The organism is Salipiger sp. ABF4_146 (assembly GCF_056161345.1).
On record NZ_JBSWYX010000004.1, the window covers coordinates 219,314 to 272,993 of the forward strand.

Below are 53,680 nucleotides of genomic sequence, written 5' to 3' on the forward strand. Positions count from 1 at the left end.
ATCTGGCCGCCGCCGCACCGGCGCCGCTGGAGCTGGAGATGCAGGGCGAGGACGCGGCGGGCTGAGGGCAGGGCCGCTCGGAGCCGTTCGGGATTTCCTCTTGCAAGGGGAGGGGCCGATCCGTCAATCTGCCTCGGGTTTGGCAACGCGCAAGGAGGGGCGATGATCCGCAGCAGCATCAGAGAAGCGGGGCGCCATGCCAGCTGAGGCGGTCCTTGAAATGGAGCCCAAGGTCTCGCGCTGGTTTGTGCTGGACGCGGAGAAGGTGGCGCAGTTCGGTGCGGTCACCGGGGATCTCAAGTTCTTTCACGAAGATGCCGGGGCCTCTGCCAGTTTCCTTTTCGGCGAGCCAGTGGCGCAGGGTTTTCTGACATTGTCCATGCTGTCGGCCATGTGCGCCGACGCGGTGCCGCCGTTTCCGGGCCAGATCGCCAATGTGAATTACGGTTTCGACCGGGTGCGCTTTGTCACGCCGGTGCCGGTGGGGTCGCGCGTGCGCGGTCATTTTACCGTTGGCGGGGTGGAAGAAGAGGAAGAGCGCCTGACCGTGCATTGGGACGTGGAGATCGAGATCGAGGGGCAGGGGCGCGATCAGCCCGCACTGGTGGCGCAATGGGTGACCTTCCTCGAGGTGCGGGACTGACCGCGGCGCGGCGGCAGGGCGCAATCGGGCGCGGCTTGACCCGGCGCCGCGCAGAGCCGACACAGGGGCGCGCAACAGGAGACCCCGCATGACCGAGCCGTTTCTCGAAGCCCCCTCGCCCTATCTGCAGCACCTTGGGGCCGCGCTGACCGACTGGCGGGCGGATTTTGCCCGCTTCGAGCTGGACCTCGCCCCCGAGCACATGAACCGCCATGAGAACCCGCATGGCGGTGTGCATGCCTCGCTGCTGGACACGGCGATGGGCTTTGCGGGTTGTTTCACCGGCGACGAAGACGACAAGCTGATGGCGCTGACGCTGTCGCTTAACGTGCAATACCTGTCGCGTCCCAAGGGCACCCGGCTGATCGCCGAAGGCACCCGCACCGGCGGCGGCAAGAGCACCTTCTTTGCCGAGGCGGTGATCACCGATGAGACCGGCGAGTTGATCGCCAAGGGCAGCGGCGTCTTTCGCTACCGTCGGCGGGGCTGATCCCAGGCGCGACCGGCCCGCACCTCAGGCGAGCGCCTCCAGCGCGTCCACATCGGCGGCTTCGAGTGCGTGGCGCGCGGCGGCGATGCGCTCCGGCGGCCAGTGCCACCATGCAAGGTGCAAAAGCCGCGCGATTTCATCCTCGCCAAAGCGCCTGCGCACCACCTGCGCCGGATTGCCCGTGACAATGGAATAGGGCGGGACCTCGCCGCGCACAACCGCGCCGGCGCCGATGATCGCGCCAGAGCCGATCCTTGCTCCGGCCAGCACCATGGCACCTGTGCCCAGCCAGACGTCATGGCCGACCTCGATGCCACGCGTGTCGGGCTGGCTGGCGTGCATGGCCTCGCGGTCGAACACCATGAAGGGATAGGTGCTGATCCCCCGCGTGTCATGATTGGCCGAGCCGCCGATGAAGCGCACGCCGTGCACGATCTGGCAGAATTTGCCGATCACCAGCCGGTCATTCGAGAACGGGAAGAGATAGGGTGCGAGCCGCTCCGCCCAGCCGTCGGGCGCGGGTGGGTCGAAATCCGAGGCGTAGGTGTGAACGCCGATCTCGATGCAGGGGTGATCGATCACCGCGCGCAAATGCACGGTGCCCGCATGGGGTGTGCCGTCGGGCAGGATGATGGGATGCACGGCATCCGACGGGGGAAGGGCAAAGGGCATGGCAGCCTCCTTTCGAAACGCAGGTGTCAGGGTCTCAAAGGTGCTGGTCCATGGCTCCCTCCATTGCTGGACGGCGTGAGCCTATGGCAAGGCCGCGCCCGGGGAAAGGGGCGCGTTGCCATCAGGCCCAAGGCAGGCCGCATGTGGAAAACGCGCCCTGCCTCGCGCCGGTCAGTCGCCGGTCACTCGCCGGGGCGCTTGAGCGAGAACACCTCGCGGATCACCGCGTAGTCACGATAGCCGAGGCGGGTGAGCGGCTGGTAGGTCGTGACGTCGAACTGCCCGTCCTTCAGGCAATCATCGCGCATGTGCACGCCGGTGACCTCGCCAAAGACCGCGAAATTCGACGCGCCTTCCAGCTTCACGATCTGCGTCACCTTGCATTCGAGCGAGGCCGGAGCGCCTGCGACGCGCGGGCAGTCGATGGTCTCGCACTCGGCCTTCTCGATCCCGGCGAGGGTGAACTCGTCCTCACCCGCAGGCCACGGGCCGGAGCTGCGGTTCATCACGTCGCGCGCCGCGTATTCAACGATATTGACGCAGAACACGCCGCTCTCGCGCAGCTGTGCCACGCTGTCCTTGGTGTCGCCGCGATCCTCTTTGACCGAGGTTGAGGCGAACATCACCTGCGGCGGCACATAGGCCACCGCATTGAAGAAGGAGTAGGGGGCAAGGTTGTCGCCCAGTTCTCCGCGCGTGGAGATCCAGCCAATGGGCCGGGGTGTCACGATGGCGTTGAACGGGTTATGCGGCAGGCCGTGGCCGTCTTCGGGGCGGTAGAACATGCCTGTCCTCTCAGCTGTTTGCGCGGTCTTGGGACCCGTGATAGGGCGAAATCAGCCAAAACGCCACGGGAGAGCACGGCTCTGTACAGTTTGTTTCAGGAACGTCCGGACGATGTCTGGGAGGTCGAGGCGCTCTATGACCTCAGCTTTGCGCCGGGCCGCGAGTTGTTGTCGTCCTACCGGCTGCGCGAGGGTGTGCCGCCCGTGGCCGAACTCTGCCGCGTTGCGAAGGACGAACTGGGCATTATCGGCGGCGCCATCCGCTACTGGCCGGTTCGCGTGGGCGAGGTGCAGGCCTTGCTCTTGGGCCCCGTTGCCGTGCACCCCACGGCACAGGGCGAGGGGCTGGGTGCGGCGCTGATCCGAGACACGCTGGAACGGGCGCGGGCGCTGGAATGGGGGCGGGTGCTGCTCGTCGGCGACGAGCCCTATTACCGCCGTTTCGGGTTCTCCAAGATCGAGGGCGTCGTGATGCCGCCGCCGACCAATCCGGAGCGCGTGCTGGCGGCCGAACTGCGTCCGGGGGCGTGGGCCGGGGTGATGGGCGAGGTCACGCGCAAAGCTTGAAATTCCGGGGCGGGGGCCGATCTTCTATCGAAGACCCAAGGAGGCGCAAGATGACCGCAGCAGTTCCCGGAACCGAGCTTGTTCCCGTCAGCATCGAAGCCGAAATCGCCGCTCTGGCGCGGCGTCATCGCGCTGCGGGTGGCGTGGGGTTGCAAGTGCTCAACCTCATCGGCGGCAAGGCCGAGAACTTGCTGGAACGGCTGCCCGATACGGTGAAGGACCGGCTTGAAGGCAGCACCGCCAAGGCGCTGGAACTGTCTTTGAAAGCTGCCTCGGGATCGCGCCGCGCCGTGCCGGATCAGAAAAGCTGGCTGAACACGGCGCTGGCCACTGCCATGGGCGCTGCCGGTGGGGCGGGTGGTCTGCCGACCGCCATGGCCGAACTGCCGGTGACGGTCACCGTGCTGCTGCGGGCGATTCAGGGCATCGCTGTGGAGTATGGGTTCGACCCGGAGATGCCCGAGATCCGGCGTGAGTGCCTGAGCGTCTTCGCCTCGGCCGGGCCGCTGGCGGCGGATGACGGCGCCGACCTCGGGTTTCTCGCCACGCGGGTCACGCTGACCGGGGCGACGGTGCATGGGCTGATCGGCAAGGTCGCGCCGCGTCTGGCAACCGCCATGGGCCAGAAGCTGGCGGCGCAGACGGTGCCGGTGCTGGGCGCCGCTGCCGGGGCGGCGACGAACTACGCCTATACCAGCTACTACCAAGAGATGGCCCATGTGCAGTTCGGCCTGTTGAAGCTGTCGCAGGACACCGGGCGGCCTCGCGCCGAACTGGTCACGGCGCTGCAAAAGCAGATCGGGCAGGCGCGCTGAGGCCGGATCGCTTAACCGCTTTGCAAGGTTAATGGCCTAGAGACGGAGGTGAGGCGCGGTGAAACCCGCGCCGCAACGCCCGCGCAGAACGTGCGGGTCGTGTCCCGTGTCAGAACGGCCGGCGATGCGCGCGTAGTCTAGATCGCCCGGGGCTCCTTTGCGCCGGGCGAACCGGCCAGTTCTGGGGCGCGGTCTGCGCCAACTGACCTATGCCAACTGATCTGTGCCACCGGACCTGCCCAACGGACCTACGAAGCGCTGTGCGGTCTGCTGGGTGCTCGCAAGCCTGGGGTTTCAGCAGAAGGCGCGCAGGACGTCAGCCCTGCCAGCGCATGTATTCCATCACCGCATCGCGCACCGATTGCTCGCCGCGTTCGCGCGCGTCGCAGATCACATCGTAAAGCGCATCAAGATCGGTGCGCATGATGAGGCTCTTCACCGGTCCGATCGACGCGGGGCGCATCGACAGCCGGTGCAGGCCGATGGCCGCCAGACAGACCGCCTCGATCGGGCGGCCCGCGTCCTCGCCGCAGAAGCTCAGCGGCGTGCCGGTGGCCGAGCAGCGCTGCACGATCTGTTCGAGGAAGGTCAGAAAGCTGACGTTGAGCGTGTCGTAGCGGCGGCGCACGCGCTCGTTCTCGCGGTCGGCGGCGAAGAAGAACTGCTTGAGATCGTTGCCGCCGATAGACAGGAACTCCACGTCTTCGAAGAACTTGTTCGAGGCGTAGGCGAGGCTGGGCGTCTCGAGCATGGTGCCGACCGATATCTTGTCGGGCACCACATGTCCCAGCTTCTTCTCCAGCGCGACGGCCTTGTGCACCTCGGCGCGGGCGGCGCTGAATTCTTCCCATTGTGCGACGAAGGGGAACATCAGCGTCAGCGGACGGCCCTCGGAGGCGCGCAGCAGCGCCTGCAACTGCATCCGCATCACGCCGGGCCGGTCAAGACCGACGCGGATCGCCCGCCAGCCGAGCGCCGGGTTGGGCTCGTCGGTGGGCTTCATGTAGGGGAGCACCTTGTCCGAGCCGATGTCGAGCGTGCGGAAGATGACCGGCTTGTCCCCGGCGGCGTCGGCGGCGTCGAGCACGCGCTTGTAGACCGCCGCCAGTTCGGTGCGGGTGGGCATCTTGTTGCGCACGAGGAACTGTAGCTCGGTGCGGAACAGGCCGACGCCCTCGGCGCCGGAGGTTTCGAGCGAGGGCACATCGGCCAAAAGGCCGGCGTTCATGTAAAGGCTGATGCGCTTGCCGCAGATCGAGATCGCCGGTTTCTGCCGGATCGAGGCATAGCGCTCCTGCGCCTCTGCCTGCATGGCAATCTTGTCACGGAAGGCCGACACCACGGTGTCGTCGGGGCGCAGGTGCACGAGGCCCTGATCGCCGTCGACCATGATGTGATCGCCGTTCAGCGCCTCGGTGGTGATGCGCGGGGCGTTGATCACCAGCGGGATCGCCAGCGCGCGGGCGACCACAGCGGCGTGGCTGCCGACCGAGCCTTCCTCAAGCACGATGCCGCGCAGCTGACGGCCGTATTCCAGCAGTTCGCCGGGGCCGATGTTGCGCGCCACGAGGATCGGATCATGCGGCATCGAGGCGCCGGTGTCGCTGCCCTGTCCGGTGAGGATGCGCAGCAGCCGGTTCGACAGGTCGTCGAGATCGTGCAGCCGCTCGCGCAGGTAGTTGTCCGCCACTTGGCTCATGCGGGCGCGGGCGGCGGATTGCTCTTTCTCCACGGCGGCTTCGGCCGAGAGGCCGCGCTGGATGTCTTCTTCCATGCGGCGGCGCCAGCCCTTGGAGTTGGCGAACATGCGGTAGGCTTCAAGCACTTCAAGCTGCTCGGCATCGGCGCCCGCGCCGGCCAGCATCTCGTCGACACTGACCCGCAGGCGTTCGATTGCCTCGGTCAGCCGCTCGTGCTCGCGCTCGGGGTCGTCGGCGACGAAATTGGTCACCATCACCCGCGGCTCGTGCAGCCAGACATGGCCTTCGGCGGTGCCTTCCTGCCCGGTGCCGCCACGCAGCAGGGTGGGCTGGGTGTGCCGCGCAGACAGCGCCGCGCTGTCGCCGACAAAGGCCCCGAGTTCGGTCATCTCGGCCAGCACCATGGCGACCACTTCCAGCGCGTAGACCTCGTCGGAGGTGAACTCACGTTTTGCCTTGGTCTGCACCACCAGCACGCCCAGCGTTTCGCCGAGGCGCTGGATCGGCACGCCGAGGAAGCTGGAGTAAATCTCTTCGCCGGTCTCGGGCATGTAGCGGAAGCCCTTGGCCGACGGCGCGTCGGCGGTGTTCATCACCTTGCCGTTGCGCGCAACGCGGCCCACCAGACCCTCGCCAATGCGCATGCGGGTCTGGTGCACGGCCTCTTGGTTGAGGCCTTCGGTTGCGCAAAGCTCGAGCGTGTCATCGTCTCGAAACAGGTAGATCGAGCACACTTCGGTGCCCATCGAGTCCGCGGTCAGATGCGTGATCTTGTCGAGGCGCGCCTGCCCGGCGGCATCCTCGGCCATGGTGTCCCGCAGCCGCCCGAGAAGCTTGCGACTTTCGCTTTCCGTGCCATCCGGCATTCGGCCACCCTGTCCCTAACTAATTGGAAGGGAGCCCGCGGTGTCTGTCAGGCTGCCTTCTCGAGTTCGAAGGCATCATGCAGCGCCTGCACCGCAAGTTCCATGTATTTCCGGTCGATTAGAACCGAAATCTTGATCTCTGAGGTTGTAATGACCTTGATGTTGATGCCCTCGTCCGACAGCACCTTGAACATCTTTGCCGCAACGCCCGGCTGGCTGCGCATGCCGATGCCCACCACCGAGATCTTGCACACTTCGGTGTCGGCCTTCAGCTCGGCGTAGTTGATGGTGCCGGCGTCCTTGCAGTCCTGCAGGGCCTTCTCGGCGCGGGCCACCTGATTGGTGGGGCACGAGAAGGTCATGTCGGTGCGGCCTTCGTCCGAGATGTTCTGGACGATCATGTCGACGTTGATGCCCGCCTCGGAGAGCGGCGTGAAGATGGCGGCGGCGATGCCCGGACGGTCGGCGACCGAAACAAGGGTCATCTTGGCTTCGTCGCGCGAATGGGCGACCCCGGAAACGACGTTCAGTTCCATGATTTCCTCCTCGTCGCAGACGAGCGTGCCGGCTTCGTCGGACTGTTCCTCGAAGCTGGAGAGCACCCGCAGCTTCACATTGTAACGCATGGCAAGTTCGACCGACCGGGTCTGCAGCACTTTGGCGCCAAGCGAGGCCAGTTCGAGCATCTCCTCAAAGGCGATGCGGTCGAGCTTGCGGGCCTTCTCGCAGATCCGCGGGTCGGTGGTGTAGACACCGTCGACGTCGGTGTAGATGTCGCAGCGCTCGGCCTCGAAGGCGGCGGCAAAGGCGACGGCGGTGGTGTCCGAGCCGCCCCGGCCCAGCGTTGTGATGCGGCCCTCGGCGCTGATGCCCTGAAAGCCCGCGACCACGGCGACGCGCATGCCCTCGCCGAACTTGCGGTTGATGTTGTCGGTGGGGATGTCGACGATCCGCGCCGAACTGTGCGCCGAGGTGGTCTGCAGCGGCACTTGCCAGCCCTGCCAGCTGCGCGCCGGCACGTCCATTTCCTGCAGGGTCATCGCCATCAGGCCCGCGGTGACATTCTCGCCCGAGGAGACGACGGCGTCATATTCGCGCGCGTCGAACAGCGGCGAGGTCTCTTCGACGTAGCCCACCAGCTTGTTGGTCTCGCCGGACATGGCCGAGACGATGACGATCACGTCGTAGCCCTTGGCCACCTCGACGCCCACGCGTTTCGCGGCCCGGCGGATGCGGTCCAGCGTGGCGACGGAGGTGCCGCCGAATTTCATCACGAGCACGGGCATGGCGTTTTCCCCGGGGTGGCCTTTGAATCAGCGGTCGTTTACGCGCGGGGGGCGGCCTGCGCAAGAGCCTTGCGGCGGCGCCGCGAGCGATCACTGCGCGCAGAGCGGGGTTTTGAGTATTTTCGGAAAGATGAAAGCGCCGCCGTATCCCGCTTCTTTGCCTCAGCGGCTGCGGCGCTCAATGCTTGCGATAGTCGGCGGTCGATAGCCCGCCGTCAGCCACGAAGGTCTCTTGTCCCGGCACCACCTCGGTGTTCTGCGCAGCGACGCCCTGCCAGCCCTCGGGCGTGCGCTGCAGCACGAAAATCAGGATGGTCTGTCGCGGCTCGGCTTCGCGCCCGTCAGGGGTGCGCTGCCCGCTCATGCGGAAGCGGCAGCGCACCACCGCGTGGTCCTCGCCCAATGCCTTGCTCGAAATGCGACCGGGTCTCAGGGTGGTCTCGGCAAAGAAGCTCTTCAGCGCGTAGTCATGCGGGCGGGCGATGGCCTCGCGCCCTTGCCACCAGAGGCCGGTGACGTTGACGAATTCGGCATCCACGGCAAACAGCCCGGCGATCGCCGCGCCGTCGCGTGTGGCCCATGCGGCAGCGAAAGCGGCGGGAAACGCTTCGGGCCGCTGCGGCAGATCAATAGGGGTGGTCGCGGCCATCCCAAGTCTCGAAGCAGCCGGTGTTTTCAAGGCTCAGCGCGTCCAGTCGGTCGGCGAGCCCTTCGGCGGATTGCGCCGGAGTAAGGTCGGCGCTCGCGCCGCCCATATCGGTGCCGACCCAGCCGGGATGGTAGATGCCCACCGCGATGCCCTTCGGCTTCAGCGCCTCGGCGAGGTTGGTGCCAAGGTTCAGGGCCGCCGCTTTGGAGGCGCGGTAGATCAGCGCGTTGCCCTTGGCCAGCGCGTTCGCGCCCATCTGGGAACTGATGATCATGATCTTCGGGGTGGCAGCGCGGTCCAGCAACGGCAGCATCGCCTGCACGGTGAGGAAAACGCCGGTGACGTTGACCGCGAATGTGTCGGCCCACATCTGCGCCGGATAGCCGGTGTCGAGCGGCTCGGGCCTGTCGAGAAACACGCCGGCATTGCAGATCAGCGCGTCAAGCGGCGCGTCGCCCAGTTGCGCGGCAAGCGCCGGCGGTGCCGCGGGATCGGTCACGTCGAGCTTCAGCAGGCCCTCGGCGTTGCGGGCGGTGCCCAGCACCTCGTTGCCGCGGGTGCGCAGCGTGTCGGTCAGCGCGGCGCCGATGCCGCGGTTTGCGCCGGTGATGAGCAGTCGCATGAAAGATCCTAGTTCGATTTCCGGGTCGGCATGAAGGGCAGAGGGGCCACCGGCACACCTTCCTCGATCAGCGCCTTGGCTTCCTCGCCGCGCGTCTCGCCCCAGATCGCGCGCTGAGGGGCATCTCCGCTGTGCATAGCGCGAGCCTCACGCGCAAAGTCGCGACCGACGTAGTCGGAGGTCTTCTCGACATGCTCGCGCAGGGCGCGCAGCGCCTGCTCGGCAGGGTTTGCCGGTTCGGAGAGGCGCGGGGATTCGGGGGCGGGTTTGGGCTGTGCGGCGCCATTGTTCACGCGCGGCGCCATGAGCACCTTTTCGACCTTGGTCGAGCCGCAGGTGGCGCAGGACACCATGCCGGCAGCATGCAACTTGTCAAAGGCGCTGGCCGACTGGAACCAGCTGTCGAAGCGGTGATCTTCCGCGCATTTGAGAGAGTATTGGATCATGCGGTGGTTTCCGAAATGATCCTAGATACCTAATGCTTTTCCGGCCGAGATCAAGCGCGGTTCGCGCTTGCCGCCCGCTGGCTTCAGTCCGCGCAGCAGCTTGGCCAGTTCCGGCTGATCAACCAGTTCGGCGGCGCGTTTGGGGCTGACCCAGCGCTGCTTGCGTTCGCCGCGTTCGGGGAACTTGCGATCGCGCGATGCGACTTCCAGCGGGTAGACCAAAGCAAGGTGAGGGTGCGGAGAGCTGCGTTTGCGGTATGTGTAGCCGCCAAGGCATGTGTCGTGCACCTGTCCGCGAATGCCGGCCTCTTCCCATGCCTCCCGGGCTGCGGCTTTGGCTGGGCTGCAGCCGCGCATCGGCCATCCCTTGGGGAGCGTCCAGCGGCGGCGTCCGCGGCTGGTGATCAGCAGGATCTTGAGCTTGCCGTTGCGCACGCGAAAGCACAGCGCAGCGTATTGCACTTGGGTCTTTCGAGGCAGCCGCCCTTGCCCAATGGGCTGGGCGGTGTGTGCCGACAACGCGTTCATCCTGAAACCCTGCTCGCTTTGTTTTCGAGGATTTTGCGCTTAATTTTCTTCCGCGTCTACATATTGCGTCAGTTTCGATACCAGCTCATGTGCTGATGCTTCGGGTTCGAGCAGGTCGCGCGTCGCCGTTCCGGCAGCATGTTGCGCACTTGGCGTGCGCAATTGATGCAGAGCCGCGGCAAGTCCGGGGGCATCCGCAATCTGCAATGCTGCGCCCGCCGCGTCGAGCGCGGCGAAGGGGGCGCGGAAATTGCGGACGTCGGGGCCATGGATGAGGGCGGCGCCATATGCGGCGGGCTCATATGGCGTGTGGCCGCCCCGGTCGGTGAGCGTGCCGCCGATGAACACCCGTCCCGCGAGCCGGTAGAGCAGCGCCATTTCGCCGAGCGTGTCGGCAAGGTAGACGTCGGCGCCCTTGGGGCTTTCGGCAAGGCTGCGGCGGGCGCAGCTAAGGCCCTGAGCGGCGGCAAGCCGGGCGATTTGTTCGGCGCGACGGGGGTGGCGCGGCGCCAGAATCAGGCGCAGGCCGGGGTCTTTCAAGCGTGCTTCGGCGTGGGCGGCGAGGATGGTTTCGTCTTCGCCTTCATGCGTCGAAGCGGCGAGCCAGCAGCGATCGCGCTGGAATTCAGCTTCGAGGGCGGGGTCGCGCTGCTCTACCGGGGCATAGAGCGCCTTGAGATCCACCACCGGGCCAAGCGCCTCGCGGGGCAGGCCGGCGGCGACGAAGCGATCACGCGAGGCTGTATCCTGCGCCGAGAGGAAGGCGATGCGGCGCAGGACCCGGGCCTGCAACCCTCCGAAGATGCGCCAGCCGCGCGCGGTGCCTTCCGACAGCCGCCCACCCAGCACGACAACCGGGCCAGGGCAGGAGAGCAGACGGTTGGGCCACAGTTCGGATTCCATGGTGATATGCGTGCGCACGTTCCAGCGCCGGTGCATCCGGCGCGAGGCACGGGCGAGGTCGAGCGGCGCCAGTCGCGCCTCCAGCCCCCAGCTTTCCGCGAGGCTGACGCCGGTGGCCGAATTGCAGGTCACCAGAAGTTGCGTGTCGGGGCGCGCCGCGCGCAGAGCCTCGATCACCGGCTTGGCGGAGGCAAGTTCGCCATTGGAGGCCGCGTGCAGCCAGACATGGGCGCCGGGATTGCTCGGCCCGAGTGCCAGCCTCGCGCGCAGCGTGGCGCGGTCGCGCTTGAGCGCGGCGCGGCCAAGAATGCCAGCGGCGAAGAGAGACAGGAGCAGGCGGTACAATAGCATCGGTTTCGGTGCATCCCAGAGGCAGGGGCGGCCACATGGCCGCCGGTGCCGCGTTGTGACCGCTCCTTCTATATAAAAGGGCGGGGGCGGAGGCGACCTCCTATCGCCGATGGCCGGAAGATGCCACGGGCTTCGCGGTTGGATGTCTGCATTGGCAGCCTGTTTCCTGATTCCTCGAGGCACTAGGCGGCGAGTCGGGACAGGGAGGAGGCAGCTTCGCCGCGGCAGGCAAGCAGGGGCCGGTGCTAGGGGGCATACGCGCCGCGTCTCGCCGACAGCATTTAGAGGGGGATATGGCGGAGGGTCAGGCGCTCGGCCAGCGCAAGCCACGGCTGGACTTGCCGCGGAAAGCTGCCACTTTGGTCACTGAAGTTCAGGAGGGAAAGTGGTGGGCGACCTTGGAATCGAACCAAGCGTGCGTCTCCGCGAGGGAGTTACAGTCCCCTGCCACACCTTGCGGCCTGTCGCCCACTTTCCACCATCTGGCGGTGTCCTCCGCCGGCTGCCCGGCGTCGTGGGGCGCTGACTACAATCAGTGAAAACTGCCGTCAACAGGAAAATCTCTTGCAGCGCGTCACAGGGCGATGCACAGACCGAAGCTCAGGAAAAAAGGACGCGTGCCATGGTCAAGAAACCGAAATGGGTGGTCGAGAAGGAACAGGCGAAGAAGGCCAAGGCGGCCGAAACCGTCTGGCTGTTCGGCCTGCACGCGGTGCGCGACGCGCTGATGAATCCCAAGCGCGAGAAATTGCGGCTTATCCTGACGCTGAACGCCAAGGCAAAACTCGAAGGTGCGCTGGAGGCGGGGGGAATCGAGCCCGAGATTCACGATCCGCGCAAATTTGGCGCGCCGCTTGATCCGCAGTCGGTGCACCAAGGCGCCGCGCTGGAAGTAAAGCCACTGGACTGGGGCCGTTTGGACGACGTGGCGCTTGGCGATGGCACGCTGCCGCCGCGGCTGGTGCTGCTTGATCGGGTGACCGATCCGCATAACGTCGGGGCAATCCTGCGCTCGGCGGAGGTGTTCGGCGCGCAGGCGGTGATCGGCACGCTGCATCATTCCGCGCCGGAAACCGGCGCGCTGGCCAAGACCGCCTCGGGCGCGCTCGAACGGCAGCCCTATCTGCGCGAGCGCAACCTCGCGGATACAATCATCGCGCTGCAGGGCATGGGGTATCTGGTGCTGGGGCTCGACGGCGAGGCAGAGACGACCATCGAAGCAGCGCTCGACGGCAAGCGCGACCGCGCCGTGGCGTTGGTGCTGGGCGCCGAGGGGCCGGGGCTGCGGCAGCGCACCAAAGAGACCGTGGATCATTTGGTGAAGATCGACTTCGCCCGTGGTTTCGGCTCGCTCAACGTGTCCAACGCGGCGGCGGTGGCGCTCTACGCGGCCAAGCCCTGAGCGTCTTGCGGGGCGCAGTTCCTGCGCCCATATGCTGCTGATGGCCCAGACGATTGCGACATGTTGTTACTGCGGTGCCCGCGCCGCGCTTGTGCTGGACGGGACGTCTCGTCACGAGCTTAGCTGCGCCTCCTGCGGGGCGCCGCTGCGGCAACTGAAAAACCTCAAGACCCAAGGCGCCCGCGGCGGTGTCATCCCGCACCCCAAGCCGCACCCTGACCGGGAGCGTCTGCGCAAGGCAGAGAAGGCGGCGCGCAAGGCGGCCAAGAAGGCGAAGAAGCGCAAACGCAAGTCGCCGACGCATAAGGCGCTGTCGGGCGTGTTTGATCTGCTCGAAGATATCTTCGATTGATGGCGCTTTGAGCGCATTGCACAGCGCGCAACGCAGCCCCGCACAAAAACCGGCCTAGTCTTTCGCGCCTGCCTGTCTTATTTGGCGAGTGCAGAATTGAGAGGCGACATGGCGGATTACGAAAACCCGGGTCCGGTTGAAGAGAACTGGAAAGACGCAATTTCCTCGGTCGAGGAGATTATCGAGGATGCCCGCAACGGGCGGATGTTCATTCTCGTCGACCACGAGGACCGCGAGAACGAGGGTGACCTCGTGATCCCGGCGCAATGGGCGACCCCTGACGCGATCAACTTCATGGCCACCCATGGCCGGGGTCTGATCTGCCTGTCGATGACCTCCAAACGGATCGACGAGCTGGGCCTGCACCTGATGTCGGTCAACAACTCTTCGCGCCACGAGACGGCTTTCACCATCTCGATCGAAGCGCGCGAGGGGGTGACCACGGGCATCTCTGCTGCAGATCGTGCGAAGACCGTCGCCGTTGCCATCGACGCCTCGAAGGGCGCTGCCGATATCGCCACGCCCGGCCACGTCTTTCCGCTGCGGGCCAAGGATGGCGGCGTGCTGGTGCGCGCTGGTCATACCGAGGCCGCCGTGGACGTCGCCCGTCTCGCGGGGCTCAATTCAGCCGGTGTGATCTGTGAGATCATGAACGAAGACGGCACCATGTCGCGCCTGCCCGAGCTTGTCGCCTTCGCGCAGAAGCACGGGCTGAAGATCGGCACCATCTCTGATCTCATCGCCTACCGCCGGCGCCACGACAACCTCGTGCGCGTGCGCTCCGAAGAGGTGATCCAGTCGGAGTTCGGCGGCGATTGGAACATGCGCATCTACACCGACCAATCCCATGGTGACGAGCACATCGTGCTGACCAAAGGCGATATCTCCGGCGACGAGCCGGTTCTGGTGCGGATGCACGCGCTCGACCCGATGCTCGACATCATCGGCACTGGCCACAACGGCCGGTCGGACGAATTCCGCGATTCGATGAAGGAAGTCGCCGAAGAGGGCCGCGGCGTCGTCGTGCTGCTGCGCGACACCTCGATGAAACTGGAGTTGCATGACGACGTCTCGCCGCGCACCCTGCGGCAATACGGTCTGGGCGCGCAGATCCTGTCGTCGCTCGGCCTGTCGAAGATGGTGCTGCTGACCAACTCGCCCACCCCGCGCGTCGTCGGGCTCGAGGCCTATGGGCTCGAGATCGTCGGCACCCGCAAGATCGGAGAGAATTGATGGCCTCGAGCGAAACCCATTACACCCTGCCGCGCGCCGAGTTCGACAAGCCGGTGAAAATCCTCATCGTCGTCGCGCCCTACTACAAAGAGATCGCCGACGAGCAGATCGCTGGTGCCATCGCCGAGATCGAAGCCGTGGGCGGCTTTCACGAGATCGTCGAAGTGCCGGGCGCGCTGGAAGTGCCCACCGCCATCGGTATCGCCGAGCGCATGTCGAATTTCGACGGCTACGTGGCGCTTGGCTGCGTGATCCGCGGCGAGACCACCCACTACGACACGGTCTGCAACGACAGCTCGCGCGGGCTGACGCTGCTGGGGCTTCAGGGGCTGTGCATCGGCAACGGCATTCTGACGGTCGAGAACTACGAACAGGCGCGCGTGCGCGCCGAGGCGAAAGGTCAGAACAAGGGCGGCGGCGCAGCCGCTGCGGCCTTGCATCTGATCGCGCTCGAACGTAGGTGGGGCGGCGCTCGCAAGGGGGTGGGATTCGTGCCCGCCCAGGACGAATACCAGATCGCGGGCGCTTCCAAAGGAAAGCATAGCGCATGACGACCCCGGTTCCTCCCTCCGGCAATCAGAAACGCCGTATGAAATCCGCATCGCGGCTCTATGCCGTGCAGGCGCTCTACCAGATGGAGCTCTCGGGCACGACGGCCGAGAAGACCATGCAGGAATTCTACGACTACCGCTTCGGGGCGGAGGTCGAGGAGGGCGTGGAACTGGTCGAGGGGGACATCGACCTCTTTGGCAAGCTGGTTGGCGAAGCGGTGAACTGGCAGGCCAAGATCGACCAGATGACCGACCGCGCTCTGGTGGCGAAATGGCCGATCGACCGGATTGATCCGATCCTGCGCGCGCTGTTCCGCGCCGCCGGCGCCGAGATGGTCGCGCTCGACACGCCGCCGAAAGTGGTGATCACCGAGTTCCTCGACGTGGCGCGGGCGTTCTTTCCCGAGGGGCGGGAAGTGCAATTCGTCAACGCCATCCTTGATCACATGGCGCGCGAGGCGAAGCCCGAGGCGTTCTGAACCCGGAGGTGGGTGGGGGCGCTGCCCCCGTCGCGGCTGCGCCGCGCCTCCCCCGGCGTATTTGTCAAAGAGAAGAAGGCCGGGGTCTGGGACTCCGGCCTTTTCTTGTGGCGGGCGTTCTTGTGGCGGGCGGATGGTTCGCGGCGGCGGATCGCAGCCGTCGGGTGCTTTCGTTGCGGCACGATTGCTTGCGTTTCGTGAAGCTATCCCTACATTTGAATGTGACGGGGCGGAATCCTGCAGGGGTCTTGAGCTTTGCGGCGGTTGCGTTACGCTCTGTCAACCTGATGAAGGAGAGAGTCACATGCCGAAACTCGTCCGCCTCTACATCACCCAATGCGCGATCGGCTTCGGCCTGTCGGCGGGCTTTGTGGCGCTGCTGCTGTGGCAGAATGTCGCCAACCTGCAGCATCTGGTCAGCCATTCCGACGTGGGGCTATTGGCGGTATTTCTTCTCTGGCTTTTCAACGGTCTGGTCTTTGCCAGCGTGCAGTTTGCGATGACCGTGATGCGGATGGGCGATGACGTACTTCCGCCGTCCGGTGGCAAGCGTATGGCGCTGGAGCCGATGCCGGTGCGCGTGCCTGTGGACGAACCGCGCAAGCGTCGTCACCTCTGATCGCCCCAGACACATTTGCCGAATCGAAGCGCCTCACTGCGGGGCGCTTTTTTCGTTTTGTGAGGGCGGGAAGGGAAGAGCTTGAGGAGGAACAGCAGATTTCCGCGCTCTGGGCTGGGGCGTGAGCGGAAATCTTGAGGGGGGAAAGTGGCGGGAACCGGTCCTTCCGTGGGGTTATCTCATTCCCGAGGACCTGTATGTACAGGTGGGCGTCAGGTAACCGGACCAGGGCCCGGACAGAGCCAACTCCCTCGGAATTGCTTAAGGCCACCGGAATGCAACCATGCACGCAAAGGTCAGAACCCGCCTGAGCCGCAGATAGTCTCTGTGCGCGCCTGCGGCAAGGGGGGTGATGCAAAAGCTCAGCCGGTCTCTGTCACGAAATTGTAACGCGTCAGTTCCTCGGGCAACAGGATGTAGATCTGGTCGGAGGGCGTTGCCAGCGCCGGGCGCAAGACCATCGGGTCCACCCCCATCTCGTCGAGATATTCCATCACCTCGCCCTGTCCGCGCTGAATCTGCTCGACCGCGACGAAGGCGGGCAGGATGGTGCTTTCGCCGAAGTAGTGCTGATGCACGCCGACCGAGGCGCCCTCGGGGATCGCGCGGGAGATGCCGGAGGCCAGCAGGTAGGGGCAGGCAGAGTAGCAGAACTCGCCGTCGAGCATGCGGGTGCCGAGACCCATCTCGCGGATGTGGCGTCCGATGGCGAGCGCGTCGGGCACCGAGCCGCCGGAGCTTTGCAGGATCACGGTCTCGGGCTGCGCCTCGTCCAGCGCGGCGATCACCCGCTCGGCATCGCCCTCGGCGATCGTGCCCTCAAGGCGCCAGCTCGGGCCTTCGGCTTGGGTGAGGGTGAGCCGCTCGGGCAGGTCGCCGGGATCGCGCAGGGGCGACAGCGGCGGCAGATCGCGGTTCGGCGCGAAGGTGCGGCGCTGGTCGCCGGGTCCCACTGGCTGCGACAGGCGCGGGGCCGAGGGGCCAAGGCGGGGCAGCGAGAAATCCGCGGTTCCCAGATCGCCAAGCACGAGGAAGGCGCCAAGTGCGATTTGCAGCACCAGCGCGCCGGTGAGCGCGCGCGAGACCGTTGGTTTCATGAGCCGCGCCCAGGCAGGCGCGAGACCTCGGGCGGGGTCTCTGGCTGATCCGTTGCGCTGCGCTCTGGCGCTGGCGTCGCGTCGGAAGGCGCAGCGTCAGAGGGGGCTTTTTCTGCGGGTGCCGGCGCGCGGGCCATGGTCGTCTCGACATCGCGCATGGCATGCAGTGCGGCGCGCAGTTCAGCAAGCGTCAGCGTGTCCTCGATCTCGGCCCCCTCGCGGCCATGGCGGATGGCGCCATGGGTCACCGCCAGAATCAGCACCAGCACCGCGGGCAGCAGGTCGATGGCGATCGCCCCGGCCCAAGAGGGGACGAAGTTGCGCGCGTACATGATCACCGCGTCGGCGGCAGACACCGGCGTATAGGTCACCTCTGCGGCGGGCTGCAGCGCCAGAACATTCTGCGCCGCGCGCTCCAGCGTGGTGGCGCGCTGCGCCAGCACGTCGAGAACCGAGGTGATGGTTGCCGCTTGGCTGCCGCGGTCGGCGTCGTTCTGGCCGTCCAGTTCCGGCAGCACCACCGAGGCGGCGAGGTCCTGTGCCGCGCGCTCCACCAGCGGCGCGACCGACAGTTGGCGCAGCTGCGCGATCAGCCCCTGCAGTTCGACCGCCGCCTCGGAAAACTCCACCGAGCGCGGCTCGACGGGGCCGGGCTCGACGGTCAGCGCGCGCATCCGCGACAAGATCGCATTGCCCTGCACAAAGGCGCTGTCGACCAGCGGTGTCTGCTCGGCGATCTGCGTCTCCAGCGCCGAAAGCTCCGCTGCCTTTTGGCGCAGCACCCGGAACACCGCGCCGCGTCCGGCGAGACCCGACAGCGAGCCCTGCGCTTCCTGCTCCGACAGGTCCTCGAAGCTTTGCCGGACGCGCGCCACGTCGCGCTCCAGCGACTGGCCGGTGAGGGCGATCTCATGCGTGCGTTCCAGCGCGCCTTGGTACTCTTGCACTGTGGTGGCGAGATGCTGCTCCACCGCCGCCGAGCCCGCCAGCGCCGCGGCGTTGAGCCAAGACGACATGGCGATGATCGCCAGCGAGCCAAGGCCCATCGCCCCGAGAAGACCCATGCGCGCCCGCGTCGAGCGCATCGCCGGGAAGAGGCGCATCAGGTAGGACCAGAAAACGAAGATGCCGACGGACACCGCAACCGAATAGGCGACGGCGGCGAACACCGTGAAAGCACCGCCTTCTTCGAGCAACGAGGACACGCCGAGATAGGTGTAGATGCCCGAGGCGACCGAGAGCACGCCAAGCGCGGTTCCGGAAAACGTGTCGAGCCAGCCAAGGTGCGATTCCAGCTCGCGCGCGTGGCGCAGGCCACGCGTTTTGGACTGTCCGGAGCGGATATCGCCGGTCTTGTCGGTCTCGTCAGTCGTGGCGGTCATGCGGGTGGCCTCCTGCAACCATTTGACAAGAAATAGGCGCGCGGGCGGCGCAAAAAAGAGTGACCGGCGCTGTGCTTGCTTTTGTTCACGTATTGTTCATATTGGGGCCATGATCCCGCAAGCCGATACCAACCCGCTGATGCCCGGCCAGCTTCTGGCGCGGGGCGTGTGCCGCCACCTCGCCAGCCTCGGCTTTGCCGTGGTCGAAGAGTTCACCCCCGAGCGCGGCAAGCGCGTCGATATCATGGCGCTGGGGCCGAAGGGCGAGATCTGGGTGGTGGAGTGCAAGAGCAGCCGCGCCGATTTCATGTCGGACGGCAAATGGGAAGGGTATCTTGACTGGTGCGACCGCTACTTCTGGGCGGTGGACGAGGCGTTCCCGACCGATCTTCTGCCCGAGGGCACGGGGCTGATCATCGCAGACGCCTATGACGCCGAAGTGCTGCGCATGGCGCCGGAAGAGAAGCTCAGCGGCGCGCGGCGCAATGCGCTCATCCGGCGCTTCGCGCAGCACGCGGCGCGGCGCCTGCAGGCGCTGCGCGACCCCGAGGCGCGGCTGGACGCCTGGGGGTGAGATTTGGCTTAGCGCTTGGCCTTGCGCGCGGTGGCCGCGGCAGCACGCAGCTCTTCGGCGATTTCCTCGGCCTCTTCGGGGTCGAAATCCATCGGGATCTCGAGATCGCCGGCAAAGACGTAAAGGCGCACCATGCCCTGGTCGGTCGGGCCGATCTGCAGGTTGGCCTCGATGTCGCGTTCGCTGTTGATCCCCATGGTCACCCTCATCAGAATTGAATTGCGCGGACTTAGTCCCGCACTGGACATAATGCAAGCGCGGGGGCGGAAGTCCATGGAGCAGGTGAGCGATCAGGTGACGCTGAAACCCTATGAGGGGGCGGATCGGGCGTGGCTGGTGGCCCAGCACGCGGCGCTTTATGCCGAGGCCGAAGGGTTCGACGACAGCTTCGCCCCGCTGGTCGACAGCATCCTGCGCGACTTCGAAGCAGCCCATGACCCGGGCTGCGAGCGGGGGTGGGTCGCGTGGTCGGGCCCGCGCCGCCTTGGCAGTATCTTCTGCGTGCGGGCGGGACCGGAACTGGCCAAGCTGCGGCTGTTTTTGCTGGTGCCGCAGGCGCGCGGGCTGGGTCTGGGGCAGCTTTTGCTCGACACCTGCATGGGATTCGCGCACGATGCTGGGTATCGCCGCATGACGCTGTGGACCCATGAAAGCCACCGGGCGGCTTGCGCGCTTTATGCCAAGAACGGGTTTTCCCTTGTGTCTTCGACACCTGTGACGAGCTTCGGCCAGCCGCTGGTGGAACAGCACTGGGAGCGGCAAATTTAGTGTCGGATTTCTGCTTGCATTCGAAAATGGAGGGCGTTATTCCCCCCGAGCGTGCCGCCTTAGCTCAGTAGGTTAGAGCGCTTGATTGTGGATCAAGAGGTCTCCCGTTCGAACCGGGAAGGCGGTACCATCATCCTCCCTCAGCAATAGACTGTCTTGGCGCCGCGCCAATGCCCTGATGTTGGCGGTTTAGTGCGGTCGTTTCGGGGCGCTGCCCCGTCCGCGCTGGCGCGCGGACTCCCCGGGATATTTTCGTCTAGACGAAGGGTCAGGGGCTGGGGGCGGCGTTGATGGTGATCGTTTGCCGCAATTGGTGATCCTCTCGGTTGAAGATCAGGATCTCATCGTCGGCCGTCACCACCGCATACCAGTCCGAGCCTTGGGTGAAGGCCGTTGCCGTGGCGCCGGAGGGCAGGGTGATCTCGTCGGGCAGCGGCGCGCGGGCGTTCGTGAAGCGGATGACAATCAGCGACAGGATCGCTACAAGCCCTGCGATCATCACCGCCGTCAGCACCGTGACCAGCCGGCGCAGGAAGCGCAGGTTGGCGGGTTCGGGCAAATCCTCAGGATTTTCGGGAGTATTGGACATGGAGCAGCCTCTGCGCATCGTCATCGGGGAAACCCCGCCGCCGCGCCTTGATAAGGCGCTGGCGCGCGATGTGCCAGAGGACGCGGCATTGTCACGCACCCGGCTGGCCCGCCTGATCGCCGAGGGCGCGGTGACCCGCGGCGGTGAGGTGCTGACCGACCCCAAGGCCAAGGTCGCCGAGGGCGACGTGCTGGAGATCGTTGTGCCGCAGGCCGAGGAGAGCCACATCGGCCCCGAGGACATCGCGCTCGACATCGTTTGGGAGGATGCCGATTTGGTGGTGGTCAATAAGCCCGCTGGCATGGTCGTGCATCCTGCGCCCGGCACGCCGTCGGGGACGCTGGTCAACGCGCTGCTGCATCACTTCGGCGACGATCTGTCGGGCGTCGGCGGGATGAAACGGCCGGGCATCGTGCACCGCATCGACAAGGACACCTCGGGCCTGCTGGTGGTGGCGAAATCGGACCGTGCGCATCACGGGCTGGCCGCGCAATTCGAAAAGCACAGCGCCGAGCGTGCTTATCTGGCGGTAGTTCACGGCGTGCCCTCCACTGCCGATCCACGGCTGCGCGGGGTGCGCGGTGTGTCGGTCGAGCCCGGTGAGGTGATCTGCATCCAGTCGGGGCTGGCGCGGCACAAGACCGACCGCCAACGGCAGGCGGTCTATTTCGACGGCCAGGGGCGCCATGCCACCACCCGGGCGCGGGTGCTGGAAAGCTTTGGCACGCCGCCGTCTCTGGCGCTGGTGGAGTGCCGGCTGGAGACCGGGCGCACCCACCAGATCCGCGTGCATATGGCGCATGCCGGGCACGGGCTGATCGGCGATCCGGTCTATGGCGGCAAGCGCAAGCTCTCGCCGAAGGCGCTCTCGCCCGAGGCTTTGGCGGCGACGACCGGCTTTGAGCGCCAAGCGCTGCATGCGGCCCTGCTGGGCTTCGAGCACCCGGTGAGCGGCGAGCATCTGCGCTTTGAGGCTGCGCTGCCCGAGGACATGGCGCATCTTCTGCAGACACTTCGCGGCGAGTGACATAACCTTCCCATCTGCGTGAGACGCGCGAAATACGGATCCGCGCGACGGATGCATGCGTTAGACACGTGAAACCTTCGAAAGGGCGCGAATAGCGCGGTCTTGAAATGATCCGGGGGCCTGCCCATATGGCATGTTAACCCCCATAACATTGGAGGAACGGGCACGTGAGCAACTACGCCAATCTGCCGGCGCCGTCGCCGGAAGCCGGCCTCAGCCGGTACTTGCAGGAAATCCGGAAGTTCCCGCTGCTGGAGCCGGAAGAAGAATACATGCTAGCCAAGCGCTGGGTCGAAGAGCAGGATGCCGAGTCGGCCCACAAGATGGTCACCAGCCACCTGCGACTCGCGGCCAAGATCGCCATGGGCTATCGCGGTTACGGTCTGCCGCAGGCCGAAGTCATCTCGGAAGCCAACGTCGGCCTGATGCAGGCGGTGAAACGCTTCGACCCAGAGAAGGGCTTCCGCCTCGCGACCTACGCCATGTGGTGGATCCGCGCCTCGATCCAGGAATACATCCTGCGCTCTTGGAGCCTTGTGAAGCTGGGCACCACCTCGGCGCAGAAAAAGCTGTTCTTCAACCTGCGCAAGGCCAAGAACCGCATCGGCGCGCTCGAGGACGGTGATCTGCGCCCCGAACATGTGGAGCGCATCGCCACCGACCTCGGTGTGTCCGAGGACGAGGTGATCTCGATGAACCGCCGCCTGTCGGGCAGCGACGCCTCGCTCAACGCCACCGTTGGCGCCGAGGGCGAGGGCACGATGCAATGGCAGGACTGGCTCGAGGACGAAGATGCCGATCAGGCCGCCGATTATGCTGAGCGCGACGAGATGGACGCGCGCCGTGCCATGCTGACGCAGGCGATGGATGTGCTGAATGAGCGCGAGAAGGACATCCTCACCCAGCGCCGCCTCGCCGAGCAGGCGGTGACGCTGGAGGAATTGTCGGGCGTCTACGACGTCAGCCGCGAGCGTATCCGCCAGATCGAGGTGCGTGCGTTCGAAAAACTGCAGAAGCGCATGCGCGAGCTTGCGCAGGATCAGGGGATGATGAGCGACGCCTGACGTCGCCCGCCCGCTACGTGTCCCGAACGCCCGTCGCATCTGCGGCGGGCGTTCTGCTTGCAGACCCCCGCCGCGCCGCTACCATCCGCCACGACCACCGAAAGGAACTGATCATGGCTGATTTTGTCAGATGGGGCATTCTGGGTGCTGCCAATTTCGCAAAAACCCAAATGGGGCCGGCGATCCACGCCGCTCGCGGCGGTGCGCTGACCGCGCTCGCCACCTCGAACTCGGAAAAAGCCGAGCCCTTTGCCGCCTTCGCGCCGGGCCTCAAGCTGCATGACAGCTACGATGCGTTGCTGGCCGATCCCGAGATCGATGCGGTCTACATTCCGCTGCCCAACGCGCTGCACGTAGAGTGGAGCCGCAAGGCCGCCGAGGCGGGCAAACACGTGCTGTGCGAAAAGCCGATCGCCATGCAGGCCAAGGAGATCGACGATCTGGTGGCGCTGCGGCAGAAAACCGGCAAGCTGGTGGCTGAGGCATGGATGGTCGCCCATCACCCGCAATTCGCCAAGGCCCGCGAACTGCTGCAGGCGGGCGAGATCGGGGAACTGGTGCGGGTCGACTCGACCCACAGCTTCTACAACGACGATCTGCAGAACATCCGCAATCAGGCGGATGCGGGCGGCGGCGCGATGCGCGATGTTGGGGTTTATGCCTTCGGATCGATCCGGCTGATCACAGGGCAGGAGCCGGGCGAGATCCACGCAGCGCAGATCGACTGGCAGAACGGCGTGGACGTCTCGGCGCATGTGATGGCCCAGTTCCCCGGCTTTCTTTATACCGGGCGTGTCTCGACGCGGGCCGCGCCTTGGCAGGAAATCGTTCTGCACGGCACCAAGGCCGTGATGCGCCTGCCGGTGCCGTTCAATGTGCAGGTCTTTGGCGAAGCACGGCTTGAACTGCACGGGCCGGGGCTGGAGACGCGCGCATGGCGCTGGCCGGCCGAGAACCATTACGTGCTGCAGGTGGAGGCGTTCAACAGGTCGGTGAAGGGGGAGGCGGACTATCCGCTGCCTCTGGAATTCTGCCGCGGCACGCAGGATTTCATCGACCGTATCTTCGCCGCGGCGCCGCAGGTCTGATGCTGCGCAGCATTTTTCCGGCCGCGGCGCAGCGAGATGTGACGTCGCGGCTGGCAAGTGCCGGTGAAACTGATGCTTTTCTTTTTTTCTGCGCTCGCATAGGCTTTTCCCTAACTCTGCGTGGAGGGAGGGTCCGACGTGGCTGAGAAAGAAAAACCGCTGCTCATCAAGCGCTATGCGAGTCGGCGGCTCTACAATACCGAGACCAGCGACTATGTGACGCTCGAGGATATCTCGGGCTTCATCCGCGATGGCCGTGACGTGCAGATCGTCGATCTGAAATCGGGCGACGACCTGACGCGCCAGTACCTGCTGCAGATCGTTGCCGAACACGAGAGCCGGGGCGAGAGCGTGCTGCCGATCAACGTGCTCACCGACCTCGTGCGGAGCTACACGACTCAGGCGACCTCGGCGGTGCCGCAGTTCCTTGCCGCCAGCTTCGAGATGTTCCGCGACAGCCAGAGCAAATGGGCCGAGGGCATGGCGCAGGTCAATCCGATGATGCCGAAGATCCCCGGCCTCGAAGCGATGCAGGCGCAGCAAGAAGCCTTCCTCAAGGCGATGTCCGGGCAGATGGGCGGCAATTGGTCCGGCCCCTCGAAGGAAGACGAGGGCACGGGCGAAAGCGAAGAAGACCTTGCGGCGATAAAGAAACAACTCGCCGAGCTTCAGCAGAAACTCTCCAAGATGGACAAGTGATCGCGGGCCCCTCGGGGCCCGATCTGCTTTGGGGCGCGATTGCGCAGGATCCGGATTTCACCGGGCGTGGCGATCGGGCAAAGCGGCGGCATGGACCACGCTGCCACGCTTCGTATCGACCGTACCGCCGCCCTGCTGCTGCTCGCCCTCGCAGGCCTCTGGGGCAGCACTTTCCTGTTTGCCGAGATCGCGCTTGAAGCGCTGAGCCCGATGCAGGTGACGCTGCACCGCGTGGCGCTGGCGCTGCCGGCGCTGTGGCTTGTGCTGCGCTGGCAGGGGCTGAGCTTGCCGCGCAGCCTGCGGATATGGGGAGCGTATCTGCTGATGGGCGCGCTGAACAACGCCATTCCCTATACGCTGATCTTCTGGGGGCAGACCCACATCGAAAGCGGCCTCGCTGCCATCCTCAACGCCTCGACCGGGGTGCTGGGCGCGGTTGTGGCTGGGCTGCTGCTGCGCGACGAACGGCTCACCCGGCACAAGCTGGCGGGGGCCGGGCTGGGGCTCTGCGGGGTGGCTGTGGTGATCGGTCCCGAGCGGCTGACGACGCTCGATCCGCGCAATCTCGGGCAGGGGGCGGTGCTGCTGGCGGCGCTAAGCTATTCGCTCGCCAGCGTCTGGGCCAAGCTGCGCCTTGCCGGGCAGCCGCCGCTGGTCAATGCCTTCGGAATGCTGGCGGGGGCGACGGTGCTCTTGCTGCCGCTGGTGCTCTGGCGTGAGGGCGTGCCGAGCCTCGACTACCCGGCGCGGGTCTGGGGCGCGTTGCTGGCCCTGTCGCTGCTGGCCACGGCGCTCGCCTTCATCCTCTATTTCGCCATCCTCGCGCGGGCTGGCGCGGCGAACCTGATGCTGGTCACGCTGCTGATCTCGCCCTTCGCGGTCTGTTTGGGCGCGCTGGTCCTCGGTGAACGCCTGTCACCGGGTGTCTACCTAGGTCTTGGTGTCATCGCGCTGGGGCTTGTGGTGACGGATGGGCGGCTGGCGGCACGGCTGCGCCGCCGGCCCAAGGCCAGCGCTCAGGTGCCGTAGGCGCGCAGCGGGCCCATCACGCTTTCAGCGGCTTCCACCAGAACCTCGGCCACCGCAGAGCACTCGTCCAGCGTCAGCCGGGCAGGCAGGCGGGTGTCGCAGGCACGCTCGAGCATGGCGCGGGTGCGCGGCAACTCGGGAATGTCCTCAAGGAACTGCCAGTTCCAGAACGCACGGGCATTGTCGGTCGACAGGCCAAAAAGCTGCACCTTGACGCCGCCTGCGGCCGCGGCCTCGATAAAGGCGCGCATCTCGCCTGCGTCCATGCCGGTGAGATTGAACTGCAGCGAATCCGGTGCCCGCTCTTCAGGGCCAAGCTTTTCCGGCACCTCGATCCACGGCGAGCGGTCGAGGATGGCCGCCACGTGATCATGGTTGCGCCGACCGTCCTGCACGCGCCGTGCCACATGCGGCAACTGCGGGCGGATCACGGCGGCAGAGAGGTTCGACAGGCGCAGATTGTACAGCGGCAGGCGGTTCTGCCACCGGGCAAAGGCCTCTTCCAGATCCGCCGAATTGTCGCCCGGCGTCATGTGCTTTTTCCAGTTGTGCTCGTAGGCCCCCGACAGGATCACCGCGCGGGCCACCAGATCGGCATCATCGGTGATCAGGATGCCACCCTCGCCGGCGTTGACCAGCTTGTAGCTCTGGAAGCTAAAGCAGCCGACGCGGCCCAGCGTGCCGATGTTGCGCCCGTTCCACGTGGTGCCCAGCGAGTGCGCCGCGTCCTCGACCACCGGCACGCCCCGCGCCCCGCAAAGTGACAGGATCGCGTCCATGTCCGAGGTGTGGCCGCGCATGTGGCTGATGATCACCGCCTGAACGTCGCCGAGCTTGGCCTCGAAATCCTCAAGGTCAATGCGGTAGTTCTCGCCCACCTCGCACAGCACCGGCACGCAGTCGGCGTGGACGATCGACGACGGCACGGCGGCGAAGGTGAAGCCGGGGATCATCACCTTGGCGCCGCGCGGCAGGCCGAGCGCCTTCAGCGATAGAAACAGCGCCGCCGAGCAGCTTGACACCGCCAGCGCGAATTTGCTGCCCAGCATCGCCGCGAACTCGCGCTCCAGCAGGGCTACGGGCGCATCCTCGGGGGCGGTGTAGCGGAAAAGATCGCCCGACTGCAGCAGACGGTCGATCTCGGCGCGCGCCTCGGCGGGGATCGGTTCGGCGTCATGCATGTTGGGGAGGCTGCTCATTTCACAAATCCCGAATTGTCTATTCTGAAAACCTTAAACAATGAGTTTGTGACAGCCAAGTATAAAGCCCCCGCAAAATTGCGGAGGCCTGCTTTAGGTCGGCGGTTTCTCTCTTAAAGTCCCAGCCGGTCGCGCAATGCGTACCAACTCATCGCCAGCACCAGCAGAGGCGAGCGCAGCGCGGTGCCACCGGGGAAGCTTGGCACCGGCAGCGCGGCCATGGCGTCGAAGCCCGCCGATTGTCCGCGCACCGCCTCGGCAAGCAGCCGACCCGCGTGCACGGCGGTGCCGACACCGTGGCCGGAATAGCCCGAGGCCGAGAGCACGTTGGGTGCCAGCCGCGCCAGCAGCGGCAGCCGTTTCATGGTGATGGCCAGCGTGCCGCCCCATGCGTAATCGATCTTCACGTCGCTCAGCTGGGGGAAGATCTCCAGCATCGGCTTGCGCACCAGCGCGGGGATGTCCGACGGGAAGCGATAGCCATAGCTTTCGCCGCCGCCGAACAGCAGTCGGCCGTCGTGGCTGAGCCGGAAGTAATTCACCACAAATTTGCTGTCGGCCACCGCCACGTCGCGCGTCAGCACCTCGCGGGTGCGCTCCCCCAGCGGCTCTGTGGCGACGACGAAATTGTTGATCGGCATGACCTTGGCGGCGACCTTGGGCTGCAGGTCTCCCAGATAGCCGTTGCAGGCATAGATCACGTGATCGGCGCGCAGCGTGCCGTGCTCGGTCTGCACCACCACCTCGCGCCCCTGCTCGACCTTGGTCACATGGCTGGTCTCGTAGATGCGCGCCCCGGCGCCCGCCGCCGCCTTCGCCAGCCCTTGGGCAAAGCGCAGCGGATGCAGATGCGCCGCGCCCATGTCGAGCACGCCGCCGCAATAGTCGGGCGAGGGGCAGAGCGCATGGAAGGCGTCGCGGTCCAGTTGGTCGATCTGATAACCGTAGCGCGTGCTCATGTGCTCGGCGTATTCGTGCAGATGCGCCACGTCGCCTTTGCTCGAGCCGCACCACGCGACGCCGTCGCGCAGATAGCAGTCGATGCCATGCTTGGCGATCAGATCGCGGCACAGGGTCTTAGCCTCTTCGCCAAGGTCCCACAGCACGCGGGCTTCGTCCTCGCCGACCATTTTCTCGAGGGCCAATTGGTCCTGCCGCTGACCTGACCCAAGCTGCCCGCCGTTGCGCCCCGAGGCACCAAAGCCCACGCGATGCGCTTCAAGCAGGGCCACGTCGAGCCCGGCTTCGGCCAGATGCAGCGCCGCCGAAAGCCCGGTGTAGCCGCCGCCGATGATGCACACATCGGCCCGCGCCTCGCCGTCGAGCGCGGGGAAGGGCGCCACAGTGTCCGCGGTGGCCGCGTACCAGCTCTGCGGGTATTCGCCGCGCTGGTCATTGGAAAACAGCAGGTCCACGAAACACCGCCTCCGCTTCGTCTAGATGCAAATATCCCGGGGGTCCGGGGGCAGCGCCCCCGATCTGCTCATCCCCCCAGCACTCTCTGGCTTGTCGTCATCAGCCCGCGCCGGTCAGACGTTGAGCAGCAGGTGCTCGCGCTCCCATGGCGAGATCACCGCGAGGAACTCCTCGTATTCGGTGCGCTTCACGATCGAATAGACCCGGGCAAAATCCTCGCCCAAAACCTCGTGCAGCTTGGTCGCCTGATCGAAGATGTCGAGCGCCTGTCCGAGGACCCGCGGGATGTCGCCCTCGCCCTCGTAGGCGTCACCGCGGAACTGCTTCGAGGGGCGGCGCTCTTCCATCAGGCCGAGGTAGCCACAGGCCAGCGAGGCCGCGATGCCGAGGTAGGGGTTGCAGTCCATCCCAGCCAGACGGTTCTCGACCCGCCGAGCGTCCGGTCCGGAGATCGGGATGCGGATGCCGGTGGTGCGGTTGTCACGGCCCCATTCGAGATTGATCGGCGCGGCGCTGTCGCGCACGTAACGCCGGTAGCTGTTCACATAGGGCGCCAGCACCGCGATCGCCGCAGGCAGATAGGCCTGCAGCCCGCCGATGAAATGGTAGAAGGCATCGGTCTCGCCGCCAGCGGGGCCGGAGAAAATGTTGCGCCCGCTTTCGATGTCCATCACCGAATGGTGGATGTGCATGGCCGAGCCGGGCTCGTCGGCGATCGGCTTGGCCATGAATGTGGCAAAGCAGTCGTGCCGCAGCGCCGCCTCGCGGATCAGCCGCTTGAAGTAGAAGATCTCGTCGGCCAGCTTCACCGGATCGCCGTGCTGAAGGTTGATCTCCAACTGGCCCGCGCCGCCCTCTTGGGTGATGCCGTCGATCTCGAACCCCTGCGCCTCGGCGAAGTCGTAGATGTCGTCGATCACCGGGCCGAACTCGTCGACGGCGGTCATCGAATAGGCCTGACGTGCGGCGGCGGGGCGGCCGGAGCGGCCCATCATCGGCTTGATGTCGATGGCCGGATCGACGTTGCGCGCCACGAGGAAGAACTCCATCTCTGGCGCCACCACCGGCTCCCAGCCCTGCTTGCGGTACAGGTCCAGCACGCGCTTGAGCACGTTGCGCGGCGCGTAGGGGATCGGCTCGCCCTTGCGGTCGAAAGCGTCGTGGATCACCTGCAGCGTCCAGTCCGCGGTCCACGGTGCGGCGGTGGCTGTGCTCATGTCCGGGCGCAGGATCATGTCGCGCTCGATGAAGCCTTCGCTTTCGTCCGCCGCCTCGCCCCAGTCGCCGGTGATCGTCTGGTAGAAGATCGACTCGGGCAGGTGAAAGTAATCCTGACGGGCGAATTTCGACGCCGGCACCGCCTTGCCGCGGGCGATGCCGGGCAGGTCGGCGATCACGCATTCGACCTCGTCGAGCCGCCGCCCTTCGAGATAGGCGGTGGCGGGTTGCGGAAGCTGGCTGGTCCAGTCTTCGGTCATGCGAGAGCCTTTTGCTTGAAGAAATGCGCGAATTGATCGGCCAGAGCGCGCTGGTCGAGCGGCGTGCCAAGCGCCTTGTCGGCGGCGTCGAGCGTGGCCTGCGGCACCACGCCGGGGCCGCGGGTGGCGATCAGCGCGCGGGTGTAGTCGTCATCGAACTCGGGGTGCGGCTGCACGGTGTAGGCGTGACCGGGGTAGAGCAGTGCGGCATAGTCGCAATAGTCCGAACTGGCGATCACTTGGGCGCCGGGCGGCAACTGGGTGACTTGGTCCTGATGCCAGGCGTTGATGATCTTGTCGCCGCCCTCGAAGTGATAGGCGGTGGGGCCGATGATCCAGCCGCCGGGGTGCTTTTCGACCTTGCCGCCAAGCGCCTGAGCGATGATCTGATGGCCGAAACAGACGCCGATCAGCGGCTTGCCAGCGGCGTAGATGTCGCGGATCAGCGCCTCAAGCGGCGGGATCCACGCGTGGTCTTCATAGGCACCGTGACGCGAGCCGGTGATCAGCCATCCGTCGGCGGCCTCGGGGCCATCGGGAAAGACGCCCTCGACCACGGACCAGTTGTCGAACTCAAAGCCGTGGCCATCGAGAAGGCGGGCAAAGAAGGCGGGGTATTCACCGGTCTCATCCGCGAGTTCCGCGGGCACGAGGCCGGTCTGCAAGATGCCGATTTTCATGGATCACACGTTGGTTGCGCTGGCGCGGTTTTCTGGCCCGAAGGTAGCCGTGCCGCACAGGGGCGGCAAGGCCACGGTCAGACCGTATCGAGATAGATTTCCACCTGCTCCTGCGGCGACAATTCGGCCATGTAGAGCCGCTCTTGCCGTTTGGTCAGCAGCAGGTTGCGGATCAGTTCCGGCGGCAGGATGCGCGGCATGATCGGGCTGGCCTCGAAGGCGTCCATCGCCGATTCCCAGTCGGTGGGGATGGTCGGCAGGTCCTGCGCGTAGGCGTTGCCGGTGATCGGCGCGGGCGGCTCCATCTCGTCCTCGATGCCGGCCAGTGCCGAGCCGAGGATGGTGGCCATCAGCAGGTAGGGATTCACGTCGCCGCCGGCCACGCGGTGCTCGATACGGCGCGCCGCCGGGCTGCCCGAGGGCACGCGGATCGCCGCGGTGCGGTTCTCATAGGCCCAAGAGATGCCGCAGGGCGCGTGGTTCTCGGGGATCAGCCGGTCGTAGGAATTGAGGTGCGGCGCGAAGATCAGCGTGCTGTCGCTCATCGCGTTGACGCAGCCGCCGATGGCGTGGCGCAGTACGTCGGTGCCCTTTGGCCCGCCGTCGTCAAAGATGTTGTTGCCATCCTCGTCCAGCACCGAGAAATGCATGTGCATCCCCGAGCCGGCGTAGTCCTCGTAGGGTTTGGCCATGAAGGACGCGGCAAAGCCGTGGCGGCGCGCCAGCCCCTTGAGCAGCATCTTGAACAGCCACGCATCATCGGCGGCGCGCAGCGCGTCGTCCTGATGCATCATGTTGATCTCGAACTGCCCCAAGCCCGCCTCGGAGATGGCGGTGTCGGCGGGGATGTCCATGTCCTCGCAGGCGTCGTAGAGATCGGTAAAGAAAATATCGAAAGCGTCGAGCGCGCGGATCGACAGCACCTCGGCGGCCTTGCGGCGCTTGCCCGAGCGGGGCGAGACCGGCACCTGCAGCTTGCGGGTGCTGTCGTCGATCAGGAAGAACTCCATCTCCAGCGCCACCACCGGGGTCAGCCCGTGCTTCTTGTAGCGGCGCACCACCTGCGCCAGCGCGTGGCGCGGATCGCCGTCGTAGGGCTTGCCGCCTTCGTGGAACATCCAGATCGGCAGCAGGGCGGTGGGGGCTTCCAGCCACGGCATCGGCACGAAGCCGCGCTCGGTGGGTTTCAGCACGCCGTCGCGGTCGCCGCTTTCGAAGACCAGCGGGCTGTCGTCGATGTCCTCGCCCCAGATGTCGAGGTTGAGCGCGGAGAAGGGGAAGCGGGTGCCATCCTCGACCACCTTATGGGCGAAACGGGCGGGGACGCGCTTGCCGCGCGGCTGGCCGTTGAGATCGCAGGCGGCGACGCGGATGGTGCGGACCTGGGGGTTCTTGCGGAGCCAGGTTTTCGGGTCAGTCATGGTGTATCCGGAAATTTGATCAAATTGAGCGTAGCGACTCGACTGCGCGCTGGCAAGCGGGGCCTTGGCGGCAAGAGATGAGTATTTTCGGAAAGATGAAAGAGCAGGCGCACAGAAACAGAAAGCGCCCCCGCGGGAGGGGCGCCTTGGGAAACCTGGTCTGCGTCGAGGGCCGCGGTCGTCCGGTGCAGGTGGCGCATCGGGCGACCCAAAGGCTCAGCGCATCAGCATGCGCGGGCGCATCCGAACTTTGGTGCGGCGCTCTTTGGGTAGGTGCCGGTTCAGCCGCGTGTTGATCAGTCCGAAGACCCCGACGATACAGAGGGTCAGCACGATAAAATAGCCGGCGAGGATGGGGTAGGGCACAAACGGGTTGAAGGTCTTGTCGGCGAAGTAATTCGCGTAATAGAGCGCGTCGCCCCGCTGCTGCCACGCCGGAAATCCCGAGAAGAACACCAGCGTCGTGGCGTGGAACAGAAAGATCGCCTCGTTGGTATAGGCGGGCCACGCCAGCCGCAGCATGGTCGGCCAGACGATGCGGCGAAAGCGCGGGACGCCCGAGAAGCCATAGGCGTCGGCGGCCTCGACATCGCCTTTCGGCACCGACAGCAGCGCGCCGTAGAAAATCTCTCCCGAGTAGGCGGCGGTGTTGAAGAACAGCACGATCGCTGCGCCCAGCCATGCCGAGGTCAGCGGGTCGAACACCGGCGAGACGCTCTTGAGGCTGAGAAAGAGGAAGTAGGCGAAGAAGAACTGGATGAACAGTGGCGAGCCGCGGAACACGAAGATCACCCATTCCGCCAGCTTGCGGATCGGCGTGATCTTTGACGCCTTGCCCATTGCCAGCGCGGTGGCGAGGCAGAAGCCGGTGATCAGACTGACGATGCCGAAGTAGACGTTCCACAGCATGCCCGAGCCGATCAGCGTGAACTGCTGGCACAGCGTGAAATTGTCGCGCGGCAGCAGCCGCTCGCCGATACCGATCGAGCGCAGACCGTAGTCGGCGATGGTTTCCCAGCAGCTCATGAGGCCTTCCTCTGTGCTTCGCCGCCCATGGTGGCCTGCCCGTGGGTGAGGCGCTGCATGATCCGGCCCAGCACGATCTCCGACACGCGGGTGAAGGCGAGGTAGAAGACCAGCAGTGCCAGAAAATACCAGACGCGCCAGTCACCATGCGGGTAGTCGGTGAATCGCGCGGTCTTTGAGCCGCCCAGTTCGCGGGCCCAGTAGACGATGTCCTCGACCCCCAGCAGGAACAGCAGCGGCGTGGCCTTGATCAGCACCATCCACAGGTTCGACAGGCCGGGCAGGGCGTAGACCCACATCTGCGGCACGAGGATGCGCCAGAAGGTCTGGCGGCGGGTCATGCCATAGGCCTCGGCGGTTTCAAGCTGGGCGTGCGGCACGGCGCGCATGGCGCCGAAGAGCACGTTGCCGGCGAAAGCGCCGAAGACGATGGCGAAGGTCAGAACGGCCAGCGAGAAGCCGTAGGTTTCATGCACCCATTGCGCCGCCGTCGACAGCGGCAGCTTGGCCTCGTCGCAGACCACGAAGTCGTTGCCCTGCCGGATCGGCTGGTCCCAGTCGGGACATTTCACCTCGTGGCGAAGCCATTCGAAGAACTGGTCGAGGGCGATGACGAAAAACAGGAAGAACGCGATGTCCGGCACGCCGCGGACGATCGCGATATAGCCCTTGCCGAACCACGACAGCGGCGGGAAGGGCGAGCGGGCGGCCATGGCGCCGCCAAAGCCGAAGGCCAGCGCCACCGGCGCGGTGATCGCCAGCAGCAGCAGCACGGTGCCGAACGAGGTGTAGAAGGCCATATGCTTGCCCGTGGTCAGGTAGCACATCAGCCAGCTCAGGCCCGACAGGGACGATGGATCGGCGCAGGCGGTCAGAATGGGAACTCTCCGGAGCGGTTAGGCGGCCCGAGATGCGCCCCGGCCGCGCGGATCGGCAGGCCGGGACGCAGGGAGCTGGTCGGATCAGAACCGCGGGCTGTCTTCGCCCAGGTGCTCGATGATCAGCTCGTTGAGCGTGCCATCGTCCTTCATCGACTGGATCGCGGCGTCGAACTGCGCGCGCAGTTCCGGATCGCTTTCGCGGAAGGCCATGCCGATGCCGCCGCCAAGCGGCACGTCGTCACCGATGAACATCACGTCTGCCGATTCTTCGACCACCGGGATCAGATAGTCCTTGTCGGACAGCACCGCGTCGGCCTCGCCGCTGCGCATCGCCGCGACGGTCTCGTCGGGGGTCGTGTATTCGACCAGAGTGGCGCCTTCCATCCCGGCCACATGCGCGGCCTGAATGGTGCCGGTCTGCGCGGCGATCACCGCGGTTTCGAGGTCGATGCCGTCGCTCATCGCGGCGAAGGCCGAGGGCGAGGGCGGCGTGTAGTTCTGGGTGAAGTCGACGACTTCGTCACGCTCGGGGGTGATCGACATGCCGGCGATGATCGCGTCGTAGTTGCCCGACACGAGGTTGGGGATGATCGAATCCCAATCGTTGGTCACCCACTCGCAGGTCACTTCGGCGCGGGTGCACAGCTCGTCGCCCAGCACGCGCTCGAAACCGTCGACCTCGCCGGCGTCATTGATGAAGTTATACGGAGGGTAGGCGCCCTCGGTGCCGAGGCGCACGACGTCCTGAGCCAGCGCGGCGGTGGCGGTGAGCGCCAGCGCGGCTGTGCCGAGAAGAATGGATTTCATGTAACTTGCTCCCTGATTTACGCGTCAGATGGCGGTTCTTGGCCGCCTGTCAGACATGGCTGGTCGACCGCAGGAAGCCCTGCAGCCGTTCCGATTTTGGCGCGCCGAACAGATCCGCCGGAGCGCCTTCTTCCTCGATGCGCCCTTGGTGCAGGAACACCACGTGATCGCTCACGTCATGGGCCATCTTCATATCGTGGGTGACGATGATCATCGTACGCCCCTCGGAGGCGAGGTCCTTGATCACCTTCACCACCTCCTGCTCGAGCTCGGGGTCAAGCGCCGAGGTCGGCTCGTCGAACAGCAGCGCCTCGGGCTCCATGCACAGACCGCGGGCAATCGCCGCGCGCTGCTGCTGGCCGCCCGAAAGCTGCGCCGGCCATGCGTCGGCCTTGTCGCCGATGCCGACCTTGTCGAGATAGCGCCGGGCGGCGGCCTCGACCTCGTCGCGCGGGCGGCCAAGCACGGTCAGCGGCGCTTCCATCACGTTCTGCAGGATGGTCATATGGGCCCACAGGTTGAACTGCTGGAAGACCATGGAAAGGTTGGTGCGGATGCGCAGCACCTGCTTGGGGTCCGCCGGGCGGCGGCTGTGGCCGGTGCCATGCCAGCGCACCGGCTCGCCCTTGAACACGATCTCGCCCTGCTGGCTGTCTTCAAGCAGGTTGCAGCAGCGCAGCAGTGTCGACTTGCCCGAGCCCGAAGAGCCGATCAGAGAGACCACGTCTCCGCGCTTGGCCGTGATGCTCACGCCCTTGAGGACCTCAAGATCGCCATAGGCCTTGTGCAGGTCGCGGATCTCGATGACGGGCGCTTGGGCGGGGGCTGGATCGGTCAAGCCAAACCTTCTTGGGTAATTGCGAAATCTGGCGGCGAGAATGGGCGGAAACCGGCCCGTTTGTCTATGCGCAAAACAGCCATCTGCGGCGTGTTTGCGCGGCGTAACCGGGGCTCTGCCCGTAAATCAGCCACTGGCGGCGGGGGTTAGCCCGCCGCTTCGACCCGTTGCCGGGCCAGCGCCGAATCCCTGTCGTTGATGCCCAGAAGGTTGGACACCAGCCGCAGCAGAGCGTCTTCTTCGTCGTCGCGGCTGCCGTCGGCCAGCGCCACCTGCCACAGCGCCTCGATCACCGCGATGCGGTCCTCGTACGCCACTGCGTCCTTGATCGCGCGGGTGAAACGCACCGTGTCGGGGGCTTCGGCCTCCAGCGCCTCGGCCTCGCGGCGCAGCTTGCTGGCCTCGAAGGGCGACAGGCCATAGCGCGTGGCGGCGATCCGGTCGATCCGCTCCTGCTCGGACTGGTCGTAGGTTTCATCGGCCCGCGCCACACGCACGAGCAAAGCACAGAGCGCCAGCCGCGCATCGGCGTCGGGCAGGCGCTCGGGGCCGGGATCGACCAGCCGTTTCAGAAAATCCGCAAACATAGGGAAGATATAGCGGCCTCTTGGCGCCGCGCCAACGCAAGAGCGGGGTGCCGGGCGCACGAAGCCGTGTCCGGCGGTTTTTGCGCCTGTCTGGAAGACGATACCGCATTGCGCCCGGTGCCGGCATGGTGCCGGCTTCCTGCGGCTGCACCTAGCCGGCGCGGGTGTCTGAGGTCAGATCGTGCGGGGTGATGAACAGCAGATACTCGGACAGGCACAGGGCGGTCTGCCGGGCCGCCGGTGTGGCGTCGCTGTCGGTGATGACCTCGTAGAGGCAATGCGCCAAGGCCAGTCGCTCGCGGTGGGTTACGGCGCGTGACAGCAGCGCCGCAAAGCTGGCGGTCTCGGGGGCGGCGGCGGCGATGGCCTGACAGGAGACGCGCATTTCCGCCGCCTCGCGCGGTGTCAGCTCGTGCCGCCGGGCGAGCACCGCGTCGACCACGGACACGCAGAGCAGGGGAGATCCGCTCTGCACTTCGGCGGCGGCGCGCAGCAAGAGCGCCCCAAGCGCGAGCGGTACATCGCAGGGTTCGAGCGGTGTCGCCTCGGGCGCCGCCATCCAGAATTTCAGACCGCGCGCCATCGGCTCAGGGCTCGCCGGGGTCGGCGCGCGTATGCATGAACCGGTGCATTGCGGTCCCGTTTTCTGTGTGTCGCCTAGCTTACTCTGCGACAGCTCTGGGCTGCGGGCAATGGGTTTGCGCGGTCAGCGGATCGCCTTGGCACGACGCAGCCGATCGCTGAGGGTCTTTGCTGCCTCTGACAGTCCCCACGGCGGGTTCACCACGAACATGCCCGAGCCGATCATCCGGTGGTTTTCGCGCACCGGCGGGAAGCGGATCTCGTGGCAGAGCGCGTCGGGGAAGGCTTCGGTGAGCGCCGCCAGCATAGGCACATGCGCCGCCGAGCTGAGGATCGGGTACCACAGCGCCAGCACGCCGACGTTCCATTTCTTGTTGATCTGACGAAAGAACTTCGGAAGCTCGACGTAGTCCTGCTTAAGCTCATAGGGCGGGTCGACCAGCAACACGCCGCGCCGCGGCTCTGGCGGGCAGATGCTTTGGGCAAGCGCGTAGCCGTCCTGCCGGTGGATCGTCACATTGGGCGCGCGCAGCGCGAGGGTAAGCGCCTGATGCTCTTGCGGGTGAAGCTCGGCGAGGTGGATTTTATCCATCGAACGCAGCAGCTTGGACGCAATTAGGGGCGAGCCGGGATAGGCGTTCGGCCCTTCGGTGCGGCGCACCTCGGCCAGCGCCGCAAGATAGGGGTGATCAGCGTCGAAGACACCCGCATGCGCGCCGATCCCCTGCGCTGCCTCGCCGGTTTTTACCGCCTCGTCGGAGGTCAGATCATAGAGGCCGCGTCCGGCGTGGGTCTCGATGTAGGTGAGCGGCTTGTCCTTCTTGGTGAGGTAAGCCAGCAGTTCTGCAAGCAGCGCGTGCTTTTGCAGATCGGCGAGATTCCCGGCGTGGAAGGCGTGTTGGTAAGAGAGCATCTGGGCCTCGGAAACGGGGGGCACAAGCGATGCACATTGCATGCACAACCCATGCATATGCCGCTGCAGATAACCGGTGCGGCGCAGCCTGTCGAGCCGGAGGCGGGCGAGCCAAGCGGCGGCGGTCTGCCGTATTCCGGACAACCTTGGCGCGAATTTGCGCATCCGCCCGGTCCGAGTGCCGCAGCCTGTGCTTGGCACTTGCCTGCAGGGCCGAAGAGGCGCGATGCTTCGCGCATTGATCGGACGAATTTATTGAAAAACGGATGCGCGCCGCTGGACCCGCGACCGGCCTGCGCCGCGCCGAGGAGCGGATTTTTGACAATCGAGGATTTCATGACGGCGGCCAACGGCCGCCCCAGCGGCTTTGACTATATGCGCCTGCTGCTGTCGGTGCTGGTTCTGGCGATCCACAGTGTGCATATCGCTTACGGCCAGCAATACTACATGGAGATGATCTGGGGCCATTTCCCAAATGACGGGCTGGCGATGACCGTCTTGCCGATGTTCTTTGCCCTCTCGGGGTTTCTGGTGGCGGGCAGCCTTTATCGCTGCCGCACGCTGTTTTCCTTCATGGGGCTGCGGTTCATCCGCATCTACCCGGCGCTGGCGGTGGAGGTCATCCTGTCGGCGGTGGTCCTGGGCCCGCTGGTGACCTCACTGGCATGGCCCGAGTATTTCGCCGCCGAAGAGTTCGCGCGCTACCTGCTGAATGCCACGGGGCATGTCAGCAACGACTCGATCTTCCTGCCCGGCGCGTTTGCCGGAAACCCGCAGGAAGGCATGGCCAACGGCCAGCTGTGGACCGTGCCCTACGAGCTTTACTGCTACATCGGGCTGGGCATTCTGGCGGTGCTGGGCGCGCGGCGGGACCGCCGGGTGCTGCTGCTGGGCCTGCTGGCCTTTTTGACACTCTCGGTGGTCAAGCTGGGGCTCAACACGGGCTGGCGGTTCGATGGCTGGGACGGCACGGTCACCGGGCGTGCGCTGGTGCTGGCCTTCGTCTGCGGCACCTGCCTGCATGCGTGGCGCGACGTGGTCCGCATGCGGGCGGGCTATGTCGCTGCCTGCGCGGTGATCGCGGTTGTTGGCTTCAGCCTCAGCGGGCTTGGCCAATACGTGGGGATTTTTGCGATCTCTTACGTGACCGTGGGGCTGGGGATCCTCAACGCGCCGCGTCTGGGTCTGCTGAAGCGCGCGGATCTGAGCTATGGCATCTTCCTTTATCACTTCATCATCGAGCAGGTGGTGGCCTACGCGCTGCCGGGGCTGCGCGAGTGGTACTGGATCACGCTGGTTTCGCTGCCGCTGAGCGCATTGGTGGCGCATCTGTCGTGGGTGCTGGTCGAACGCCCGGCGCTGAAACTGCGCCGCCACATCTTTGCGCTGGAAGGCTGGGCCGTGGAGACCATGCCGGTACTGGCGCGGGGCGGGGCCGCGCGCTGATCGGCCAGAGCGGCGTGGCCGCAACCCGCAAAAAGACCAAGGCCCGGACGTTTGTCCGGGCCTTGCCAAATCAGAATGCTGCGACGGCTCAGACCAGTCGCGAGACGTCCTTCGCGGCGCGCACGAAGTCCTTGAACAAGGGGTGCGGATCGAAAGGTTTCGACTTCAGTTCGGGGTGGAACTGCACGCCGATGAACCACGGGTGATCCGGCCATTCGACGATTTCGGGCAGGCGTCCGTCGGGCGACATGCCGGAGAAGCACAGGCCACCTTGTTCCAGCGCTTCGCGGTACTTGATGTCGACCTCGTAGCGGTGGCGGTGACGCTCGTCGATGGCGTTGGTGCCGTAGACCTCGGCCACTTTCGAGCCTTCGGTCAGCACCGCGTCATAGGCGCCGAGGCGCATGGTGCCGCCCTTGTCGTCGCTGACCGAGCGGTTGACGCGCTGATTGCCCTGCACCCATTCCTTGAGGTGATAGACCACCGGCTCGAAGCGCTTTTCGCCCTTCTCGTGGTCGAACTCTTCCGAGCCCGCCTTGGCCACACCGGCGACGTTGCGCGCCGCTTCGATGACCGCCATCTGCATGCCGAGGCAGATGCCGAGGTAGGGGACCTTGTGTTCACGGGCGAATTGCGCCGCCTTGATCTTGCCCTCGGTGCCGCGCTCGCCAAAGCCGCCGGGCACGAGGATCGCATCGAAGCCTTCCAGATGCGGCGCCGGATCTTCCTGATCGAACAGCTCGGCGTCGACCCAGTTAACGTTGACCTTCACCCGGTTCGCCATGCCGCCGTGGGTGAGCGCTTCGGCGATCGACTTATAGGCGTCTTCGAGCTGGGTGTACTTGCCGACGATGGCGACGTTCACCTCGCCCTCGGGGTTGTGGATGCGTTCCGACACGTCTTCCCACTTGTCGAGCACGGGGCGCGGGGCGGGGGTGATGCCGAAGGCGTCGAGCACCGCCTGATCGAGCCCTTCGCGGTGATAGGCCAGCGGCGCGTCGTAGATCGACGGCAGGTCCTGCGCGGCGATCACGCTTTCGGGGCGGACGTTGCAGAACAGCGCCAGCTTCTCGCGTTCCTTCTGGGGAATCGGTCCCTCGGAGCGGCACACGAGGATGTCGGGCGCGAGGCCGATCGAGCGCAGTTCCTTCACCGAGTGCTGGGTGGGCTTGGTCTTCAGCTCGCCCGAGGCCTTGATCCACGGCAGCAGCGTCAGGTGCATGAACACGCACTGGCCGCGCGGCTTGTCCTGGCTGAACTGGCGGATCGCTTCGAAGAACGGCAGGCCCTCGATGTCGCCGACGGTGCCGCCGATCTCGCAGAGCATGAAGTCCACCTCATCCTCGCCGATCGAGATGAAGTCTTTGATCTCGTTGGTGACGTGCGGAATGACCTGAATGGTCTTGCCGAGGTAGTCGCCGCGGCGCTCTTTCTCGAGCACGTTGGTGTAGATGCGGCCCGAGGAGATGGAATCGGTCTTGCGCGCGGGAACGCCGGTGAAGCGTTCGTAGTGGCCAAGGTCGAGGTCGGTTTCGGCCCCGTCGTCGGTCACGAAGACCTCGCCGTGCTCGAACGGGCTCATGGTGCCCGGATCGACGTTGAGATACGGATCGAGCTTGCGCAGACGGACCGAGAAGCCCCGCGCCTGCAGCAGCGCGCCAAGCGCCGCGGAAGCCAGACCCTTGCCGAGCGAAGAAACGACACCGCCGGTGATGAAGATGAAACGTGCCATTGGCAGCGCGACCCCGTGATTTGCGTCAATAATGGAGGACACCCACGGCCCGAAGGCCGCAGCATCACGGGGGTCCACGTATAAAGGATTCGGGCCGCACTGTCTAGCCAACCGCAAGATGCTGTTGCGGCTGACAGGCGGCCCTCAAGCTGTTGTTAGTCTGGCGGATCTTAGTCCGCGCTGGGAACCATCGGCGCGTCGGCGCCCGAGTCGGTGCCCGCATCGCCCGACGGCGGCGGCAGCAGGCCGTCGGTGTCGAGCGGTGCCGGAGCGGAGCCGTCGCTCTCTTCGGCGGAGGAGCCGCCGGTGAGCCGGTCCATGACCGAGGTGCCGCTTGCATCGCTCGCCGCGAGCACCGTCAGGGTGATCGAGGTGATGATGAAGGCAATGGCGAGCCCCCAAGTGACCTTGCCCAGTGCCGTGGCTGCGGCGCGCTGGCTCATGGCGCCGCCACCGCCGCCGCCCATGCCAAGGCCGCCGCCTTCCGAACGCTGCAGAAGCACCACGCCGATCAGCGCGAGCGCAAGGAGGAGGTGCACGATGAGGATCACGTTTTCCATAGGGCGTCTCAGGCATTCCGGGCTGTGTTGAACGGGCGCTGTGTAGGGCAAGGCGCCTGCACACGCAACCCGGCTCTTGGCGCCAAAGCCCCGAGCGGTGGTCTGTGCGGCCCGGAAGCCAGTCGCGCGCCGCTCCGGGCAGGGCAGGCGCAGGGCAGGCACGGTCTTCATTGTGCCGCAAATACGCGGTCTTGCGCAGCGTGGGCGCCTGCACGCCGATCCCCATGAGCGAGGCGCAGGCGCGGGTGCAGCCGGGGCGAGGGGCTGCAGATTTTCTTGTCTGGGTGAAAAAGCGCCGCTAACCTTCGCGCTATGGTTGGTGATCGCCCTCTTCTTGGTATTTGTTTGATGCTCGGGTTTTGCATCCTCGCACCGATGGGCGATGCCACGGCCAAGCTGCTGGGCGACAAAGTGTCGATCGGGCAGCTGCTTCTGCTGCGTTTTGCGATTCAGGTGGTGGTGCTGGCGCCGCTGGTGCTGGCGACGCATCGGGTCTGGCGGATGCGGCGGCGGGTGCTTGGGCTGACCGTGCTGCGCACATTGCTGCACATGCTGGGCATCGGGCTGATGTTCGCGGCGCTGCGTCATCTGCCGTTGGCCGACGCGGTGGCCATCGCCTTCGTCATGCCCTTCTTCATGCTTCTGCTCGGGCATTACGTGCTGGGCGAGGAGGTGGGTTGGCGCCGCCTCGCGGCCTGCGGGGTTGGCTTTGTCGGCACGCTGCTGGTGGTGCAACCGGCCTTCGCCGAGGTGGGCTGGCCGGCGCTGCTGCCGCTTGGGGTGGCGCTGAATTTCTCGCTGTTCATGCTGGTCACCCGTCAGATCGCGCGCGAGACCGATGCGATTTCGCTGCAGACGATTTCGGGCGGGATGGCGGTTCTGATCCTTGTGCCGGTGCTGATGATTGCGCCCGGCCCGATGCTGCCCACGCTGGCGTGGAGCGATGGCGGCGCGACGGTCTGGGGGCTGGTCCTTGCGATCGGGCTGCTGGGCACGCTGGCGCATCTGTTGATGACGTGGTCGCTGCGCTTTGCGCCGGGAGCGACGCTGGCGCCCATGCAGTATCTTGAGATTCCCTTTGCCACGCTCATCGGCTTCCTGATCTGGAGCGATCTGCCGGATGGTCTGGCGACCGTGGGCATCTGCATCACCGTCGCCTCGGGGCTTTATATTCTCATGCGCGAGCGGGCCATCGCGCGCCAGCTTGCTGCAGCGCGCGCGCCAGCGGCACAAGATGCTGCGCCGGCAGAATGATCAGCATCTTCGGCGCGTCGATGGAGATGTCGACGTGGGGGGCATCGGTTTCGTTCGACGTGCCGGTGATGCCGTCGGGTGCAAAACGCAGGCCGTCGATCGGCCAGCGCAACCCGGTGCTCGTGCCGCCGCAGTCGGCCATCGGGTAAAGCGACAGCCGACAGCCGACAGGCAAATCCAGCGCCAGCCGCGGCGGGCAGAGCGCCACCACGTCGTCTTGTCCGACCAGCAGGCAAGGCCGGTCGGGGTGCCGCACCAGCACCGTCATCGCCGCCAACTGGTGATCGAGCCGCGCCCCGAGGAACCCTGCGGCATAGACCAGGGGCGCCGCGATGTTGCGCAGGCATTTGTCGAAATCCGTGCTGTCTTGTTCGGTGATAGTGTGGATTCGCTCGGCCGGGATCGCGGCGCGGGCGGATGCGTCCAGCGAGTCGAGATCGCCGATCACCGCGTCCGGCGTCACCCCGGCGGCCAGCAACGCCGCCGCGCCGCCATCGGCGGCCACGCGAAGCGGGGTCTCGGCCAGAAGAGGTGTGAGAAGGCGCGGAGGGCAGTCTCCGCCGCCGGTCAGAAGCACGGGGGCGTCAGAGGTGATGAGTTCGGATGGCGCGGAGTTCATGGCTTTTTAGTGGCCTTTTGCGAAAATGACCACAATTTGGTCATGAAATGATACGGTGAAAACCGCAGATTCGGTCAGCTTTCGTCTCCTAGTGTTTGGTAAACAGACTGTTGCAGATCGAGTGAAAGAGTGAGCGGCACATGGTGAGTTCCAGCAAGATACTGACGGTCTCCTACGGCACCTTCTCCTGTACGGCAGAAGGCTTCGAGGATCCCCTCGCGGTGGTCAAGGAGAGCACGAATTTCTTCCGGGGAGTGGTGCGCGAGGACCGCTTCTTCGGCGCCGAGCCGCCGCAATTTGACCCTGAGCTTGCGGCGCAGTTGATGCAGGCGCAGATCAGCGCCGAGGCGCAAAGCGGTCGCTTGGTGCTGCGTGGGCCGCTGGCGGATGCTGCGATGCCCGCGGCAGAGCAGCCCGGTCAGGCGGAACAGCCCGGCAAGACCGAAACCGCGCCGCAGGGTGTTGCCGCGGCGCAGGCTGCGGCAGAGGTTGTCGGGCCCGACGCCGAGCGGGGCATGGAGAAGGCGCTGGCGGAGGCCGCCGAACGCGCCGCTGCCGAGGCCGCAGAGCAAGAGGCGGAAGAGGCTCGCCAGCAGGCCGAGCGTGCCGCGGCGGACGCGGCGCTGCAGGCGGATGGCGACGACAGCTTGTCGGCAGAGGCCGCCTTCTTTGCAGCCGAATCCGATGTCGCGGACCGCGATGCGTTCGAAGATGATTACGACGACGAGGCGCTTGGCGCCGCGCCGGTGACGCCGCGTGCTGTGCCGCAGGCGGACGCGCAGCCGCTCTCCGAGGACAGCGTCGCGGCCAAGCTGCGCCGCATCCGCGCGGTGGTGTCGGGCGGCGGCGTTGCTGCTGCGGCGCCCGATCTGAGCGAGGATCAGGACGGCGGCGAGACGATTGCGTCGGTCTCTGCGGTTCTGGGCACGCTGGCCGCAGACACGCCCGACACCGCGCCCGCACGGCGGGGCGACGAGGGCACGGCAGAGCTTGAGCCCGAGGACGATCAGATCGACCTTGCCGCCCTGCGCGACGACATGCGGCAGGCCGAGGATGCGCCGAGCGAAGAGGATATCGCCGAGGCGGAGCCCGAAGCCCCCGCCGCGCCCTTCGCGCTGACCAAGGATTTCGCTGCGGCGCCGGAAGCCCCGTTCGAAGACGCCGGTTTCGATGACGTAGAGACCGACGACGTGGAAGCGGATGAGGTGGCGGAGCCCGTCGCCGAAGCGCCGACCGAGACGGTCGCAGAGGCTCCAGTTGCGGCTGGGGAAGAGCCGAAAGCCGCCAAGCCGCGCCGTGTGCGGGTGGTCAAGGTGACCCGCGCGGCGTTTGATGCGGCGGTGGCCTCGGGCTCGCTGGAGGAAGTGCGCGAGCAGCCGTCTGCCAGCAGCCTCAGCGCCGAGGACGAACAGGATTTGGCGCGCGAGCTGGAAGCGGTGAAGGCCGAACTGGCCGCCGGTGTCGAAGACGAGTGGGATGATGTCGACGACCTCGACCAGCTTGCAGCACCTGCTGCTGCGCGCGAGGCCGAGACGCCGGTGGCCGCAGAGGCCGTGCTGGCCGATCTCGAGGCAGAGGGCGAGAGCGTCTGGGCCGAAGACGCGTTCGAAGAAGGTCTCGAAGATGATGTGCTGGGCGAGGCGCTGGGCGACGAGCTTGAGGCCGAGGGCGTCGAGGAAGAGGATTGGGACGAGGACGCGTGGGACGACACCGCTTGGGACGACGAAGACGACGACGAGGATGATCTCGCGCCGACTTCCTCGACCAAGGCGGACGACGTGTTCGCCGAGGACTTCGACGACGATGATCTGGCCGATGATGTTGCCGACGCCGAGGAGTTCGCCGCGGCCTTCGACACCATGCAGGACGATACCGATGACGAGGAGTTCGAAGAGGAACTGAGCGCGGTTGCGCAGCAGGACGTGCGCAAGGCGGTGAAGCTTTCGAGCCCGGCCCGCGTCATGCTGACCGAGACCAGCGTCGAGGACAATGACACCTCGCGTATCCTCAATGAAACCAACACCCAGCTCGAAGAGCCGGAGGGCAACCGTCGCCGCAGCGCCATCGCGCATCTGCGCGCGGCCGTGGCGGCCACCCGCGCCGACCGGCTTCTGGGCCGCAAGAAAGACGCCGAAGAGCAGGCGCAGCCCTACCGCGAGGATCTGGCGGATGTGGTGCGCCCGCGCCGTCCTGCGCCCGCCCCGCAGGCAGGCACCGAGCGCCCCGCTGCCGAGGCGCCGCTGCGCCCCGCGCCGCTGAAACTGGTGGCCGAGCAGCGCGTCAGCGAAACCGTCGATGCGCCGCAGGCTCCGCTGCGCCCGCGCCGGGTTACGCTGGCCGATCTCGACGATCAGGCGCCCGCAGCCGCGCAGGGCGATTTCGCCGCCTACGCCGAAAGCGTCGGGGCGCATGATCTGCCCGAGCTTCTGGAGGCGGCGGCGTCCTACCTGTCGTATATCGAGGGCCGCACGCAGTTCTCGCGCCCGCAGTTGATGACCAAGGTGCGTCAGGTCGAGGGGCAGGACTCGAGCCGCGAGGACCGGCTGCGCAGCTTTGGCCAGCTGCTGCGCGACGGCAAGATCGAGAAGACCGGCGGCGGGCGGTTCACCGTCTCTGAGCGGATCAGCTTCAAGCCTTCGGCCCGCGCGGCAGGCTGACAAGCCGCGCAGCACGAGGCGTTCAAGGCGCCCCCGCGATGCATCGCGGGGGCGCCTTGCTTTTGGCGATCCGGGCGCGGCGCGGGCTTCCCTCTGACCCGCCTCACGTCTTGCGTGCCTCACGCCTATGTGCCTGTGAGCGGGGGAACAGGGCAGGGGGGCTGGCCCGTTGGGTTTGTGAAACACAGCGCCGCCACGCTGCGGCGCCGTCGCCACAGAACGGAGCTAGAGATGAAAGATATTGTCGCGAACCCCGCAACCGCCGCCGCCCCCTATGAGACGCTTGATCGTTTCGAGGGCAGTACGGTCATTGTCACGGGCGCCAGCACCGGCATCGGCCGCGCGACGGCGCGGCGCTTTGTGCTCGAAGGCGCCAATGTCGCCATGGTGGCCCGCAATGCCGACGACCTTGCCGAAGCCGCGGAAGGGCTGCCCGAGGCGCGGGTGCTGAAGATCAGCGCCGACGTCTCGCAGGAGGAGGATGCCAAGCGCATCTCTGCCGAGACGGTGGCGCATTTCGGCGCCATCGACGTGCTGGTCAACAACGCCGGGACCGCCGTCGCGGGCAGCATCGAGGAGGTTGATCGCGAGAGCTGGGACAAGGTGATCGATACCGACCTGACCGGGCTTTACATGGTCACCCGCGCCGCTTGGCCGCACCTGCGCAAGGCGGGCGGCAATGTGGTCAACACCTCGTCGGTGTCGGGCACCGGCGGCGATTGGAACATGTTCGCCTATAATGCCGCGAAGGGTGGTGTCACCAACCTCACCCATGCGCTGGCGCTGGACGCGCGCGAAAGCGGCGTGCGGGTCAACGCGGTGAACCCGTCGGTCACGCGCTCGGCGCTGACGGAGGATATCTTCGACAACCCCGACCTGCTGGAGAAATTCATGGAGCGCCTGCCGCTGGGCCGCCCCGGCGAGCCCGAAGACGTGGCGGCGGCGATCTGCTTTCTCGCATCGCGCGATGCGTGCTTCATCAATGGCGTGAACCTTGCAGTGGACGGTGGCCTGTCGGCCTCGAACGGTCAACCGCCACAGGCCTGACGCGCCATCGCGGCGAAGGCGCTCGGGACCCGTGCCGAGACGGCGGTTCCGGCGGAGGCCTGCGTATTTGGAAAGAGAAGAAGGGCAGGGCGTGCTGCGTCCTGCCCTTGTTCGTCGCGAGGCACTGGCTTTGGTGGTCATGGGGCGGGGCAGTGTCGACCGAGCGCCGGCCCGTTTTCGCAACTGCCGCCACGCGGCGCTGCATCACGCGAGAGTTCTTTTCCGCCTCGCCTTGTCGTCGCGCCGGGGCGTGTCTACATCTCCGGCATGAAAAGCCGGATCCCTTTCGTGAAATCAAAGCCTCTCGTCTCGGTCGTGCGTCTGCAGGGCGCCATTGGCATGGCGGGGCGGGGCAGTCTCAACGACACCACGCTGGCGCCGGTGCTGGAGCGCGCCTTTCGGCGCGGCAAGCCCAAAGCGGTGGCGCTGGAGATCAATTCGCCCGGCGGCTCGCCGGTGCAAAGCTCGCTGATCGGCGCGCGCATCCGCCGCCTGTCGGAAGAGACCAAAGTGCCGGTCTACGCTTTCGTCGAGGACGTCGCCGCCTCGGGCGGCTATTGGATTGCCTCGGCGGCGGACGAAATCTTTGCCGACGAGAGTTCCATCCTTGGCTCGATCGGGGTGATCTCGGCGGGGTTCGGCGCGCATGTCTTCCTCAGCCGCCAGGGCATTGAACGGCGCGTGCACACCGCTGGACAGTCGAAAAGCATGCTCGATCCGTTCCGCCCGGAATCCGAAGAGGATGTGGCGCGGCTCGACCGGATGCTCGGCCAATTGCACGAGACGTTCATCGCGCAGGTCAAGGCGCGGCGCGGCGGCAAGCTGAGCAATGATCCCGACCTTTATACCGGAGAGATCTGGATCGGTCGGTCGGCGGTCGACGTCGGGCTGGCCGACGGCACGGCGCATCTGGTGCCGGGCATGAAGGCGCGGTTTGGCGACAAGGTGAAATTCCGCCGCTACGGCGTAAAGAAGCGGCTGATCCCGAAGCTGGGGCTGAGCTTGGCCGAAGAGACGCTGGGGCTGGTCGAGGAGCGCGCGAGCTACGCGCGCTTCGGGCTCTGACATGCTTGCAAAGATTGTCGCACTCTTCCTCGTGGTCATCGCGGTGCTGGGCATCTTCGGCAAGCTGCGCATGCCAAGGATCGGTCGATTGAGCCGCCGCGAGGCGGGAAAGAAATGTCCGCGCTGCGGTCGGCACAAGATCGGTAAGGGGCCTTGCTCCTGCGGCGAACGAAAGGTCTGACATGGTTTTTGTCTACGCGGCCCTCGGCCTGGTGATCCTGCTTCTGGCAGGGGATGCGCTGGTCAAGGGGGCGGTGAATCTGTCCCTGCGCATGGGGATCCCGGCGCTGATCGTCAGCCTCACTATCGTCGCCTTCGGCACCTCTGCGCCAGAACTGCTGATCTCGATCCAAGCGGCGCTCGACGGGGTGCCGGGCATCGCACTGGGCAATGTCGTGGGCTCGAACACCGCCAATGTTCTGCTGGTGCTGGGCGTGCCGGCGCTGATCACCGCGCTGCACACCTCCACGCATGACACCCGCAAGAGCTATCTGGTGATGATGGGCGCCACGCTGCTGTTCATCGCGCTGGCCTTCCGCGGCGTCTTTGACTGGATCGCGGGTCTGGTCCTGCTTGGCGCCATAGCGCTGATCTTGTGGGATTCGGTGCGCGATGCGCTGAGCCACCGCAGGAACGGCAAGGCCAATGCCGAACTCGAAGATCTCGAAGAGCCCGAGGGTGCTGATCCCGACATGCCGGGCTGGAAGATCGCGTTCTATCTGGTGCTGGGTCTGGTCGGCCTGCCGGTGGGCGCCAACCTGCTGATCGACAGCGCCACCGAGATCGCCGCCATGTTCGGCGTGCCCGACACGGTGATCGGCCTGACGCTGGTGGCGCTTGGCACCTCGCTGCCGGAACTGGCTACGACGGTGATGGCGGCGATCCGGCGGCAGGCGGATGTGGCGCTGGGGAATGTTATCGGGTCGAATGTGTTCAACCTGCTGGCGGTGATCGGTGTGGCGGCGTTGGTCAAGCCGATGCCCGTGGATCCGCAGTTCCTGCGCTTCGACCTTTGGGTGATGCTTGCCGCGTCGGTGATCCTCGTGCCCTTCGTGTTCCTGAAGCGCGACATCGGCCGGGTCTGGGGCGTGGTGCTGTCGGCGCTCTACATCGGCTATGTCAGCTACGTATTGGTCTGATCGGTTTCGGGGGAAGACATATGGCAATCGAGAAACGCGCGCTGATCACCGGCGCAGGCAAACGGCTGGGCCGGGCGATGGCGCTTTACCTCGCTGACCGGGGTTTCGACGTGGCGGTGCATTACGGCGGCTCGGCCGAGGCTGCCGAAGAGGTTGCGGCGCTGGTGCGCGAGAAGGGCGGCCGCGCTGTGACGCTGCAGGCGGACCTGCTGGACGAGGCGCAGGTGGCGCCGCTGTTGGGGCGCGCTGCCGATGGGCTGGGTGGGCCGATTGGCGTGCTGGTCAACAACGCCTCGATCTTCGAGCATGACGACATGGACACCGCCAGCCGCGACAGCTGGGACCGGGCGATGGAATCGAATCTGCGCGCGCCTTTCGTGCTGCTGCAGAAATTTGCGGCGCAGGCGCCGGAGGCGGAGACCGACGCGCATGGCGAGCCGCGGGCGCGCGCGCTTTGCGTCAACATGCTTGACCAGCGGCTGCGCAAGCTGACGCCAGAGTTCATCAGCTACACGCTGGCCAAATCGGCGCTGTGGACGCTGACCCAGACCGGCGCGCGCGCGCTGGCGCCAAAGGTGCGGATCAATGCGATCGGGCCGGGGCCGACCCTGCAGGGGGCCGACCAGAGCGCCGAGGGCTTCGCCACGCAGCGCGCCTCGACGGTTCTGCAGCGCGGGTCGAACCCCGAGGATATCTGCGGCGCGCTGGGGTATTTCCTCGATGCGCCGGGCGTCACCGGGCAGTTCCTGTGCACCGATGGCGGCCAGCATCTGGCTTGGCAGACGCCCGACACCTGCGACCGCGACTGACGCTGCGGCGGGGACGCCGCGGCAAGTTGTGCACGTGTCACGCCCGCGTTACCTGCGTGTTAAGAAAGCATCAAGCTATCAAGGGTTTGCGTTGAGTGGCCTAAATCTTTCTCATTAAAACAATGGGTTATATTTTGGCTTAAATTTTGTGCAAGTCGACGAAACGCCAAGGATTCAAGGGAAAATCGCCAAACCCGGGATTTCCCCCTCAGGGTTATCCACAGGAATGGTGGATGCATTCTTTCTTGATCTCGGGGGGCCGGCATTGCAGCGCGGCGCAGAATCAAGGCAAGCGGTGAACAGACCGGAAACGACGTGATGAACGACGAAGCAGACAGCCCGAACGCGCCGCCCAAACGCGGCTATGAGGTCATCCACGGCTATCTCAAGACGCTGGATTCCAGTCCGGGTGTCTATCGCATGCTGGATGACCAGAGCCGGGTGCTTTACGTCGGCAAGGCGCGCAATCTGCGGGCGCGGGTGTCGAGCTATTCGCGGCCCTCGGCGCAGCATTCGCGGCGGATCTCCCGGATGATCTCGGAAACCGCGTCGATGATGTTCCTCACCACGCGCACCGAGACCGAGGCGCTGCTGCTCGAACAGAACTTGATCAAGCAGCTCAAGCCGAAGTTCAACGTGCTGCTGCGCGACGACAAGAGCTTTCCCAACATCCTCGTCACCACCGAGCATGACTTTCCACAGATCAAGAAACACCGCGGCGCGAAGAGCGAGAAGGGGGCTTATTACGGGCCTTTCGCCAGCGCGGGGGCGGTGAACCGCACGCTGAGCCAACTGCAGCGGGTGTTCTTGCTGCGCAACTGCTCGGACTCGATGTTCGACAGCCGCACCCGGCCGTGCCTGCTGTTCCAGATCCGCCGCTGCTCGGGGCCCTGTACGGGCGAGATCAGCCAAGAGGAGTACGCCGAGAGCGTGCGCGACGCGCAGCGCTTCCTGTCGGGCAAGTCGACCGAGATGCAGGCGCGGCTGGCTGACCAGATGATGGAAGCCTCCGAAGCGATGGAGTTCGAGCGCGCCGCGGCGCTGCGCGACCGTATCCGGGCGCTGACGCAGGTGCAGTCGGTGCAGGGGATCAACCCGCAGGGCGTGGAAGAGGCCGATGTGGTGGCGCTGCACATGGAGCACGGGCAGGCCTGCGTGCAGGTGTTCTTCATCCGCTCGGGGCAGAACTGGGGCAACCGCGACTTCTATCCGCGGGTCGGCGACGACGTCGAGGAGGCGGAGGTGCTCGAAGCCTTCCTCGGGCAGTTCTACGACACCAAGGAGCCACCGCGACTGCTGCTGCTGAGCCATGAGATCGAAAGCCCCGACCTGATGTCCGAGGCGCTGACCGGCAAGCTGGGCCGCAAGGTCGAGATCGCGGTGCCGAAACGCGGCGAGAAGGCGGAACTGGTCGAGGGCGCGGCGCGCAATGCACGCGAAAGCCTGGGGCGCCGCATGGCCGAGACCGCGACGCAGGCCAAGCTGCTGCGCGGTGTGGCCGAGGCCTTTGGCCTCGACGGGCCGCCGCAGCGCATCGAGGTCTACGACAACTCGCATATCATGGGCACCAATGCCGTCGGCGGGATGATCGTCGCCGGGCCGGAAGGCTACATGAAGAACCAGTACCGCAAGTACAACATCCGCGGTGACGAGCTGGTGCCGGGCGACGACTTCGGCATGATGAAGGAGGTGCTGACGCGCCGCTTCACTCGGTTGCTGAAGGAAGACCCCGAGCGGGACAAGGGGCTCTGGCCCGATCTGCTGCTGATCGACGGCGGCGCCGGGCAGGTCTCGGCGGTTTGGGAGATCATGCAGGAATACGGCGTCGAGGATATTCCCATGGTTGGTGTCGCCAAGGGTGTCGACCGCGACCACGGCAAGGAAGAGTTCCACCGCATCGGCGAGCGTCCCTTTGCGCTGCAGCGCAACGACCCCGTGCTCTACTTCATCCAGCGCCTGCGCGACGAGGCGCACCGGTTTGCCATCGGCACCCACCGCGCCAAGCGCGCCAAGTCGCAGATGGCCAATCCGCTCGACGAGGTGCCCGGCGTGGGGGCGGCGCGCAAGCGCGCGCTGTTGCAGCACTTCGGATCGGCCAAGGCGGTGGCACGGGCGAATCTGGCGGACCTCAAGGCGGTCGACGGCGTCAGCGAAGCGCTGGCCGAACGCATCTACGATTTCTTCCACGAGAAGGGTTAGGCTGCGTTCCCCTAAGAAGCCTGCAAAAGCCCGCGCAGGCTTTGATCGCGCGGGCGGTTGGCATAGTTCCTTTTGCGAAGTGTCTCTGCTATAGCGGCGCCACGTTTACCCAAGGAGAGAGGCCATGGCCCACAAGGTGTTCATCGACGGCGAGGCTGGCACGACCGGTCTGCAAATCCGCGAGCGGCTCGAAGCGCGCGCGGACATCACGCTCGTTCAGGTGGACCCGGCCCGACGCAAGGACGCCGATGCGCGCTCCGAGGCGCTGGCCGAGGCCGATGTGGCCATCCTGTGCCTGCCCGATGACGCCGCGCGCGAGACCGTGACGCTGGCCGAGCCGCATGGCACCCGGATCATCGATGCCTCGACCGCGCATCGCGTCGCCGAAGGCTGGGTCTTTGGCTTTGCCGAAATGGCGGAAGGCCAGCGCGAGGCGATTGCCTCGGCGCAGCAAGTGTCGAACCCCGGCTGCTGGTCGACCTGCGCTATCGCGCTGATCCGCCCGCTGGTCGGCGCGGGGCTGATTGATCCGGCCTCCGGCCCGGCGATCTCCGGCGTGTCGGGCTACACCGGCGGCGGCAAGGGCATGATCGCCGAGTATGAAAGCGGCGATATCAACGGTTCGTTCCTGTACGGCGCGACGCAGGGCCACAAGCACCTGCCGGAAATCGTCAAGCACGGCCTGCTGAGCGCGGTGCCGGTCTTTGTGCCGTCGGTTGGCGCTTATGCGCAGGGCATGGCGGTGGCGGTGCAGCTGCCCGCCATGGGCACGGACGGCATGGAAGCGGCCGAGGCGGCGCTGCGCAAGGCCTACGCCGGCGAGCGCTTCGTGTCGGTGGTCGAGCCGTCGGTGCACGAGCCGCGGGTCATGCCGCAGCGGCTCAACGGCACCAACGCGCTGGAATTGTCGGTGCACGGCAACCCGGCGACCGGCGCGGTGACGCTGATCGGTGTGCTCGACAACCTCGGCAAAGGCGCCTCGGGCGCGGCGGTGCAGAACCTCAACATCATGCTCGGCTGCGACGAGGCGGCGGGGCTGAGCGGGGCCGAGGCCGCGGCGGCCTGAGCGCTGGTGCCGGGAGGGGGCGCTGCCCCCGTCCGCTGACGCGGACTCCCCCGGCGTATTTGGCAAAGAGAAGAAGGGGCGCGGTCGGGTCGGGGCCGCGCCTTTTGCCTTAGTCAGCTTGACGTGGCCAGCAGAGTGAACAGCGTGCGCTGGTCGAGACGCCCGCTCGGATCCAGCCCGTGCCGTTCCTGGTAGCTGGTCAGCGATGCTGCGAGCCGGTCGGGAAATTCCGTTTCCTGTGGCTCACCCGGGCTGAGCCCCTCGGCGGAGAGCTGCGCGAGGACGCGCGGCAGCAGCGCTGTATAGATCGCGGTCTGGCTTTCTCCGTCGGTCAGGACCACGGCCTTGGACAGCCGGTCGAGGCGCATCGGCTGCAGTGCCTGCACAAGCTGCCAGACGGCCTGCGTGAAGGGCGTGTTTTCGGGCAGCTGTGCGCAGACCGACCGAGTCAGCCCGAGCAGGGTCTGGGTGGTCTGCCAGGGAGCGATGTCGAAGGTTTCCGGCTGGGATTGGTTGTAGGCGGTGAGGTAGCCGTCGATCCAGCCGCCGTAGAGCGCCAGGTCGCGCGAGCCGTCTTGCCAACTGTCGCGGAAGGTTCCGCAGGTCTGGGCGCCGGCGCCCTTGTAGGCGAAATTTCCGTCGCTGTCGGCGGCCGCGGTCGGGCTGGAGAGAACGGCCGCGGCCAGCAGGCCGGCGGCCAGGCGCGCGCGGGACCGGCACGGGCCAAGGGAGATGGGGGGCATACAGAATCTCCTGAAGCGAAGCGGTAGCGATGGGGCGGGGCGCCTGTGCTGCGCCCCGCGCGGGTCGTGGGGTCAGCCGCGGTTGCGTCGGCGCAGCAGGCCAAGGCCGAACATGCCGGTCAGAAGCAGCGGCGTGCCACCGGGCAGCGGCACCGGCGAGATGTCGGGCTCGTAGTCGATCACCGTCGGCATCATCGTCACCGCGACGTTGTCACCAATGCCCGTGAAGCTCGCTCCCAG

General features: G+C 66.1%; 57 protein-coding genes and 2 tRNA genes (2 of these 59 cut by a window edge). 28 read left to right on the forward strand and 31 right to left on the reverse strand.

All coding sequences use genetic code 11. The annotated features are described in order from the left end of the window. From ACXAJT_RS08100 to ACXAJT_RS08110, 3 genes are all read left to right on the forward strand, one after another. Window positions 1-65 carry the 3' portion of an ATP-dependent DNA helicase gene (locus ACXAJT_RS08100; protein ID WP_475234424.1) on the forward strand. Its footprint begins 1,477 nt before the window's first position, so only the last 65 of its 1,542 coding nucleotides appear in the window; its start codon lies beyond the left edge, outside the window; its stop codon occupies window positions 63-65. A gap of 131 nt (window positions 66-196) precedes the next feature. After that, window positions 197-643, forward strand: coding sequence for a MaoC/PaaZ C-terminal domain-containing protein (locus ACXAJT_RS08105; protein WP_475234425.1), 447 nt, complete (start codon window positions 197-199; stop codon window positions 641-643). Between the two features lie 88 nt (window positions 644-731). Then, on the forward strand, window positions 732-1,133 hold the full coding sequence (locus ACXAJT_RS08110) for a PaaI family thioesterase (protein WP_475234426.1): 402 nt from the start codon (window positions 732-734) through the stop codon (window positions 1,131-1,133). A 24-nt stretch (window positions 1,134-1,157) separates the two neighbouring features. Here ACXAJT_RS08110 and ACXAJT_RS08115 read toward each other — a convergent pair whose 3' ends face one another. Continuing rightward, window positions 1,158-1,805, reverse strand: coding sequence for a CatB-related O-acetyltransferase (locus ACXAJT_RS08115; protein ID WP_475234427.1), 648 nt, complete (start codon window positions 1,803-1,805; stop codon window positions 1,158-1,160). Between the two features lie 182 nt (window positions 1,806-1,987). Continuing rightward, complete coding sequence (locus ACXAJT_RS08120; RefSeq protein WP_475234428.1) at window positions 1,988-2,590, reverse strand: flavin reductase family protein; 603 nt, start codon at window positions 2,588-2,590, stop codon at window positions 1,988-1,990. A 90-nt stretch (window positions 2,591-2,680) separates the two neighbouring features. Here ACXAJT_RS08120 and ACXAJT_RS08125 point away from each other — a divergent pair, with 90 nt between their 5' ends. Together ACXAJT_RS08125 and ACXAJT_RS08130 are read left to right on the forward strand one after the other, a co-directional pair. Continuing rightward, window positions 2,681-3,157 carry a GNAT family N-acetyltransferase gene (locus tag ACXAJT_RS08125; protein WP_475234429.1) on the forward strand — a complete coding sequence of 159 codons (477 nt, stop codon included), beginning with the start codon at window positions 2,681-2,683 and terminating at the stop codon, window positions 3,155-3,157. A 50-nt stretch (window positions 3,158-3,207) separates the two neighbouring features. Next, window positions 3,208-3,972 carry an EcsC family protein gene (locus tag ACXAJT_RS08130; protein ID WP_475234430.1) on the forward strand — a complete coding sequence of 255 codons (765 nt, stop codon included), beginning with the start codon at window positions 3,208-3,210 and terminating at the stop codon, window positions 3,970-3,972. A 316-nt stretch (window positions 3,973-4,288) separates the two neighbouring features. On the opposite strand, the gene ptsP is transcribed toward ACXAJT_RS08130, so the two are convergent. The 8 genes from ptsP to ACXAJT_RS08170 form a co-directional block, all read right to left on the reverse strand. Beyond that, window positions 4,289-6,538: a phosphoenolpyruvate--protein phosphotransferase gene (ptsP, locus tag ACXAJT_RS08135; RefSeq protein WP_475234431.1), complete on the reverse strand. Its 2,250-nt coding sequence runs from the start codon at window positions 6,536-6,538 to the stop codon at window positions 4,289-4,291. Window positions 6,539-6,585: 47 nt separating this feature from the next. Then, entirely contained in the window at window positions 6,586-7,824 is a 1,239-nt protein-coding gene (locus tag ACXAJT_RS08140; protein ID WP_475234432.1) for an aspartate kinase, read from the reverse strand. A gap of 178 nt (window positions 7,825-8,002) precedes the next feature. After that, window positions 8,003-8,473, reverse strand: coding sequence for an SgcJ/EcaC family oxidoreductase (locus ACXAJT_RS08145; RefSeq protein WP_475234433.1), 471 nt, complete (start codon window positions 8,471-8,473; stop codon window positions 8,003-8,005). Continuing rightward, the gene (locus ACXAJT_RS08150) at window positions 8,451-9,095 is read right to left on the reverse strand and encodes an SDR family NAD(P)-dependent oxidoreductase (RefSeq protein WP_475234434.1); all 645 of its coding nucleotides are present in this window, start codon (window positions 9,093-9,095) and stop codon (window positions 8,451-8,453) included. Before ACXAJT_RS08150 ends, ACXAJT_RS08145 begins: the two co-directional genes overlap by 23 nt. Window positions 9,096-9,103: 8 nt before the next feature. Continuing rightward, window positions 9,104-9,541: a DUF1178 family protein gene (locus tag ACXAJT_RS08155; protein WP_475234435.1), complete on the reverse strand. Its 438-nt coding sequence runs from the start codon at window positions 9,539-9,541 to the stop codon at window positions 9,104-9,106. Window positions 9,542-9,562: 21 nt separating this feature from the next. Further along, the gene (locus ACXAJT_RS08160; RefSeq protein ID WP_475234436.1) at window positions 9,563-10,069 is read right to left on the reverse strand and encodes an NUDIX hydrolase; all 507 of its coding nucleotides are present in this window, start codon (window positions 10,067-10,069) and stop codon (window positions 9,563-9,565) included. Window positions 10,070-10,108: 39 nt separating this feature from the next. Beyond that, window positions 10,109-11,323, reverse strand: a complete 1,215-nt coding sequence (locus ACXAJT_RS08165; protein ID WP_475234437.1) for a 3-deoxy-D-manno-octulosonic acid transferase — start codon at window positions 11,321-11,323, stop codon at window positions 10,109-10,111. 386 nt (window positions 11,324-11,709) lie between these two features. Continuing rightward, window positions 11,710-11,793 (reverse strand) — tRNA-Tyr (locus ACXAJT_RS08170). Window positions 11,794-11,945: 152 nt separating this feature from the next. Here ACXAJT_RS08170 and rlmB point away from each other — a divergent pair. From rlmB to ACXAJT_RS08200, 6 genes are all read left to right on the forward strand, one after another. Next, window positions 11,946-12,725: a 23S rRNA (guanosine(2251)-2'-O)-methyltransferase RlmB gene (rlmB, locus tag ACXAJT_RS08175; RefSeq protein WP_475234438.1), complete on the forward strand. Its 780-nt coding sequence runs from the start codon at window positions 11,946-11,948 to the stop codon at window positions 12,723-12,725. A 40-nt stretch (window positions 12,726-12,765) separates the two neighbouring features. Next, window positions 12,766-13,077 carry a hypothetical protein gene (locus ACXAJT_RS08180; RefSeq protein WP_475234439.1) on the forward strand — a complete coding sequence of 104 codons (312 nt, stop codon included), beginning with the start codon at window positions 12,766-12,768 and terminating at the stop codon, window positions 13,075-13,077. Window positions 13,078-13,185: 108 nt separating this feature from the next. Further along, window positions 13,186-14,310: a 3,4-dihydroxy-2-butanone-4-phosphate synthase gene (gene ribB / locus ACXAJT_RS08185; RefSeq protein ID WP_475234440.1), complete on the forward strand. Its 1,125-nt coding sequence runs from the start codon at window positions 13,186-13,188 to the stop codon at window positions 14,308-14,310. After that, a complete protein-coding gene (locus tag ACXAJT_RS08190; RefSeq protein ID WP_475234441.1) occupies window positions 14,310-14,861 on the forward strand; it encodes a 6,7-dimethyl-8-ribityllumazine synthase in 552 nt (183 codons plus the stop codon). The genes ribB and ACXAJT_RS08190 overlap by 1 nt, the downstream gene beginning before the upstream one ends. Beyond that, window positions 14,858-15,340 (forward strand): transcription antitermination factor NusB, encoded by a 483-nt coding sequence (nusB, locus tag ACXAJT_RS08195; protein WP_066104706.1) that lies wholly within the window; start codon window positions 14,858-14,860, stop codon window positions 15,338-15,340. The genes ACXAJT_RS08190 and nusB overlap by 4 nt, the downstream gene beginning before the upstream one ends. A gap of 304 nt (window positions 15,341-15,644) precedes the next feature. Beyond that, window positions 15,645-15,959 carry a hypothetical protein gene (locus ACXAJT_RS08200; RefSeq protein WP_475234442.1) on the forward strand — a complete coding sequence of 105 codons (315 nt, stop codon included), beginning with the start codon at window positions 15,645-15,647 and terminating at the stop codon, window positions 15,957-15,959. 362 nt (window positions 15,960-16,321) lie between these two features. On the opposite strand, the gene ACXAJT_RS08205 is transcribed toward ACXAJT_RS08200, so the two are convergent. After that, window positions 16,322-17,056 (reverse strand): COG3904 family protein, encoded by a 735-nt coding sequence (locus ACXAJT_RS08205; protein ID WP_475234443.1) that lies wholly within the window; start codon window positions 17,054-17,056, stop codon window positions 16,322-16,324. After that, window positions 17,053-18,438, reverse strand: a complete 1,386-nt coding sequence (locus tag ACXAJT_RS08210) for a hypothetical protein (protein WP_475234444.1) — start codon at window positions 18,436-18,438, stop codon at window positions 17,053-17,055. The genes ACXAJT_RS08205 and ACXAJT_RS08210 overlap by 4 nt, the downstream gene beginning before the upstream one ends. A 109-nt stretch (window positions 18,439-18,547) precedes the next feature. Between ACXAJT_RS08210 and ACXAJT_RS08215 the strand changes: the two genes are divergently transcribed. Then, a complete protein-coding gene (locus tag ACXAJT_RS08215) occupies window positions 18,548-19,012 on the forward strand; it encodes an MmcB family DNA repair protein (protein WP_475234445.1) in 465 nt (154 codons plus the stop codon). 8 nt (window positions 19,013-19,020) lie between these two features. On the opposite strand, the gene ACXAJT_RS08220 is transcribed toward ACXAJT_RS08215, so the two are convergent. Continuing rightward, window positions 19,021-19,209 carry a DUF6324 family protein gene (locus tag ACXAJT_RS08220; protein WP_475234446.1) on the reverse strand — a complete coding sequence of 63 codons (189 nt, stop codon included), beginning with the start codon at window positions 19,207-19,209 and terminating at the stop codon, window positions 19,021-19,023. 52 nt (window positions 19,210-19,261) lie between these two features. Here ACXAJT_RS08220 and ACXAJT_RS08225 point away from each other — a divergent pair, with 52 nt between their 5' ends. Together ACXAJT_RS08225 and ACXAJT_RS08230 are read left to right on the forward strand one after the other, a co-directional pair. Further along, window positions 19,262-19,780, forward strand: a complete 519-nt coding sequence (locus ACXAJT_RS08225) for a GNAT family N-acetyltransferase (RefSeq protein WP_475234447.1) — start codon at window positions 19,262-19,264, stop codon at window positions 19,778-19,780. A gap of 53 nt (window positions 19,781-19,833) precedes the next feature. Then, a tRNA-His gene (locus tag ACXAJT_RS08230) sits at window positions 19,834-19,910 on the forward strand. A gap of 138 nt (window positions 19,911-20,048) precedes the next feature. On the opposite strand, the gene ACXAJT_RS08235 is transcribed toward ACXAJT_RS08230, so the two are convergent. After that, entirely contained in the window at window positions 20,049-20,369 is a 321-nt protein-coding gene (locus ACXAJT_RS08235) for a DUF6476 family protein (RefSeq protein WP_475234448.1), read from the reverse strand. Between ACXAJT_RS08235 and ACXAJT_RS08240 the strand changes: the two genes are divergently transcribed. The 5 genes from ACXAJT_RS08240 (at window position 20,368) to ACXAJT_RS08260 (ending at window position 25,276) form a co-directional block, all read left to right on the forward strand. Then, the gene (locus ACXAJT_RS08240; protein WP_475234449.1) at window positions 20,368-21,396 is read left to right on the forward strand and encodes an RluA family pseudouridine synthase; all 1,029 of its coding nucleotides are present in this window, start codon (window positions 20,368-20,370) and stop codon (window positions 21,394-21,396) included. The genes ACXAJT_RS08235 and ACXAJT_RS08240 overlap by 2 nt on opposite strands. Before the next feature lie 167 nt (window positions 21,397-21,563). Then, window positions 21,564-22,460, forward strand: coding sequence for an RNA polymerase sigma factor RpoH (gene rpoH, locus ACXAJT_RS08245; protein ID WP_475234450.1), 897 nt, complete (start codon window positions 21,564-21,566; stop codon window positions 22,458-22,460). Window positions 22,461-22,573: 113 nt separating this feature from the next. Next, on the forward strand, window positions 22,574-23,548 hold the full coding sequence (locus ACXAJT_RS08250) for a Gfo/Idh/MocA family protein (RefSeq protein ID WP_475234451.1): 975 nt from the start codon (window positions 22,574-22,576) through the stop codon (window positions 23,546-23,548). A 138-nt stretch (window positions 23,549-23,686) separates the two neighbouring features. After that, on the forward strand, window positions 23,687-24,247 hold the full coding sequence (phaR, locus tag ACXAJT_RS08255; protein WP_475234452.1) for a polyhydroxyalkanoate synthesis repressor PhaR: 561 nt from the start codon (window positions 23,687-23,689) through the stop codon (window positions 24,245-24,247). Between the two features lie 90 nt (window positions 24,248-24,337). Continuing rightward, entirely contained in the window at window positions 24,338-25,276 is a 939-nt protein-coding gene (locus tag ACXAJT_RS08260) for a DMT family transporter (protein ID WP_475234453.1), read from the forward strand. On the opposite strand, the gene ACXAJT_RS08265 is transcribed toward ACXAJT_RS08260, so the two are convergent. The 12 genes from ACXAJT_RS08265 to rlmJ form a co-directional block, all read right to left on the reverse strand. After that, entirely contained in the window at window positions 25,264-26,475 is a 1,212-nt protein-coding gene (locus tag ACXAJT_RS08265) for a DegT/DnrJ/EryC1/StrS family aminotransferase (RefSeq protein ID WP_475234454.1), read from the reverse strand. The genes ACXAJT_RS08260 and ACXAJT_RS08265 overlap by 13 nt on opposite strands. 113 nt (window positions 26,476-26,588) lie before the next feature. Beyond that, a complete protein-coding gene (locus ACXAJT_RS08270; RefSeq protein WP_475234455.1) occupies window positions 26,589-27,890 on the reverse strand; it encodes an NAD(P)/FAD-dependent oxidoreductase in 1,302 nt (433 codons plus the stop codon). A 114-nt stretch (window positions 27,891-28,004) separates the two neighbouring features. Beyond that, window positions 28,005-29,369 carry a glutamine synthetase family protein gene (locus tag ACXAJT_RS08275; protein ID WP_475234456.1) on the reverse strand — a complete coding sequence of 455 codons (1,365 nt, stop codon included), beginning with the start codon at window positions 29,367-29,369 and terminating at the stop codon, window positions 28,005-28,007. Continuing rightward, a complete protein-coding gene (locus ACXAJT_RS08280; protein ID WP_475234457.1) occupies window positions 29,366-30,049 on the reverse strand; it encodes a type 1 glutamine amidotransferase in 684 nt (227 codons plus the stop codon). The genes ACXAJT_RS08275 and ACXAJT_RS08280 overlap by 4 nt, the downstream gene beginning before the upstream one ends. Window positions 30,050-30,126: 77 nt before the next feature. Beyond that, window positions 30,127-31,470 (reverse strand): glutamine synthetase family protein, encoded by a 1,344-nt coding sequence (locus ACXAJT_RS08285; RefSeq protein WP_475234458.1) that lies wholly within the window; start codon window positions 31,468-31,470, stop codon window positions 30,127-30,129. Window positions 31,471-31,686: 216 nt separating this feature from the next. After that, window positions 31,687-32,496, reverse strand: coding sequence for an ABC transporter permease (locus ACXAJT_RS08290; RefSeq protein ID WP_475234459.1), 810 nt, complete (start codon window positions 32,494-32,496; stop codon window positions 31,687-31,689). Continuing rightward, window positions 32,493-33,323 carry an ABC transporter permease gene (locus tag ACXAJT_RS08295; protein WP_475234460.1) on the reverse strand — a complete coding sequence of 277 codons (831 nt, stop codon included), beginning with the start codon at window positions 33,321-33,323 and terminating at the stop codon, window positions 32,493-32,495. Before ACXAJT_RS08295 ends, ACXAJT_RS08290 begins: the two co-directional genes overlap by 4 nt. Window positions 33,324-33,458: 135 nt before the next feature. Further along, window positions 33,459-34,184: a transporter substrate-binding domain-containing protein gene (locus ACXAJT_RS08300; RefSeq protein ID WP_475234461.1), complete on the reverse strand. Its 726-nt coding sequence runs from the start codon at window positions 34,182-34,184 to the stop codon at window positions 33,459-33,461. Between the two features lie 49 nt (window positions 34,185-34,233). After that, on the reverse strand, window positions 34,234-35,022 hold the full coding sequence (locus ACXAJT_RS08305) for an ABC transporter ATP-binding protein (protein ID WP_475234462.1): 789 nt from the start codon (window positions 35,020-35,022) through the stop codon (window positions 34,234-34,236). 146 nt (window positions 35,023-35,168) lie between these two features. Then, a complete protein-coding gene (locus ACXAJT_RS08310) occupies window positions 35,169-35,609 on the reverse strand; it encodes a tellurite resistance TerB family protein (RefSeq protein WP_475234463.1) in 441 nt (146 codons plus the stop codon). A 151-nt stretch (window positions 35,610-35,760) separates the two neighbouring features. Further along, window positions 35,761-36,192 carry a tellurite resistance TerB family protein gene (locus ACXAJT_RS08315; protein ID WP_475234464.1) on the reverse strand — a complete coding sequence of 144 codons (432 nt, stop codon included), beginning with the start codon at window positions 36,190-36,192 and terminating at the stop codon, window positions 35,761-35,763. A 123-nt stretch (window positions 36,193-36,315) separates the two neighbouring features. After that, the gene (gene rlmJ / locus ACXAJT_RS08320) at window positions 36,316-37,104 is read right to left on the reverse strand and encodes a 23S rRNA (adenine(2030)-N(6))-methyltransferase RlmJ (RefSeq protein ID WP_475234465.1); all 789 of its coding nucleotides are present in this window, start codon (window positions 37,102-37,104) and stop codon (window positions 36,316-36,318) included. 318 nt (window positions 37,105-37,422) lie between these two features. Between rlmJ and ACXAJT_RS08325 the strand changes: the two genes are divergently transcribed. After that, on the forward strand, window positions 37,423-38,550 hold the full coding sequence (locus tag ACXAJT_RS08325; protein WP_475234466.1) for an acyltransferase family protein: 1,128 nt from the start codon (window positions 37,423-37,425) through the stop codon (window positions 38,548-38,550). Between the two features lie 88 nt (window positions 38,551-38,638). Here the strand turns inward: ACXAJT_RS08325 and ACXAJT_RS08330 are convergent, their stop codons facing one another. Both ACXAJT_RS08330 and secG read right to left on the reverse strand, forming a co-directional pair. After that, window positions 38,639-40,282, reverse strand: a complete 1,644-nt coding sequence (locus ACXAJT_RS08330; RefSeq protein ID WP_475234467.1) for a CTP synthase — start codon at window positions 40,280-40,282, stop codon at window positions 38,639-38,641. Window positions 40,283-40,452: 170 nt separating this feature from the next. Beyond that, entirely contained in the window at window positions 40,453-40,842 is a 390-nt protein-coding gene (secG, locus tag ACXAJT_RS08335; protein ID WP_475234469.1) for a preprotein translocase subunit SecG, read from the reverse strand. Between the two features lie 312 nt (window positions 40,843-41,154). On the opposite strand from secG, the gene ACXAJT_RS08340 reads away from it, so the two are divergent. After that, window positions 41,155-42,096 carry a DMT family transporter gene (locus ACXAJT_RS08340; protein WP_475234470.1) on the forward strand — a complete coding sequence of 314 codons (942 nt, stop codon included), beginning with the start codon at window positions 41,155-41,157 and terminating at the stop codon, window positions 42,094-42,096. Here the strand turns inward: ACXAJT_RS08340 and ACXAJT_RS08345 are convergent. Continuing rightward, on the reverse strand, window positions 42,017-42,715 hold the full coding sequence (locus ACXAJT_RS08345) for a thiamine diphosphokinase (protein ID WP_475234471.1): 699 nt from the start codon (window positions 42,713-42,715) through the stop codon (window positions 42,017-42,019). The genes ACXAJT_RS08340 and ACXAJT_RS08345 overlap by 80 nt on opposite strands. Before the next feature lie 140 nt (window positions 42,716-42,855). Between ACXAJT_RS08345 and ACXAJT_RS08350 the strand changes: the two genes are divergently transcribed. The 7 genes from ACXAJT_RS08350 (at window position 42,856) to argC (ending at window position 52,697) form a co-directional block, all read left to right on the forward strand. Next, a complete protein-coding gene (locus ACXAJT_RS08350; protein ID WP_475234473.1) occupies window positions 42,856-45,372 on the forward strand; it encodes a hypothetical protein in 2,517 nt (838 codons plus the stop codon). Window positions 45,373-45,603: 231 nt separating this feature from the next. Beyond that, window positions 45,604-46,419 carry a meso-2,3-butanediol dehydrogenase gene (gene budC / locus ACXAJT_RS08355; RefSeq protein ID WP_475234476.1) on the forward strand — a complete coding sequence of 272 codons (816 nt, stop codon included), beginning with the start codon at window positions 45,604-45,606 and terminating at the stop codon, window positions 46,417-46,419. Window positions 46,420-46,686: 267 nt separating this feature from the next. Beyond that, window positions 46,687-47,484: a S49 family peptidase gene (locus tag ACXAJT_RS08360; protein ID WP_475234478.1), complete on the forward strand. Its 798-nt coding sequence runs from the start codon at window positions 46,687-46,689 to the stop codon at window positions 47,482-47,484. A 182-nt stretch (window positions 47,485-47,666) separates the two neighbouring features. Beyond that, on the forward strand, window positions 47,667-48,623 hold the full coding sequence (locus ACXAJT_RS08365; protein ID WP_475234479.1) for a calcium/sodium antiporter: 957 nt from the start codon (window positions 47,667-47,669) through the stop codon (window positions 48,621-48,623). Between the two features lie 20 nt (window positions 48,624-48,643). Then, window positions 48,644-49,432: an SDR family oxidoreductase gene (locus ACXAJT_RS08370; RefSeq protein WP_475234480.1), complete on the forward strand. Its 789-nt coding sequence runs from the start codon at window positions 48,644-48,646 to the stop codon at window positions 49,430-49,432. A gap of 318 nt (window positions 49,433-49,750) precedes the next feature. After that, window positions 49,751-51,631 carry an excinuclease ABC subunit UvrC gene (gene uvrC / locus ACXAJT_RS08375; protein WP_475234481.1) on the forward strand — a complete coding sequence of 627 codons (1,881 nt, stop codon included), beginning with the start codon at window positions 49,751-49,753 and terminating at the stop codon, window positions 51,629-51,631. Between the two features lie 124 nt (window positions 51,632-51,755). Then, a complete protein-coding gene (argC, locus tag ACXAJT_RS08380; RefSeq protein ID WP_475234483.1) occupies window positions 51,756-52,697 on the forward strand; it encodes an N-acetyl-gamma-glutamyl-phosphate reductase in 942 nt (313 codons plus the stop codon). Window positions 52,698-52,810: 113 nt separating this feature from the next. Here the strand turns inward: argC and ACXAJT_RS08385 are convergent, their stop codons facing one another. Both ACXAJT_RS08385 and ACXAJT_RS08390 read right to left on the reverse strand, forming a co-directional pair. Next, window positions 52,811-53,440, reverse strand: coding sequence for a hypothetical protein (locus ACXAJT_RS08385; protein ID WP_475234484.1), 630 nt, complete (start codon window positions 53,438-53,440; stop codon window positions 52,811-52,813). Window positions 53,441-53,512: 72 nt separating this feature from the next. After that, a protein-coding gene (locus ACXAJT_RS08390; protein ID WP_475234486.1) for a choice-of-anchor L domain-containing protein crosses the window boundary here: on the reverse strand, window positions 53,513-53,680 show its 3' end. It continues 1,134 nt past the right edge of the window; 168 of the gene's 1,302 nt are visible here — the last part of the coding sequence; the start codon falls outside the window, past its right edge; its stop codon occupies window positions 53,513-53,515.

What these genes read in the sequence shown, in the direction of transcription:
- ACXAJT_RS08130 (WP_475234430.1), top strand. Translation starts at nt 3,208, where the DNA reads ATGACCGCAGCAGTTCCCGGAACCGAGCTTGTTCCCGTCAGCATCGAA.
- ACXAJT_RS08215 (WP_475234445.1), top strand. Translation starts at nt 18,548, where the DNA reads ATGATCCCGCAAGCCGATACCAACCCGCTGATGCCCGGCCAGCTTCTG.
- ACXAJT_RS08205 (WP_475234443.1), bottom strand. Translation starts at nt 17,056, where the DNA reads ATGAAACCAACGGTCTCGCGCGCGCTCACCGGCGCGCTGGTGCTGCAA.
- ACXAJT_RS08365 (WP_475234479.1), top strand. Translation starts at nt 47,667, where the DNA reads ATGGTTTTTGTCTACGCGGCCCTCGGCCTGGTGATCCTGCTTCTGGCA.
- ACXAJT_RS08115 (WP_475234427.1), bottom strand. Translation starts at nt 1,805, where the DNA reads ATGCCCTTTGCCCTTCCCCCGTCGGATGCCGTGCATCCCATCATCCTG.
- ACXAJT_RS08290 (WP_475234459.1), bottom strand. Translation starts at nt 32,496, where the DNA reads ATGAGCTGCTGGGAAACCATCGCCGACTACGGTCTGCGCTCGATCGGT.
- ACXAJT_RS08265 (WP_475234454.1), bottom strand. Translation starts at nt 26,475, where the DNA reads ATGAGCAGCCTCCCCAACATGCATGACGCCGAACCGATCCCCGCCGAG.
- ACXAJT_RS08155 (WP_475234435.1), bottom strand. Translation starts at nt 9,541, where the DNA reads ATGATCCAATACTCTCTCAAATGCGCGGAAGATCACCGCTTCGACAGC.
- nusB (WP_066104706.1), top strand. Translation starts at nt 14,858, where the DNA reads ATGACGACCCCGGTTCCTCCCTCCGGCAATCAGAAACGCCGTATGAAA.
- ACXAJT_RS08295 (WP_475234460.1), bottom strand. Translation starts at nt 33,323, where the DNA reads ATGTGCTACCTGACCACGGGCAAGCATATGGCCTTCTACACCTCGTTC.
- ACXAJT_RS08200 (WP_475234442.1), top strand. Translation starts at nt 15,645, where the DNA reads ATGCCGAAACTCGTCCGCCTCTACATCACCCAATGCGCGATCGGCTTC.
- ACXAJT_RS08225 (WP_475234447.1), top strand. Translation starts at nt 19,262, where the DNA reads ATGCAAGCGCGGGGGCGGAAGTCCATGGAGCAGGTGAGCGATCAGGTG.
- ACXAJT_RS08110 (WP_475234426.1), top strand. Translation starts at nt 732, where the DNA reads ATGACCGAGCCGTTTCTCGAAGCCCCCTCGCCCTATCTGCAGCACCTT.
- ACXAJT_RS08370 (WP_475234480.1), top strand. Translation starts at nt 48,644, where the DNA reads ATGGCAATCGAGAAACGCGCGCTGATCACCGGCGCAGGCAAACGGCTG.
- ACXAJT_RS08345 (WP_475234471.1), bottom strand. Translation starts at nt 42,715, where the DNA reads ATGAACTCCGCGCCATCCGAACTCATCACCTCTGACGCCCCCGTGCTT.
- ACXAJT_RS08260 (WP_475234453.1), top strand. Translation starts at nt 24,338, where the DNA reads ATGGACCACGCTGCCACGCTTCGTATCGACCGTACCGCCGCCCTGCTG.
- ptsP (WP_475234431.1), bottom strand. Translation starts at nt 6,538, where the DNA reads ATGCCGGATGGCACGGAAAGCGAAAGTCGCAAGCTTCTCGGGCGGCTG.
- ACXAJT_RS08145 (WP_475234433.1), bottom strand. Translation starts at nt 8,473, where the DNA reads ATGGCCGCGACCACCCCTATTGATCTGCCGCAGCGGCCCGAAGCGTTT.
- ACXAJT_RS08120 (WP_475234428.1), bottom strand. Translation starts at nt 2,590, where the DNA reads ATGTTCTACCGCCCCGAAGACGGCCACGGCCTGCCGCATAACCCGTTC.
- ACXAJT_RS08160 (WP_475234436.1), bottom strand. Translation starts at nt 10,069, where the DNA reads ATGAACGCGTTGTCGGCACACACCGCCCAGCCCATTGGGCAAGGGCGG.
- ACXAJT_RS08140 (WP_475234432.1), bottom strand. Translation starts at nt 7,824, where the DNA reads ATGCCCGTGCTCGTGATGAAATTCGGCGGCACCTCCGTCGCCACGCTG.
- ACXAJT_RS08340 (WP_475234470.1), top strand. Translation starts at nt 41,155, where the DNA reads ATGGTTGGTGATCGCCCTCTTCTTGGTATTTGTTTGATGCTCGGGTTT.
- ACXAJT_RS08275 (WP_475234456.1), bottom strand. Translation starts at nt 29,369, where the DNA reads ATGACCGAAGACTGGACCAGCCAGCTTCCGCAACCCGCCACCGCCTAT.
- ACXAJT_RS08315 (WP_475234464.1), bottom strand. Translation starts at nt 36,192, where the DNA reads ATGGCGCGCGGTCTGAAATTCTGGATGGCGGCGCCCGAGGCGACACCG.
- ACXAJT_RS08250 (WP_475234451.1), top strand. Translation starts at nt 22,574, where the DNA reads ATGGCTGATTTTGTCAGATGGGGCATTCTGGGTGCTGCCAATTTCGCA.
- budC (WP_475234476.1), top strand. Translation starts at nt 45,604, where the DNA reads ATGAAAGATATTGTCGCGAACCCCGCAACCGCCGCCGCCCCCTATGAG.
- ACXAJT_RS08210 (WP_475234444.1), bottom strand. Translation starts at nt 18,438, where the DNA reads ATGACCGCCACGACTGACGAGACCGACAAGACCGGCGATATCCGCTCC.
- ribB (WP_475234440.1), top strand. Translation starts at nt 13,186, where the DNA reads ATGGCGGATTACGAAAACCCGGGTCCGGTTGAAGAGAACTGGAAAGAC.
- rlmJ (WP_475234465.1), bottom strand. Translation starts at nt 37,104, where the DNA reads ATGCTCTCTTACCAACACGCCTTCCACGCCGGGAATCTCGCCGATCTG.
- rlmB (WP_475234438.1), top strand. Translation starts at nt 11,946, where the DNA reads ATGGTCAAGAAACCGAAATGGGTGGTCGAGAAGGAACAGGCGAAGAAG.
- ACXAJT_RS08235 (WP_475234448.1), bottom strand. Translation starts at nt 20,369, where the DNA reads ATGTCCAATACTCCCGAAAATCCTGAGGATTTGCCCGAACCCGCCAAC.
- ACXAJT_RS08360 (WP_475234478.1), top strand. Translation starts at nt 46,687, where the DNA reads ATGAAAAGCCGGATCCCTTTCGTGAAATCAAAGCCTCTCGTCTCGGTC.
- ACXAJT_RS08165 (WP_475234437.1), bottom strand. Translation starts at nt 11,323, where the DNA reads ATGCTATTGTACCGCCTGCTCCTGTCTCTCTTCGCCGCTGGCATTCTT.
- ACXAJT_RS08150 (WP_475234434.1), bottom strand. Translation starts at nt 9,095, where the DNA reads ATGCGACTGCTCATCACCGGCGCAAACCGCGGCATCGGCGCCGCGCTG.
- ACXAJT_RS08285 (WP_475234458.1), bottom strand. Translation starts at nt 31,470, where the DNA reads ATGACTGACCCGAAAACCTGGCTCCGCAAGAACCCCCAGGTCCGCACC.
- uvrC (WP_475234481.1), top strand. Translation starts at nt 49,751, where the DNA reads ATGAACGACGAAGCAGACAGCCCGAACGCGCCGCCCAAACGCGGCTAT.
- ACXAJT_RS08180 (WP_475234439.1), top strand. Translation starts at nt 12,766, where the DNA reads ATGGCCCAGACGATTGCGACATGTTGTTACTGCGGTGCCCGCGCCGCG.
- ACXAJT_RS08240 (WP_475234449.1), top strand. Translation starts at nt 20,368, where the DNA reads ATGGAGCAGCCTCTGCGCATCGTCATCGGGGAAACCCCGCCGCCGCGC.
- ACXAJT_RS08310 (WP_475234463.1), bottom strand. Translation starts at nt 35,609, where the DNA reads ATGTTTGCGGATTTTCTGAAACGGCTGGTCGATCCCGGCCCCGAGCGC.
- ACXAJT_RS08190 (WP_475234441.1), top strand. Translation starts at nt 14,310, where the DNA reads ATGGCCTCGAGCGAAACCCATTACACCCTGCCGCGCGCCGAGTTCGAC.
- secG (WP_475234469.1), bottom strand. Translation starts at nt 40,842, where the DNA reads ATGGAAAACGTGATCCTCATCGTGCACCTCCTCCTTGCGCTCGCGCTG.
- ACXAJT_RS08350 (WP_475234473.1), top strand. Translation starts at nt 42,856, where the DNA reads ATGGTGAGTTCCAGCAAGATACTGACGGTCTCCTACGGCACCTTCTCC.
- ACXAJT_RS08385 (WP_475234484.1), bottom strand. Translation starts at nt 53,440, where the DNA reads ATGCCCCCCATCTCCCTTGGCCCGTGCCGGTCCCGCGCGCGCCTGGCC.
- ACXAJT_RS08220 (WP_475234446.1), bottom strand. Translation starts at nt 19,209, where the DNA reads ATGGGGATCAACAGCGAACGCGACATCGAGGCCAACCTGCAGATCGGC.
- ACXAJT_RS08105 (WP_475234425.1), top strand. Translation starts at nt 197, where the DNA reads ATGCCAGCTGAGGCGGTCCTTGAAATGGAGCCCAAGGTCTCGCGCTGG.
- ACXAJT_RS08300 (WP_475234461.1), bottom strand. Translation starts at nt 34,184, where the DNA reads ATGAAATCCATTCTTCTCGGCACAGCCGCGCTGGCGCTCACCGCCACC.
- ACXAJT_RS08330 (WP_475234467.1), bottom strand. Translation starts at nt 40,282, where the DNA reads ATGGCACGTTTCATCTTCATCACCGGCGGTGTCGTTTCTTCGCTCGGC.
- argC (WP_475234483.1), top strand. Translation starts at nt 51,756, where the DNA reads ATGGCCCACAAGGTGTTCATCGACGGCGAGGCTGGCACGACCGGTCTG.
- ACXAJT_RS08280 (WP_475234457.1), bottom strand. Translation starts at nt 30,049, where the DNA reads ATGAAAATCGGCATCTTGCAGACCGGCCTCGTGCCCGCGGAACTCGCG.